Here is a 55,560-nt window from a genome sequence, read left to right as displayed (position 1 = left end):
TCGATCGTGAACGCCGCGCTGCCGACGATCCAGGGCGAGATCGGGGCGAGCGGTACAGAAGGCACCTGGGTCGCGACATCGTATCTCGTTGCCGAGATCGTCATGATCCCACTTAGTCCGTTCCTGGTGCGCCTGTTCGGCCTGCGCAACTTCCTGTTGGGGGCGGCGGTGTCGTTCACCGGCTTTTCGGTCGTCTGCGGGATCTCGACGACGCTGCCGATGATGATCGCAGGGCGCGTCGGCCAGGGCTTTACCGGCGGCGCGCTCATACCGACGGCGATGACGATAATCGCGACGCGACTGCCGCCCCACCAGCAGCCGATCGGGACCGCCGCTTTCGGCGGAACCGCGATCCTCGGCCCCGTGCTCGGGCCGATCATCGGCGGGTGGCTGACCGATAACTACAGCTGGCACTACGCCTTCTTCCTGAATGTGCCGGTATGCGCCGGCTTGGTCCTCTTGCTCCTGCTCGGACTCGACCACGAGCGGCTAAGGCTGGACCAACTTCGCCGAGCTGACTGGCTGGGCATCGCCGGGCTAATGATCGGACTGAGTTCGCTCACCATCATGCTCGAGGAAGGTCAGCGCGAGATGTGGTTCGAATCGCCTGTTATCGTGAAGCTGGCGATTGCTACCGTCTTCGGCTTCGCGCTGATCGCAATCGGTCAGGTGCATTCCGCGCACCCTGTGCTGAAGCTCCGGCTTATTTTCAGTCGGGCGTTCGGCAGCGTTTTCGTGCTCAGCCTGGTTATCGGCGTTGTCCTGTATGGGGTCACCTTCCTCATCCCGCAGTTCCTGTCGGTCATGGCCGATTATAGCGCGCTGCAATCTGGCAAGGTCGTGTTCGTCTCGGGTATTCCGGCGTTGCTGATGATGCCGTTCCTGCCGTTGGCGTTCAAATACCTCGACGTGCGCGTGGCGGTCCTTTTCGGGATGTCCCTTGTCGGCGTTAGCTGCGCGATGGACTGGAACCTGACCGCGCAGTCCGCCGGGGGAGACCTGACCAACTCCCAGCTGGTGCGCGGCTTCGGGCAGATCTTCGCGATGATGTTCCTGAACCAGGCCGCGATCAGCGCCGTGTCGCCCGACGACGCTGGAGATGCCTCGGCCCTGTTTAATGCAGGGAGAAATCTCGGCGGCTCGATCGGGCTGGCGCTGATGGCGACGTTGCAAGACCGGCAGACCTTCATCCACTTCAACCGTCTCGCCGAGACCGTGTCGGCCAACGCGGTCACAACCCAGCAATGGTTCGCGCGCGCTATGGAGGGGCCCGCCGGCGAGGCGGGCGCCTACCGACAACTTGCCGGCCAGATGCTCCAGCAGGCGACCGTAATGGCTTACAACGACCTGTTCTTCGCGCTCGGCGTCGCGATCGCGATCACGACGCCGCTTGCGCTGTTCCTACGCCCGATTTCTTCCGGCACGCAGATGGCGATGCACTGATGGCGCGTTACCTGATCCTCCTTCCGCTCGTGCTCGCTGGCTGTACCGTGGGCCCCGACTACGGTGGTCCGCGCCCCATCGCGAACGCCGAGCGTCCCGGCGCGTCCTTCCGACGCGCCGACCCGGCGTACACCGCGCCGCGGCCGCCACTCGCCCGCTGGTGGGAGTCGATGGCGGACGCGCAGCTGACTGCGCTGATTGATCGGGCGGTCGCCGCCAGTCCCGACGTCGCCATCGCAGAAGCGCGTGTGCGCAAGGCGCGCGCCACGCTGCGCGAGCAGCGCGCCAACCAGCTGCCATCCGTTTCGGCCTCGGGCATTGCCCTCGTCGCGGATTTGCCGACCGGATCGCTTGCGCTGCAGCCGCAGGGTCAGCAGGACGACCGCATCAAGGCGGAGTTCTACAATGCCGGTCTCGACGCCTCGTGGGAGATCGACCTGTTCGGCGGTCGCCGACGCGCCGCTGAGGGCGCGTCGGCCCAGGCAGAGGCTGCGAATGCGAACCTGGCCGACGCCCAAGTGCGGCTGTCGGCCGAGGTCGCCAGCAACTACGTAACCCTTAGGGAGCTTCAACAGCGGCTGATTTTGACACGGCGATCGGCCGACTTGCAGGCGCAATCGCTCGCCCTACTCGAGCAGCGCGAGTGGCGGGGCGCGTCGTCGCGCGACGATGTGGTGCGGCTTCAGACGGAGCTGAACCGGACGCAGGGTGCGCTGCTCCCGCTTGAGGGACAGATCGCCGTCACGTTGGACCAATTGGCATTATTGACCGGCGACGAACCCGGTGCACACGATGAGGCCCTGAGCGCCCCCGCTGCGATCCCTACCATCCCGGAAAGCGTGTCGATCGGTGACCCCGCAGCACTAATCAGACGACGTCCCGACATCCGCGCTGCGGAACGCCGGCTTGCCGCGGCGACCGCACAGGTCGGAGTGAATGTCGCCCGGCAGTTCCCTTCGGTCAGCATCATGGGAATCATTGGCCTGGGCGGTCCCAACATCGGCGACGTTGTCGACCCGGGCAATGTCTCCAGCATTTTGCTACCCCGCATCAACTGGAGCTTTCTCGACTTCGGCCGTAACCGCGCCCGGGTCGAGCAGGGCCGCGCCGATCGGGACGAGGCGGAGGCGCAATACCGAAAGACGGTGCTGTCCGCCCTGTCCGATGCGGAAACCAGCCTTACCCGCTTTGGCAATCAACGGAAAACCCTCGCCTCGAGCGTCCAGAGCCGCAAAGGCGCACGACAATCGGCACTGTACGCGGCCCAACGCTTCCGGCAGGGCGCTGTGGCCCAGACCTCTTCGCTTGATGCAGAGCGGGCCGCCCTGTCCGCCGATCAGGCAGTGCTAGAGGCCACGGGAGAGCTCGATCGTGCCTTCATTGCCCTCCAAAAGTCTATTGGGCTGGGCTGGAACGCGGCAGAATAGCCAAATGCAGGAACGCGTCTGACGCACGAAATGAAGCTTGATGAAATGAAGGCAAGCACCTTGTTGTCATCGCCCATGCCGCCCTCCGGGTGCGGCTCGGCGAAGTGAGTGAACGGACAAGGCAGCGTCGATCGGCGCTCGCGAGCGACCGGCGCCACATCGGTGACGCGAGATTGCGAGCGTTGGTCACATACTTGTCGAGATTTACCGCTGGGTCGCGCTTGCTCGGCACCTGGGTCGGGAAGCCCGCTCCATCGCAACTGACTCCAAGGGCCGGTTGCCCTGCGCCGATCGTCGCACGACCAGGCCGTGCCGCGCGGTCTTCTTCCCGGTCGGGAAGATCGCGCGCGGCACTTGGTATGTCTCATCTTGGGGGTAGAGCGGCTCGAAATCGCACGCGCGCATGACGGCCGCCTGTCTCGCCGAAGGTCGATACCTGTTGCACATGCTGTCTTCCCAACAGCGCCGGTCAGCGGCCCCGCTCTTTCCGTTGTGGCGGGGGGACTGCAGCCCGATCGGAGACGCGGCCGATCTCGGCATCTAGGGCGCCACCAGTCCTGATGCGATCGGCGACGAGCTGGCGGGTCGAATCCCCGATTGTGCTGACCATACGGACGCTCTCTCCCCGATCGCGCGCCGTCTTTATGGCGGCGTCGACGATCGCCTGAGCGGGTGCGAGGCGCGGGTCCGCGTTGTTCTTTTCCAGGGTGTTCTTCAGGAACAGCTCGGCCAACCGCTCCTGCCCCGGCGAATGGCCGGGGCGGAGCGCGGGCCGCTCAAGCGAGCGGACTGCCCGTTGAAGCTGCGCCGATTGCTGGGCGTTGATCTGCACGCCTAGCGCGGCTCCGATCTCCCGCACGCGCTCAAGCGGCGACTGCTCCTTGGTGATGACGGCGTCGACCTGTCGAACGCCGAGATAGGTGAGAAGGTGGGACTGATAGACCGGCCCCTTGGCGTGCCGGACATAGGCAAGCTCGGTGCGCGCGTTCGCGATGGTAGCGGTCGGCGCGCCGTCCTTTATCAAACCACGCAGCCGGTCGGCCGCCTGTTGGCGGGCGGCGGGTAGGTAGCGTTCCAGCTCCTCGCGGACCTTGCTGAGCGTCATCCGGTAGCGTTGCCCCTCGGGTGGCGCCCGCTGGGGTAGCATGGCGATCCCAGCGGGGCCGATGCGCGCCTCGGGCGCGAGGTCGCGCCGGATCGCCGCGCCGGCGAGGACCGCGGTCATCCCACGATGATCGCCAGTCAGGAAGCCATGCCGCGAAGCGTCCATCCATGCCGTCTTGTCGATCGAGGCGATGCGGATCGGGTGGCCGGCGTCGCGCGCGAGCTGCGCGGCATGATGGCGCATCGTGCGGCCATTGCCTTCGCGGAAAGGGTGAATGGCGTTGATCTCGTTGATGTGGTTGCCGAGCCTGTCGAAAAACTCGTCTCGAGGAAGTCCGCGAAGGCCGTTCTTCGCCCCCACGTCGGCGAACAGCTTGTCGAGTTCGCGCGCGATGTAGGGCACGTGCGCGAAGCGCGCGCCGCCCTTGGCGGTGTCGACGGTGCGGTCCTGGCCCGCCCATTCGTAGAGGTCTTGGAAGAGGTGCTTATGGAGCGCGCGGTAGCCGTCGGCCGATGCCGGAAAGGTAAGGCGCGCGGCTTCCGCGCCGCGCGCCTGGGTAAGGCGCCGCTCGGCCTCTGTGAGCGTCTTATCATCGGTGATCCCAAGCCGGTTCCGAAGCGTGTCGGTGCCGGGATAGGTATAAGGATCGTTCGCCAAGGTCAGGCGGCGATCTGGCTGGTTCCCGGTTTGTAGAGGTCGAGGATGATCGACGGCATCAGCGCGGGGGGCACGCCCTCGTCCAGCATCATCGCGAACATCGCATCCTCGGCCTCGGTCGGCGTCATGTCCTCGATGACAAGGTTAGCCCGCGACTCCGAAACGTCGTCGCGCCAAAGGGCGATCTGCTCCGGTGTGCCACGCTCAAAGCCCATCGAACGGATGCGACTGCGAAGCGCCTCAAGGTCGATGTGGGCCATCAAGTCATCTCCTTCGCCATTAACCCTACGCTTTCTGCGGCGATTTCTCAACAAATCACTTGAGCGAGGCGGTTTCGGCGCATCACGATCCGCGCTCCTGCGAGCGCGGATCGTACCAGGTCGCCGGTCACACCCGGATAATATTCATCGACGCCGGCAGCATAGATCGCCTCAAAGTTGCGGCGAACCTGGGCCGTGGTGGTGCGACCGATCGCGTCGTAGATGCTGTCGAGGTGGGCGGCGTTGATGACGAACTGCGCTTCCAAGAAACGGGTGAGGCTATCGGCCGGCCCCAGCGTGTTCAGCTCCATCAACCATTCCAGGCAAGCGGCCTTCATCAGGAGGAGCATTGGGCCACCCCTCGCAAGCCGCGCACGTCCAGCCCTCCGCGCGCAACATGGCCGAAGCCGCCAGCTCCGGTCGATGATGGTCTTGGCCTGATACGCGCCATGCCCGATCAACGCGCTCAAGCTCGACCCGGTGAAGGGGCAAGCCTAGCGAGGCGCATTGATCGCGCAGCGGCACGGAGGGCGCCGGCTTAGCGCGTCGGGTAGGCAGCTAGAACCTTCCCACCAGCGTCGAGCAACAGCCCGCACTGAATGTCGGCTATGACGACGGAGATCGGCTGGCGGACCTCCTCCGGGTTGTCGATCGTGGCGTTCCCCCAATTCTTGACGCCAGATGCGAAGTACGGGGCCTTGGGGGTGATCGCGAACGCGACGCGCATTGTGGCCTTCAATCTTTGCGCCTCTGCCGGGGACAGCGCCAACTCGCCGATCACGGCATCCTTGTCCGCGCCGGGAAACAGACCCTCGTCGTAGCTCGCGGCGTCATGGTCGAAGATCGCCTTGGTCGTGCGGGTCTTCTTCGTCACCCGCGTCTTGGCACCAAAGGCATTCCCTCCGACATAGCTGCCGGTCGGCACCTCCGTCTCGCTCATCACAACATCAAGATTGTAGGAGAGGTGAGAGTATTTCACCTTCTCATAGAACTTGGTTCCGTAACCAAACACATCGTCGTAATCGACGTTGATATTGTCGAAGGCGTAGGACTTGATGCGGAGCTTCCCGGCATCGGCGTCATACTCGAAATATTTGCGCTCGGGGGATTTCGCTACAATCATGCGCCCTAGCGTGCCGCCACTCGCCGCAGCCTGGCGCGCTTCAAATTGCGCTGTGGTCTCAAACTCGCCCTTAACGCCCGGCACCCTGGAGACCGCTGCGATCGCGGCATCGATGGTTGTGGGCGTCACCGTCTGCCCGACATAGGCAGGGCATACGTCCTGGGCTTGGGCCTGCGCCGCCAGTGCCATTGCGACGATCGCGGGTGCGCTCCGATGTAAAACCAATTCAATGTTCCCCTTTGTCTTATCTGACACTCCTATGTCGCGGATACCAAATGGCAACGGTGAAGCCGCGGATATGGGGCGGTCCACTGCCCAACTTTCTGCTTTCGTTCTCAGCTCGGCTGACTCATAGAATCGTCATGCCGATCATGGCCGAACATCGCTGGCTCTATCCGATCGACTGGCCCGAGCTGTCGAAGCTGATCCGCTTTGGACGCGCCAAGGGGCGCTGCGAGCATTGCCAGCGTCCGCATGGTCGGCAGGTGTTCCACCTCGGCGATGGCCGCTGGTGGGACGCCGATCGCCGGCATTGGCGCGACGGGCGGGGGCGGCGAGCGCGCTCGCCCGGCACAGGCGTCGCAGCGATCGTGCGCGTCACGCGGGTGTATATTGCGTGCGCTCATCTCAACCATGATCCGACTGACAACGCGCCGCGCAACCTCGCGGCGCTCTGCCAGCGGTGCCATATGATCCACGACGCGCCGGAACACCGGCGTCGGCGATGGCTCAATGCCTATCGTCGGCGCGCGCTTGGTGATTTTGTGGCGGCGATCGAGTGGATGCCGATCGTCGCCGTCGTCGACCCTACGACGCGAGGATCGTCACCCACATGGGACGAGACGCCGCAGGTGGCTCGGTCGGACGCCCGATGGGCGGGAGATAGAGCCGTGCCCGGCAGGGCCGCGCCCGACCTCTTTCTCTAGCGATACAGACTGGCGTCGTTTGCAACATAGCCGAGAATGAAAGAAGGTCGGAGCAAAACACGAAGGCAGCAACGCACCTATCATGAGCTGGACCCTGTTCATCGACGAGTCCGGCCAGGATCAGCGTCATTCCCCCTATGAGGTTTTGGCTGGGATCGCGGTCGAAGATCGCAAGGTCTGGCCGCTCATCCGCGACTTGTCCGACGCCCAACAGCATATTTTCGGGATGCGATTATTCGAAGCCTATGGCCGCGAGGCGAAGGCGCAAAAGCTGCTCGATCGCAAGACATATAAGCACGCCGCCCAGCTCGGAGCATTCGAGCATATCCAGCGGACCCAGCTCGCTCGGGAATTGCTGGTCGATGGCACCGCGGTCACACGCGATCGGCTCACGGCGCTGGGGCAAGCGAAGATCGAATATTGTCGGTTCAGTCTCGATCTTGCGCGGCGACATGGGGCGAAGGTGTTCGCCACGATCGTGCCGCTGGAAGCGCCGCGTCCGGAGCGGAGCGACGCGCTCCGCAAGGATTATGCGTTTCTGTTCGAGCGCTTTTACTATTTTCTCAACGGACTGCCCGGCGACCCGATGGGGTATCTGGTATTCGATGAGCTGGACCGCAGCGCGGCGCATATTCTGCTCGGCCAAGTGTCGAACTATTTCGTGAACACGCGCAACGGCCGAAGCCGGTCCCGGCTCATCATCCCCGAGCCGTTCTTCGTCCACAGCGATCTGACGACGCTGATTCAAACTGCCGACATTGTGGCCTATGTCATCAGTTGGGGATTGCGCCTGCGCCGGATGACGGCACCCGCGCGCGACGAGCTGCGCCCGCTGGCCGATCTGGTTCACCGGCTTCAATTCACGCGGGAGACGGAAGGTGGCGATCGGATCTACGGTTTTAAACTGATCGACGATCTGAGGCCGCGGCCACTGGCCTGAAACGGAAGAAGGCAATGCTCGCGTCGCCGCGGACAAAGCCTCCACTGGCAAATATAGGCGCGAAAACCCTACTTTTCAATTTCTAAAATCGTCAGCGCCCGCCCGATCTCGATCGGGCGGCGCTCGCGGCCTCGCCAGAGGCAGCGGGCGCGACGGCCATGCGGGGCATGGCTGTCGCGCCGGCGATGGGGGGGCTCCAGGGCGAGCCGCTGGAAGGGAAGGGGGCCGATCTGCACCGGCCCCCAAGGTGTCAGGCCATTTCGTCGTCGGCCATTTCGTCGTCCATCATGCTTTCCGTGTCTTCGGCGTCCATGTCGGCGTCATCGTAGCCCTCGGGCTCGTCGAACGCGCCGATCTTCATCGGAGCCGGAAGCCAGTTGGCGGGGAGGCGTCCCGACACGTTGACGGCAAGGTCGGCCTTCTTCTTGATGCTCGCGCAATTCTCGGCGCTCGGCGCTCCAACCTCCTCGCGCAACAGGTCGATCATCGCAGCGCGCCGCATCTTGTCGAACAGCGCGATGGGAGCGGACCAACGGGCGGCAATGTCCACCCCGGTTGCCCGTGCGATCTGCTCGAAATGATGATGCCGCTTGCCGGGGGAGCCGCCCGCGAACACCGTGCCGTCCACGGTCATCGCCACCAATCCGGCAAGCAACGCCATCTTGTCGTCGGTCGCCATTGCGCGGATCGCCTCGAACCGCCCTTCCTCGGGGACGGAAGCGAAGCGGGTTGCCATCGTCTCCTCGACCGGGCGAACGTCGCTGGTCGCCATAAGCTCGTCGGCAACCGTGGTCGTGATGGTCTTGGCCTGAACCTCAAGCGCCATCTGATAGCTGTGCGCGCCGTGGAGCAACTGGCCCGCTAGGCTGTCCAGCACAAGGTCCAGCGCCAGCGCCGGGTCGGCTGCGACCGCCTCCTGCACGATCTTGGTCTTGATGCGCGACAGGTCTGCGCACAGGCTGTTGCTGTAGAGCGGGGTAGGGCCGGTGCTGGTCCCCTTCGGCTTCGGCTCGGCCTTGGCACGATAGAAGCTCTTGCCGAGCGTCCCGTCCTGCGAAATCCACAGCGCCACGCCTCCGATCACCACTTGCTGCTGATTAAAGTCGCGCAATCCCTCGTTGATCGCGTCACGCTCCTTTGACAGCGGTTCGATGCGCGCGCTGTCCTCGCCTTCGGCCTCCGCGATGGCCTCGATTTCCGCCTCGATCGCCGCGAACCGCTCGGCCTCGGCATCGGTCGGCTCGCGCGTGGCGGGATAGATGCTGCCCTTCATGTAGAGGTCGTATGGCCGATCCAGTTGGGCGCGAACCTCATACCAACCGATCGCACGATACTCGTCCGCGATACCGTCCAGCTTTTCCTCTGCGAGTTCCTGCACAAGCTCGGGCTGGTCAGCATAACCGGCGTCGCCTTGGCTGAACAGGTCCGGGGTGATCGTCCCGCCCTTCGCCGCATAGGCATCCTGCCCGACGAACAGGAACGCACCGCTGGTCGTCGCGACCTTGTCGGTGGTGAGCAATCGGCGGATCGCATGGGCTTGGCCGTTAGCCGCCTTCGCAACCTTGACCTGCTGGGCATGATCGTCGGTCAGGGTGAGCGCGCGCGCCGCCTCAAGCGACAACTGGCCCTTGGCGTCCCTTTTGGATCACGTGGTCTCCGATCCGGAATCGTTCCGTGGGGTTGGCTTCGTCTTCACTTCGGGAACGTCCACGGTCGCGCACCGCAAAGAGGCTGCCGGCGCGTTCATCAAGGAGGACGACGGCCGCGACGAGCCTCTGCTCTCGAAGCGGACGCGCAAGGCGCTCCGGCTGTGGCCGCTCGGGAATATCTTCAGCGACTGGTCCTCGGAGGACATCTCGGCGTGGCCGCAGCGCTTCGTCTACGCGCATGAGGGCGGCAGGGGTGGGGTCTCCTATTGGTTCTACGAGCACTCGCACTCCATCCTTGTCGGTCACGATCGGGGTATGGTTTTCGCCACCCAGGCGGGCGACTTGCGTCGCAGTCTTGGTTTCCTGCACGGGCGCAAGACGATGGTCGAGGCGGATGCTCCGCGCCTGCGCTTGATCTTCGAGAAAGTAGATCACGAGGGGCGCCGTCTCTTCGAAAGTGGGAATACGCTGGCGTCCTTCCTCGGCGACCTTGATCTATCCGCTTGAGGCGTCCAGCCGGGCAAGATCCATCGCCTGTATCTGCAGGTAGCGGTGTTTTCTGGAAGATACGCTATCCGCAGGAAGATCAGCCCGGTTCCAGACAAGAAAAGGCCCGAACGAAGTCCGGGCATCTCCCTGTTCGGCGGTTTGTTACGCTGCCCTAGTTGGAAACTTGATGACGTTTCCAGTCGGGCTGACCTCTGGTGCATTTTCCGCGACGAGGCGGCGCATCGGGGCGATGACGAGCTGATCCCAAAGGGTCTTTGTGATATCCTCGAGCTTGTCCTTGAGGTCGGCGCGCTGCTCGAACCACTTTTCCAGATTGACGGCGACGCGGCCCGTGAAGCCCGGCCCCGCACCCCATTCGCCGGCGCACTGTCCCCACACAGGCGATTGCGAAAGCGGTTCGCGATAGACTTCCATGCCGGCGCGCTGCACCGCTTCAAGGAAGGCGGTGCGGGTGGCGATCGCGCCACGCCCCATCTGGTCGATCGTTTTCGCTGCCAGCTGCAGCCCCTCGTCGCCCTTCATAACCGCTAGGTAATCCTTGAGCGATGAAAACCAACGATCGCTGCGCTGGCGCGCGTCCTTGGCGGCACCGACGCCGATATTGTGAACGACGTTCAGACCAGACCATTCGCCGTTGCGGCGGGTGGCCGCCCAAAGCGTCGCGGCATAGCGAACGCTGCGGATGGTCGTCAGCGCCTCCGTATAAGCGTGACGCTCACGGGCCGGGAGCGTCGGGTGAGTCTCAAGAAAGGAATTAAGCCTTTCGGCTACTTCCTCCATCGCCGCGACGAGAGCCTGAGCCTCATGGTTTTTCATCACTTCGTCGGCCGCGGCACAAAGGTCGAAAAGCCGGGTCTCAACCGTCGAGCGCATACGGTTGAACTGGTTGAACAGGGCCTCGCGCACAGGCGCGGGATCGTCTGATTGCACGTTGAAGAATACCATCGGGACGCCCGCCAGGTCTTCGCCCGCAAGTTCGTTTTCCACCTGCATCTGCTTGAAGGCGTAGCCCTCCGCATCGTCCATCGCGACGTCGCCGGCATCGTCCTTCATCGCGCGCGCCTCATCGGCGCGCGGGAGCGCGAGGATCGAGACTTTACCGGTGTTCACGGGCTCGGAATACGTCTGCTGCATGTGCTGCAGGAGTGACCGCGTGGTGACGCCGGGCGCGTCATTGAAGCGAGTGCAGAACACGACGGCGGTGCGCGGGTCTTTGAGGCGCAGGTCGAGGTCTTCGCGGACTGACACGTCGTCGACGCCCTTAGTGTCGATCACGCTGATTTCCATTTCGCCGAAACTGCGACCGAAATCAGGGATAATCAGGTCGATGTTCGCCGGCAGGGAAACATCAGGCAAGCGGCCGTTATTCACTTCGCGGAAGGTCTTCATGACCCATTCCATCGGGTGCTGCCGCGTCGCGCTGTCATACCACAGCTCGCGACGAGTCCGATCGGGGAGGTTCATCATTTCAAAGATGCGGGTGCGGAACTCGTCTTCGCTGGCGCTGGCGGCGACGAGGTCAGTGACGGGATCGAAGTATTCGATCTTGCCTTCTTTCGTCGAGCGGCGGCGCGTCAGGCCGGACATATTACGGATCGCGCGATCGTGTTCGCGGCTGACGTTCGGCGTGTCGACCGACTCCTTCAGTTCGTTCTTCAGCACGGCCCAACGGGCGGCGCAAAAATCAGATACCAGGTCGCGCAAGTCGCTGTCGGGCAACGGCAACAGCGAAATGCCGAACTCCGGCCCGCGTTTGACGTGAACCTCGCAAATCGTGGTGCCGCCTGCGCCTGTTTCCAGCACAGGGCGGTCGATCGGCTTCGACGCGAGTGTCGGCGGCACGAGAAGGTCAAACAGGAAGCTCAGGCCGGTGGACTTGCCGACGCCGATCGGGCCGATGAACGCGATGTTGTGGTTCATCTTTTGCAGGTAGGTCGCGCCCTTAATCAGGGTGTCCTTGTGGCGCTCGATCTGCCGGCGCAGCGGCCACGGGCGGCTTTCATCGGCAAGGAAGACCTCGATATTGCCGAGCGCCTCTTCAGCGATTTCAAGGCAGGCGCGCTGCGGATTAAAGAAACTCGGCGGCGGCAGAGACGCCCATTCGCGGGCGGCAAATTCCTTGTAGCCGCGCGCATGGGGCGATCCCAAAGCAGTCAGAGCATCGAGCACCTTTTCGACCTCCGCCTGGGACGTGATCTCGCCCTTTTCGACGCGCGATACTCGGCTCTGATCGAGCCCGGCTTCGGTCGCGAGTGCAGCTTGAGTTAGGCCTAGCTCGGATCGAAATCGGCCGAGCAAGGCCCCGTGCGATGCGTTTTCAGTCTGGTCTGCCATCATTATTTTCCTTACATCACCTTATGCAGCATGTATGTGCTAATCTGGAAACAATGGCAACATATATGTATTCATGCATGTCGAACCATGGCATTGCTGGAAACCAGGTCGAAATATCAGGGGTTCATCCGGGCGCGACGATAGGGCTATTTGTCATCCTCGTCGTAGCGTGCGCAAAACCTTCGATCCTGAATCGGGGAGCGGCTCGCGCCCAAGGCTACACGCCGTTGGTCGCGGCGCTCTCGTGACGAAGTTGCCCCAGTTGGCTTCCAACCATCCCAACAAAAGATCTATCAAACCATGGGACCAAATATCTGGCCACGCTCGGACTGTGTCACCAGTGTCACTTTACCCAGCGGGTAAAGTGACACTGGTGATTTTTATTGGATCGAACAATTTAAGGGGATTCACAGCGGAATCGCCTGTGCTAGATTCCTGCTATGTTCCACCAAGCCGATCTGTTTGACCATATCAAACACGCCCCGCAGGCTGCGCCGCGGCCCGTCGCGCTGCCAGACCTTGTCGAGCGCGTGTCTCAGGTATCGAAGCGCCCGAGATACGTCTTGCTCATTCTCAACCTGATCGCAAAGGCCGCAGGAGAGAATGGCAGCCTTGGACCATATGTCCAAAGCGAAGCCGACCACGTTCCGGTACGCGACTGGTTATGCCAGGCACTGGCGCCGCTGGCCAATCGCGACTGTCGTCGTGCCGCCATGATTGCAGCGGTCCGGTCGGAGCTGATGGCAAAGGCTACCTCGGAAAACGCGGGCGATATGGCTCAGCAGCAGGCTGAGGAGATCGAGGCACGAATCCTACGATCCGGCCGAACGAATGTTAGCCGAGCGGTATCCGACCTAGTACGAGCTGGATTGCTGCAACGCCATTATCAAGGGTACCGCGTCGATCATCCCAATCGGGGCGCGCAGCGCGAAGCCGTCTATACGATCGCGCTGGATGTACGGCGGGCGCTGACGGGGAGTTATTGAGACGGTTCATATTTACAGCGCAGTGAATATCGCCGTATCAGCGAAAATCGGATCTCGATGATCCATACGTAAGTCGTAACCCATTGATAAACTTAACATAAGATATATTATCGGCGCGGACACATCTTTCACGTCCATTGTTGAACGATGGTGTCACATTTGGTGACAGACCATCCTGCCGCAGCACGAGGCTCGCTGACGAGATAAGTGCCGAGAAGTTCGTCGCTCCAGCTATGGCGGCGAAGTGTTGCGATGCGACCAGTTGTGCCATCGACGGGGGGAATTGAGAACCGTTCGCAACTCGCCGCGTTTTTGGGCGATTCCAACGATCTTGGGCTGGACTGCCGCGGAGCGCCACCCAAATCTGGCTATATGGAGTATGCGTACGACAAGGGGCGGCTGGCCGCCATCAGCGCATTTGAGCAAAGCTCAAAGAATGCGGCAACTCTCGATCAACTGTCTGCGCTGATCGATGCAATCATTGGCCAATTTGGTTTCCGGTGGTTCGCTTTGCTCCACAACGTCGATCTGGTCAGGCGCAGCAAAAAGGCACTAATGCTCACGACATATCCAGTTCGCTGGCTCGACGAGATCATCGAACATCGGCTCTATCTCGACGATCCCGTCCATGCGGCATGTGCCAAGACGCCATCAGGGTTAAGCTGGGATCGGATCGGGGAATTCATTGCACCGAGCCCCCGGCAGATTTCGATCCTCGAGAAAGGCCGCGCTCACGGCCTGAAGGCAGGATTTACGATGCCCATCAGAATGACTGACGAGCCCGATGCGGTTTTCACGGCAGCGCGAGATACTGATGCGGAACTGTCCAGCGAGGATGTGCTGACGGCGCGCTTGATCGGTACGGTTGCTTTCGATCGCGCGCGCGCAATCCTTGGCGAGGACCGCATTGTATTCGAGCCAGTTGCACTCAGCCCCCGTCAGATCGATTGCATCGCACTTGTGGCTCAGGGGAAAAGCGACTGGGAGATTGCGCAGATTCTCGGCCTCAGCCGGGACACCGTTCACGAGTATGTCGAAGCCGCGCGCCGACGCTACGGCGTACGTCGACGAACCCAGTTGGTGTTGCGGGCAGTGCGTGACGGCCACCTCAATATTGACGCATTGCTCTAGCTGAACGGGCTAGATGTGATTGGGCTGGCCGATGTGCAGTCATTTTGCGCGACTGCCAGCGCTGCGACGACCTCCGCGATCCTGTTCAACGCCGTTCAGGACATAACCGCGCGGATGGGCTTCAGGCATTTTGCGCTCGTCCATCATATCGACGTGCGTGGACCAGATGGAACGGCGGTCAGGCTCGTCGACTATCCTCGTGAATGGGTTGATGTGTTCGAAGAGCGCCGCCTTTACGCTTCCGACCCAATCCATCGCGCCAGCCAAAAGACATCGATTGGGTTCCTGTGGGCCCATGTCGATAGGATGATATCGCTGACCGCGCGTGACCGGGCCGTGCTCGCAGCCGCTCGCGATGTCGGCATCGGCGAGGGATTCACGATACCGGCACACATCCCCGGAGAGGTGAATGGCTCATGCTCATTCGCCATGGGCGCAAACGATGAACTCGATAAGGACCAGCTACCATTGGTGCAGCTCGTCGGGAACTTTGCCTTCGAGGCCGCGCGCCGGATCAATCGCCCTGTGGGCGCTACGCAGGTCCCCACTCCGCATCTGACCGATCGCCAGGTTGAGTGTGTCGCGTTGGTTGCGCGTGGAAAAACCGATTGGGAAATTGCCCGTATCCTCGGTGTTGGCTCCGAGACCGTCACTCAACATTTGAAAGATGCGCGTGACCGCTATGGGGTCACCAAGCGCACCATGTTGGCGATCCGAGCGCTGTTCGACGGCGCCATTAGCTTTACCGACATCCTGGGATCATAGTCTCCCCAGTTCTGGGGATAACGCTCCTCTCCTAGTTCTGATCGAACAGCCTCCCCAACAAGGAGGTATGAGATGGTAATCATTGGCAATGGTATAGACGACGCTCTTGATACGCGCGTCTTTCGAGAGATGTTCGAGGAGCGCAAGCGCGTATTCATCGATTTGTTGGGATGGGAAATCCCTGCCCTCGCGGGTCGATATGAGATTGATCAGTTCGACGATGATGAGGCGGTCTATATTGTCATCACGGACTCAGCGGGTAACCACTGTGGATCCGCGCGACTTTTGCGAGCTGACCGACCACACATCCTCGACACCATCTTTCCCGACCTCTGCGCCGGCGAGATGCCGCGGGCTGCCGACACTCGGGAAATCACGCGCTTCTGCCTCGCCCGCCGGCTGCGCGCTGCGGAAAGACTCTCGGTTCGCAATCGCCTGGTCTCGGCCCTCGTCGAACATGCTCTCGGCGCCGGCATCTCGACCTATACGGGTGTCGCCGAACTACCATGGTTTCAGCAGATTCTCGCGTTCGGCTGGGACTGCTTTCCGTTGGGCCACGCCTTGGATGGGTTGGTGGCAATGCGGATAAACATAACCGCAGAGACACCCGATCGCCTCCGCCGCGTCGGCGTTTACGCCCCTACCCTGCTGGTCGATCTCGACCGCGCTGCGGCCTGAAGCTGGAGGAACAGAAATGGCAACCATGCTCGCTCGCCAGCCCACGCTGCAGCCGAAGGTCGCGGACCACCAACAGACTCTAATGCAGGACGGATATTGCGTCGTACCAGATCTCTTGCCGGCATCGGAGATCGCAGCACTCGATGCCGATCTCGGCGCCCGATTTGCAGCAACACCGTTTTGCGAAGGCGGCTTCTACGGCTACCGAACGAAGCGCTTCGGAAGTCTGCTCAAGCGATCGCGTCATGCGGCGGCGCTCATTCAACACAGCGTCATCCTCGACATCGCTCAGCGAACGCTCAGTCCGTGGTGCGACACCATACAACTCAATCTCGCTCAGGCCCTCGAGCTGCACCCGGGTGCCCTGCCCCAGTTTCCACATCGCGATCAGGACATGTGGCGTGGACCCATTGGGGAGCTTGAATACCTCATCAACGTCATGTGGCCATTTACTGACTATCGTCGCGACAATGGCACCACCCTCATTTGGCCGCGCAGTCACGGCCGAAACGCTGCCATAGCCGAACCGGCTGAGGATCCAGTTCCCGTCGAATGCACTCCGGGCTCCGCAATAGTGTTTCTGGGGTCGACATTGCACGGGGCGGGCGGAAATCTGACCGATGCGCCCAGGCGCGGAATGATCGTCAGCTACTGTCTCGGATGGCTAAAGCCGTACGAAAACCAATGGCTGGTATATCCGCCAGAGGTCGCGCGTGGGTTCGATCCAGCTCTCGCAGCGCTCGTCGGTTACCAACAGCATAAGCCGAACCTCGGAAACTACGAAGGACGCTGCCCTTCAATCCTTTTGCGAGGGCAACCCGACGATCACCTCGCTGCTGTCGATGCCCTTCGCCCGGACCAGACGGCCGCCCTGACCGAATACCTGGCAGGCCAAAACGTAAGAGTGCCCGACCGGCGACACTCTGGGTGAAAAAGCGCGCGATCCCCCCGAGTGGGGGGATTGTCCAAACGGAGCGCAACCGGCTCAAAAGAGTGGTGATTTTCAGAGGATAAATGCCAGCGCCTTTGCTCTGCATGGTGCTGCGACAAGGAGTGAAAGATGCAGCGCTTGCGCTTCGCCTTAGCCGCGCCCTGGTTGGCGATCTGCTTGCCGATAGCGCCAGCGCAGGCAAACGATCTCGGTTGCCAGGTTCTGCTGTGCCTCTCCAATCCTGGTGGCGCGACGCAGTACGGCGCCTGCATTCCTCCCATGACGAAGCTATGGCAACGCTTGGCAACCGGGGGCTCGTTCCCCGGTTGCTCGGGTGGCGGCGTTGCCAAGACCAAGGTTTATGATCGCGATTCCGCGACTCGCCGCCGAGTTGTGATGACGTTTAGCGACGGGCGTCAGCAGACATATTCGTTGGCGAACATCGAAGGCCTGCCGGCAGCTGCGACTGAGCCGGGGACCACGCCACAGTGATCCTCGAAATCGCAACCGTGGTCGCCTTGTCGCGCCAATGCGCCCCATCGGTTGCGGTGGAGACCCTAGTTTCTTTGGTCCACACCGAGAGCCGCTTCAATCCCTACGCGATCGGCGTCAACGCCAAGGGGGTGAAAGCGCCCCACCCGGTCGATCGCCTTTCGGCGACCGCAGCCGCCCGGTCGCTGATTGCCCGAGGCTACAACATCGACCTAGGCCTTGGCCAAATCAACAGCGCCAATCTGCGATGGCTCGGACTTTCTGTCGAAGACGCTTTCGATCCCTGCCGCAACCTTGCCGCCTCCGCGCGCGTGCTTTCGAGCAACTACCTGTCCGTCGCGCAGTCGAGCCCTACGACCGAAGCGGCCATCGCGACGGCCATGTCGATGTACAACACGGGCAGCCGTTCGCGTGGCTTTGGCAACGGCTACGTCAGCCGTGTCTACGCCTCATCGAGCATTGTCGTACCGGCGATCCGGAATGGGGTCAGCGAGGTCACTGGGCCGTCGACTGCCCATCCTCCGGTCGCGGTGACGCTAGCGGCAGAGGTTGCGCGGGCCCCGGACACTCGGATGCCATGGGACACGACTGCAGGCGCGCAGACAGCGGCATTGATGGTCTTCGGGGGGGCCTCCAGCATTTCACCGAAAGGACAAGTCGAATGACCGCCCAAGCTACTGCCCCAGGGTCATGGCTCACACCGCGCCGTCGCTCGATCGCGCAATATCTCGCGCTGTTCGTCGCCGTTTGCGCAGTGTCGTTGCTGCTTACCGATCCGGCTTATGCCCAATCAGCCGATGGCATCACGTCGATGGCGGAGAACATCAAGACCTGGCTGACCGGCACGTTCGCGAAGACGATCGCGGTGATCGCCGTCGTCATCGTCGGTTTCATGTTCTTTACCGGTCGAGCAAGCCTCGGGCTCTTAGTCACGGTCATTGTCGGCATCTTCATCGTGTTCAGCGCGCAGTGGATCGTCGATACCATCACCGGCGGCGCGTGAGTACGCGGCGGTGGACGACGAAAAGCTTAGGGAAGAGACCCTCTTTCTCGCCGTGACGCGGCCGACGATGTGGCTCGGGGTACCGATCGAGGCGTCGCTGCCCATCGCGCTGGCCGCGTGCCTGACCCTCATCATCACCGGCAACCCTCTCTACGCATTGGCGCTGGCCGGTGCGTTTCTGGCGATCGCTAGGCTGATCGTGCGCCACGACGCCAATGCGTTTCGCCTATTGTGGTTATGGACGACGACCAAGGCCCGTTGCCGCAACCGCGGTTGGTGGGGAGGAAGCTCCTATTCACCGCTGCCCGTCGATGGCGCCAAGCGCAGGGGATTTGCCCGTGGCTAGTCACGCCTCCTCGTTGGGCGGAGCTTCAGCCCGGACGCCTTGGCGGATCCTCAAGAACGAGGCCGACCCCGCGCGCTACTTGCCCTATGCGCGCCATATCAACGACCACGTGATCGCGCTCGACGGCCGCGATCTCATGATGATGTTCCAGCTCGACGGTCTCGCCTTCGAAACAGCCGATCCCGTGCATCTCAACGACTGGCACGAGAAACTGAACGGCACCCTGCGCAATATTGCGGACGATCGCCTCGCAATCTGGACGCACATCGTCCGCCGCCCCATCACCGATTACCCGGAAGGCGAGTTCCGGTCGGCCTTCGCAGCCGATTTGGACGCAAAGTACAGGGCGCGCGTCACCGCCAAGCGCATGTTCGTCAACGAGCTATACCTGACCATGATCATGCGTCCTTCGGTAGGCTCGGCAGATCGCACCGGCGTCCTGCTGCGTCGCCTGTCGGCAGCGCGAAAGGAAGGTCAGGAGGTCGACGAGGACGAACTCGCCCGTTTCGAGGACAAGGCCCGCGACATCGAGAAGCTGCTGGCCCGATGCCGGCCCCAGCGCCTCAGCCTCTACGAGCATAATGGCCTGATGTTTTCGCAGCCACTCGAGGTGCTCGAACTCGTAATGATGGGTCGCGCGGCCCGGGTGCCGCTGGTCCGCGGTCATCTTGGTTCCGCCATCTACGGCGAGCGCGTCATCTTCGGCCGAGAGACGGTGGAAGTACGTGCGCATGATGAAAGCCGCTTCGTTGGCCTGTTCGGCATTCGCGAGTATCCGGCGATGACCCGCCCTGGCCAGATGAACGCCCTCCTCTCGCAAGACTTCGCCTTTGTCGTTACGCAGTCCTTCGCGTTCATGGGAAAGGCGCGGGCGTCGGAGCGCCTCCGTCGTCGCCAGAATCAAATGGCTTCGACCGAAGACGCCGCAGCCAGCCAGGCTCTCGAGCTGGCCGATGCCGCCGATGATCTTCAGAGCAATCGTTTCGTCTTGGGCGAGCACCATTTCTCACTCGCCGTCTTCGGAGAAAATCAGAAGCGTCTTGCCGAGAATCTCTCGACGGCGCGGGCTGCGTTAGCCGATGCCGGTCTCGTGGCGGCACGGGAAGGCCCGGCACTCGAGGCCGCTTTCTGGTCGCAGCTTCCGGGCAACTTCGCGTGGCGCGCCCGGCCCGCTGCTATCACCTCGCGAAATTTCGCCGCCCTCTCCCCGTTCCATACCTTCCCCGCGGGCAAGCCCGACGGCAACCATTGGGGCGCGGCGATCGCGCTGATGAAAACGGCCGCGCAGTCGCCCTTCTACTTCAATTTCCATGTCAACGATCTCGGCCACACGCTGATCATCGGACCATCGGGTGGCGGCAAGACCGTCGTCCAGAATTTCCTGATGGCGCAGCTCGAGAAGACCGGCGCGCAGCAAATCTTCATCGACAAGGACCGGGGCGCCGAGATCTATGTGCGGTCGTCGGGCGGGACATACCTCGCCCTGAGGAATGGTGTCCCGACTGGGTTCGCACCGCTCCGCGCGCTGGAGCAGAATCCCGGGAATATCGTGTTCTTGGGGCGGCTCATCCGGCACCTCGTCACCCCCGCCGGTAGCCAGCTCGGCGTAACGCAGGAGCGCATGATCGACGAGGGAATCCTCTCGATCGGACGGCTGCCGCCGGAACAGCGATCCATCCTCGCGTTGCGCCAGCTGCTCGGCCAGCGCGATCCGGAAGGTATCGGCGCGCGGCTCGAAAAATGGTCGCGGGGCGGCGCGCTCGGCTGGGTATTCGACAATGACCGGGACGAGCTGACGCTCGAAGCTCGGTTCATCGGCTTCGACATGACGGACTTTCTCGACAATCCCGAGATCCGCACCCCGCTCATGATGTACATGTTCCACCGCATCGACGCGCTGCTCGACGGCCGGCGCCTGGTTATCGACATCGATGAATTCTGGAAGGCTCTGGGCGACGATGCGTTCCGCGCTTTCGCCCAGGATGGCCTCAAGACCTATCGCAAGCAGAATGCCTTCCTGGTGTTCGGCACGCAAAGCCCGGCCGACGCGCTGCGGTCCGACATCTCGCACAGCATCATGGAGCAGGTCGCGACCAAGATCCTCCTGCCGAACCCTCACGGCCGCGAGGTGGACTATATCGACGGCCTCGGCCTCACCCGCGCCGAATTCAAGCTGATCAGGAACGATCTTATACCGGAGAGTCGCCGCTTTCTCGTCAAGCAAGGTCACGATTCCATCGTCGTCGAACTCGACCTCGGCGGGCTGTCGGACGAGCTCGCGGTCCTTTCAGGCACTACGGAAACTGTCGGCATCCTCGACCAGGTCCGGCGCGAGCACGGCGACGACCCCGCCGTATGGTTGCCCATCTTCCACGAGCGTCGTCGAGCTACCACCCGAAGGAAAGGATAAAGTCATGAGAATAATTCGAGTGCTGGCGATCGCCAGCGGACTGGCAGCGTCGGTGCCGGCTTATGCGCAGGGTATCCCGGTCTATGACTCCAGCACGTTCTTGCAAACGCTATCGACGGTGAAGAACACGCTTGCGATGATCGAGCAGGGCAAGCAGCAGATCTCCCAAGCGACCGATATGTTCGACAGCGTCAACAAGCTGACGAACGTCAACCAGATCGCCTCGTCGTTGAACACCGACGCCGTGCGCCACCTCCTCCCGAGCGAGGCGCGCGACATCCAGCGCCTGATGTCCTCGGACATGGCTGGGCTCGGCAGCCTCGGATCGGCAGCCGATCGAATCCGCAGCAGCAACCGCGTTGCATTGCCCGACCTTCGCCTCGATGCCACCGCCTTCGAACGGACGAACCGCGATGCCATCTCGCGCAACGGGGACATGGCGGCGCGCGATGCCGCGATCGCCGAGGCGGCCTATGGTGTGACTACCAAGCGAACAGCGGGTCTGGAGGAGCTTCGATCCTCGCTCGACACGGCATCGGACGCCAAGGACGTGATGGATATCCAAGCCCGGATCGGGGTCGAGAACGCGCACATCCAGAATGACGCCGTACAGCTACAGGCGCTCCAAATGCGGCAAGCGGCCGAAGCGCGGCTCCGCTCTCAGCGCGAAGGTGAGGCTGGCCTGGCAAAGCTCGAACAGAGCCTGGGTAGCCGGCCATGAAGCGTGCCGCCGGCACCTCCGCGATCTTACTGACGATCCTGGTCACCGGCTGTGGACAGCCAGCCGGCAAGGCGGAATTGAAGTCCGATCCTAAGCTTCGGTCGCAGATCCTCGCGGCGTGCGCGGACGGGACTCATACCGACGCGCAAGAGTGCAGCAACGCAAAGGCGATCGAGAACGCGGACAAACTCGACCGCTCGCTTGGTCCCAAATAGGCGAAGGCTCAGTCATGGCGTCCACACTCTTCGCGGATATCTACACCAACATCGACGGCAAGCTCGATCTCTTCCTGAACGAGCGGCTCAACAATGTGATCGATGTTGTGCGGGGACCGCTGGCGCTGGGGCTCGTGATCTATATCGCCTTGTTCGGTTACATGGTCATGCGCGGTATCGTCAGTGAGCCGTGGGGCGAACTCTTCTACCGGATGGTGAAGCTCTGCCTCCTGTACGTCGCGGCGACCACGGTCGCCTATTCCGATTGGATAACCAACCCGCTCTTTCACGGGATGCCGGACACGATCTCGCAAGCGCTTGCCGGCAAAACCATCACCAGCGTGGGCGCCGTGTTCGACGACTATTTCGGTCAGGTCGACAATATCGTCCGGATCATCCGGACCGAGGCCGAAACATATCTCGACATCAACCCGTGGAAGCTCGTCCTGCTGACGTTGGCGATCCTGATCTACGGTCTTGCAGGGCTATCGGCAGCGATCGGCTTTGCAATCACTGTCTTCGCAAAAGTCGCGCTCGCCGTGGTGATCGCGCTCGGCCCGATCTTCATTGCGCTCTCGCTCTTTGAGACAACCCGCCGCTTCTTCTACGGCTGGCTGGGACAGGTGTTCAATTACATCGTGCTGATGGCGGTGATCATCGCCATCACTACCCTCATTACCGATCTCGGCGCGACCGCACTGGCAACCGCCGAAGGCACTCCCGACGTGACGATCGGAGCAGTCCTGTTCTCGGTCTACATCTTTCTGGGAACGATCTTCTTCTTCCAGGCGCCTTCGATCGCCACCGGCATCGCCGGCGGTGCCGCCGCCGGTGTCGGCGCCTTCGCCGGCTCGGCCTGGGGAACGATGGCGGCACCGTTTCAGCAGAGCGGCATCGCCCGCAACAGTCGCAACCTTGAACGGGCCGCTCAGCGCGGCGGTTCGGTCAGCCGCGCATGACAAGGAAAAACCTATGACAAGGTCCTCCTCGATAGTCCGATGGGTTCGGCGTTCGACAATCGTCATCGCCCTGCTCCCGGCGTTGGCGAGCGGGGCATCGGGGCCAAAGAAGCTGCCGGTTTGCAACGGCAAGCACCTGCGTGACGCGAACATCTATGGAAGCGTTTTGCCGGGTTCACCATTACCGGCCGTGGTTGCGCCCCCTGCCCCGCCACCCGTGCCGCAGATCAAGCAACCGATCGAAGGCGGGACACCGCCGCCGCCGGTTCCCGACCCCGCGCCCGAAAAGACTTCCGCGCGGACGGATCCTCGATCCTTTGGGAGTTGCTGACCATGCGCAGCCAGGCGGAGGGCGTGCCTGCAAAGGACGCCGAGCTCTATTTCGGGCAGGCACGATCCTGGGATCAGGATCGTCAGCGCAAATCGCTTCGATCCGAACGCATAGCGTGGATCGTGGCAGGCCTGGCGATGATTGTGTCAGCTGCGGAGGGATTCGCGCTCGCGGGCCTTGCCCCGCTGAAAACCGTCATGCCGTATATCATCCGGGTCAACCAGACGACGGGCGCGGTGGATGTGCAGACCACCCTCACCCAGAAGCCGATGCGCTACGACGAGGCGGTCACAAAATTTTTCCTCGCGCAATATGTCAGGCAACGAGAGAGCTGGTTGCCGGCGGCGGCCGAAGAGAATTTCAGGGCCGTCACCATCCTGTCTGAGCCGGGCGAGCAGCAGCGCTGGGGTCGCTTTTTCAGTTCGAACAACGCGGCGAGTCCACAGGTAGTCTGGGGCAAAGGTGCGGTGGTCCAGGCCCGTGTCCGCAACATCGCCTTCATCAATGACCGTGTTGCCAACGTGCGCTTCACCCGCACGGTGCAGACCGAAACGGATACGCAGAGCAGTGATTGGATCGCGACGGTGACATTCCAGTACACCAACGCGCCGATGGCGGAGGGCGACCGTTACCGTAACCCGCTGGGGTTCCAGGTCGAGAATTACCGCGCCGACCCGGAGGTGGTGCGGTGAAGCGGCTGATCCATCTCGCAGGCTTTGTCGCGCTCGTCGCCGCGCCTGCCCTCGCCGAGGATACGCCGCGCGCGGGACCGGCAGACCAGCGCGTGAAGTTCGTCGAATATCAGGAGACCCAGGTCTACCGCATCGTCGGCACGTTCCGCACGGCGACGCAGGTCGTCCTCGGTGCCGACGAGACGATCGAGCATGTCGCACTCGGGGACACGGTATCGTGGGAAGTGGCGGTCGCCGGTCACATCCTCTTCCTGAAGCCACGCGAACGGGCAGGTCCAACCAACCTTATCGTCACGACCAATCGCGGCGGCGAGCTTCGCAACTACGCGTTCGAATTGACTACGCGCCGGGGGCCGATCGGTCGCGGCAGCAGTAACACCTTCTTCCAGGTCCGTTTCCGCTACCCGCGTGACGAGGCAGACCGCGCCGCCCGGATGCGGGCGACCCAGGAGGCGCAGCGCGTCGCAGCGCTTCAGGCGAGCGTCGTTCGCGGTGCGCTCGATCATGGTGTGATAGAGGGGCCGCGCAATTTGAATTACAAGGTCCAGGGCTCGAGCGACCTCCAGCCGTCGGAGATCTCCGACAACGGCCAGTTCACGGTCCTGCGCTTCCCAGGCAACCATGAGATTCCGGCGATCTACCTTGTTCGGCCGGATGGCTCGGAAAGCCTGGTCCCGTTCGATGTGCGAGACGAATTCGTTGTGGTGCATGCCGTTGCGGCTCAACTCCGACTGCGCCGTAACCGAGAGGTGCTGTGCATCTATAATCTGGCACCGACCCCTTACGGTGTCGACTACGGCACCAACACTGCGTCGCCGCACGTCGAGCGCACCATTCAAGACCCAAAGGAGTGAGCGCGATGGACGAATCTGCGCCTGAGGACCGTCGTCGGCCGCATGGCGATCCCACCCCCGAGCGCGACGAGATTATCCGCGAACGCGGTATCGACCCGATCGGCGGCATGACGCCGGCGAAGCGCAACACCGCATTGATCTTCGCCGGCACGGCGATGGTGCTCGGCATCCTGTGGGTGAATTCGGGGCCGAGCAAGAATGTCAGCAGCTTGATGGCGAAACCCGAAGCAATGGCGCGGCGACCCGATCTCGCGGCGCGCGAGACGGTCGCTTATGATGCTGTCGCTGCAAAGGCCAAGCCGCTCGGCCTAGCAGCTGTTGATCCCAACGCGCCGGTCATCAACCCACCGCCTGGTGCACAGGTCGTCGGCCCTGATGGCCAGATCGTACCCGCAATTCAACCCGGAGCGGCCCCCGCCGCGGCACCGCAGAACAATCGCCAGAACCTCGCCGACCAGGCACGGCGATCGACATTGATCGCCTATGGCGGCCGGGACGCGATGCGCGCTTCGGGAGCCGGGACCAGCGCCGATCCCGCCCAGCCAGAAACAGCCGGCGATGGATCTGCGGGCCAGGCCGCCCGCGGCACGCCCAATGCGCTGGACGCGCTTCGACAGAGTTCCGCGGTCGGCGAAGCGCGGGCCTCGATGCTGCCGAACCGCAACTATCTCGTGACCGCCGGAACGCTGATCCCGTGTATTCTCCAGACTGCCATGAACTCGGCGCAGCCCGGCTACACTTCCTGTTTGATCCCGCGCGACGTCTATTCCGAAAATGGCCGGGTCGTGCTGATGGAGAAGGGCACGAAGGTGCTCGGCGAATATCATGGCGGCATTCAGCAGGGTCAGAACCGCCTTTTCGTTCTATGGACGAGAGCGGTCACACCTCAGGGGGTCCGCATCGACCTGGCGTCGCCCGGCTCGGACGCGCTCGGCCGAGCGGGAATAGCCGGATCGGTCGACACATTCTTCTGGGCACGGTTCGGCAGCGCATTGCTGCTCTCACTGGTCGACGACGCCGCCTATATCGCCGGTCAATCGGTGTCGGGCGGCAGCAACAACTTCAACAACACGACGCGCACGCCGAGCGAAGGCGCGGGCATAGCACTCCAGAACAGCATCAACATCCGCCCCGTGCTCAAAAAGAACCAGGGCGAGGAAGTCGGGATATTCGTCGCCAAAGACTTCAATTTCGCCGACGTCTACAATCTCGAGCTGCGGCGTTGACGTGAGCGATACCGCCGTCCTGCGCCACTACCTGGCACCGATCCTGCCACTGCTGGAGCCGGTCGAGGTGACGGAGCTTGTGATCAACAAGCCCGGCGAGGTCGGCATCGAGGATCATCAGGGCTGGCATTGGCATGATGTCGCCGAACTCGACAGCGACTGGCTCGCGACGCTCGCCGTCGCCGCCGCGAGTTTCACCCGGCAGGACGTCAATGCAGAGACTCCGATCTGCTCGACGATATTGCCTGGTGGCGAGCGCTGCCAGATCGTCATACCGTCAGTGACGCCGAGCGGGGCGCCATCCTTCACGGTGCGCAAGCCCTCGCGCGTCAACCTCGCAATCGATCAACTCGCCAACACGGGACTGTTCAAGGGCACGCGCTCTGCCGCACGCGGTCTCGGCGGGGTCGATGCGCAGCTGGTAGCGCAACGCGATGCCGGTGACTGGCCGTCCTTCTTCAGGACCGCAGTTGCCGCCCGCAAGAACATCCTGGTGAGCGGCGCGACCGGGTCAGGCAAGACCACCTTCGCCAAGGCGCTCATCCAGCTGATCCCGCCCCATGAGCGGCTGCTGACGATCGAGGATACGCGCGAGCTCGTCGTCGAGCATCGCAACGTCGTGCATATGGTCTATTCGAGCGAGCGGCAGGGCCTCGCCAAGGTCGGCCCCAAGCAATTGCTCGAAAGCGCGCTTCGCATGCGCCCCGATCGCATCCTGCTGCAGGAGCTGCGCGACGGCACCGCCTTCTTCTATCTGCGCAACGTCAACTCGGGCCATCCTGGCTCGATCACGACCGTCCATGCCGGCTCGGCTATGGGAGCGTTCGAGCAGCTCACCTTGCTGGTCAAGGAATCGGAGGGCGGACGGGATCTCGCCCGCGACGACATCCGCGGGCTGCTTCGCATGTTGGTCGACGTTGTTGTCCAGACCCGCAAGCACGCCGGAAAATTCGAGGTCGAGGAGGTATATTTTGACCCGCCTGTCGGACGCACGACCTCTCACTAGGGTCGCGATCGTCGCGGGGATCCTCGCGGCGGTGCTTATCCTCTGCTCCCTGTGCGCGGTGCTGGTGGCGCTCGTCGGCTTGAAGCAGATCGGGCCGCGGATGCAGATCACGGCGGTGCCAGCATGGCTCTGGTACTATCGCGGCGATCCGCTCCTCCACCTGTGGTTGAAGCGGGGCGCGTTGGTCAGCGGCGCAATCGCCTTCGTCATTTTGCTCGTCATCCTGAAACGGGGGCGCTCGCTGCATGGCGAGGCACGGTTCGCGCGTGAAAGCGAGATCCGGCAAGAACAGCTGCGCAGCAAGAGCGGCATCATCGTCGGCCAGAAGGGCGGCCGCTATCTTGTGTTCGGCGGGACCGAGCATGTTCTGCTCGAGGCGCCCACGCGTGCCGGCAAGGGCGTCGGTGTCGTGATCCCCAATCTTTTGAGTTGGGCGGACTCGGTCGTGGTGCTCGACGTGAAGCGCGAGAACTGGGACATCACAGCCGGCTTCCGGGCGCGCCATGGCCAAGCCGTCTATCTGTTCGACCCGCTCGATCCCGAAGGGCGGACCGCGCGGTACAATCCGCTGAGCTTCATCGATCGTCTCGACGACGTCGATGTGGTCAACGAACTCCAGAAGATCGGCGGCATGTTATTTCCAGCACCCGAGAAGGCCGACCCCTTCTGGGCTGAAGCCGCGCGCGCCGCCTTCGTCGGCGTCGGCGCCCTAGTTGCGGCCAACCCCGCCCTCCCCTTCACGATCGGCGAAATCTACCGGCGGCTGACGGCGGGCGACCCGAAGGTCGAGCTGCCCAAGGTTGTCGAGGAAGCGCAGAAGCGCGGGCAGCGGCTAAGCCAGGCCTGCGTCTCGGCGTTGAGCGACTTCACCTCCGCGTCCGACAACACCTTCTCCGGTATCAAGCAGACGATCACCTCGAAGCTCAGCCTCTGGCTTAACCCGTATGTCGATGCAGCGACGTCGGAGACCGACTTCGATCTGCGCCAGGTCCGCCGCGAGCGGATCTCGATCTATCTGGGCGTCTCGCCGGACAATATCGATCGGATCGCGCCGGTCTATAATCTGTTCCTGCAGCAGCTGATCGATCTCAACACGCGGGAGTTGCCGGCATCCGGGGGCCAGATTCCAGTTCTTGTTCTGCTCGATGAGTTTGCGCGATTGGGCAAGGCGCCAGTGATCGCGTCCGCCTTCTCTTATGTCGCCGGCTATGGACTGCGATTGCTGCCGGTGATCCAGAGCCGATCGCAGCCTCGCGGTATCTATGGGGCGGACGTCACCGACGAGATCATCGCCAATTGTGGCCTCGAGGTGGTGTTCACGCCCAAGGAACTGCGGGTCGCCAATGAACTTTCGGAGCGTCTCGGCTTCTTCACGATGAACGTGAAATCGAAAAGCCGCACCATTCACGGCATGCTCGCCAACCGTAGCATTTCGGAATCCGATCAGCGCCGCGCGCTGATGATGCCGCAAGAGCTGATGCAGATGCCCAAGGGCGATTTGCTGTTGCTGCGCGGCGGGATTCCGCCGGTTCGCGCGCGCAAGATCGAGTATTTCCGCTCTCGGCATTTCACCAGCAGGATCTCGGACCCGCCCAAGGTTGCGCCGCGGCTGATCATGATCCCGCAGGCGAAGCAGGTCTCGCCGCCGGCCAGCGCCGGCGCCAGCTCGGATGTGCTGGCCCAAGCGATCGAGGCGAAGCGGGCGGCGCTCCTCGCCCCACCACCAATGGAGGAAGAGCCCGTCGTGACCCGCACGCTGACTGACGACGAATTGTCCGGCTATGCCGAGATCACCGACGACATGCTCGTCCTGGGCGAACTTGAGGAGCTTCCGCCCCCGGGCGACGAGAAAGCGGCGATCGCCTTCGTGATGGCGATGACCGCGCGCGCGGCCATCGAGCCGGACGACGATTACGATTCATCCGAAGCATTAGTGACAGCGAGGCGTGATCATGGCCGATAATGACAAGGCGGCGGCGCCCAAGCCGCGCGCCAGGACCAACAGCGTCTCCTTTGACGAAAAGGAGCGCGGCAAGGAGGCCGCGCCCGCAATCCAGGCGACCCGACCCGACCCAGTCGCTCGTGCCATTGATGGGGAACGTACGGCCGAGCCGGGCAGGAAGCCGAAGGCTCCTTCCGTCGAGGCGGGCGATCTGCCCGAAGCCGTGCGCAAGCGCTATTATGCCGACAAGGCGAAATGGTCCGGGGAGCCGGCCTTCTTCACCTCGGCCGAGATGAAGGATCCAGCGTTCCGCGATCAGGGCCGCCGGCTCGTCACGGCGACAGAGAGCCAGGAGGTCGTGAAGGATCTCGTCGCGATCGCGCAGCATCGTGGGTGGGAGAGGATCCACGTCACGGGGACCGAAGCCTTCCGGCGATCGGTATGGCTCGAGGCGGGCCAGAAGGGGCTCGAGGTCAGAGGCTATAAGCCGAATGATCGCGATCTGCAGGAGCTCGACCGCGTGCGCAGCGATGCCAACAAGAACACGATCGCGCCAATGATCGCGCGCGACGCGGGCGAGAGCCGCGATCCGGCGCCTGCCCGGCGATCGAGCGAGTCCCCCGTTACAGCGCGGCAGCCCGGCGGGCGCTCCGATGGGCGGTCGATGCCCAACGATCGGGCTGTCGATAGCCAGTTGCGGGTGATGGAAGCCGTGATCCGGCGCACCTTGTTCGATAATCCAGAGGCCGTCACGCGCGTGATGACGGTCGCGCGCGCGCAGCTCGATGCGCATATCGCGGCCGGTCGCACCATTCGGCCCGCCATCGTCCGGGATACGGGCACATCGGTACAACGCGGGGTCGAGCCCACGGCAGGGCAAGCGCGCGGCGCGCCTGTTCGGCAAGGCCGGGATCACAAGCCGCCCGAGCGCAGCCGATCGCGCTGATGCTGGCGCGAAGATTGGTTTGAGAATCGTTCAATTCGTTCGTATTGAGCGAACATATTTCGTCGATCGTAAACTGTGTATTGCCATCGGTTCGCGAATCATTCAAATAGTTCGTCATGGACGAACGAAAGCGCCAACCATTAAACCAGCTTCTCACCAGCCTGACCCCCGGGCTGATGGTCGATTCCGCGTGGTTGCAGGCGCAAGGCATCTCCAGGACATCGATCCACGATTATGTCCAGCGGGGCTGGCTCGAACGCGTCGCGCCGCGCGTCTACCGACGTGCGACCCCGGCTGGCGGGTCGACGAGCTTGCGCTGGGACATGGCAGTGATGTCGGCGCAACGGATTGGATCTGCATCCTTCTATGTCGGCGGCATGACCGCACTCGAACTCCACGGGCTGGGGCATTTCGCCCGTCTCGGCGGCGATCGGACGGTCCATCTCTATGATCCGGAAGGCGCGGTTCCCTCCTGGCTGCCGAAGCTCCCGACCGACGCGATGCTAGTCCTTCACAACCGCGCGCTGTTCTCGAATCCGTCGCTTGGTGTCGAATGGCATCGGCTCGATCTGGGGACGACGCGCCTCGGTGCTGCCGTGCCGTCGCCAGACGCGAGTGAACCTTGGGACCATTTCTTGGCGGTAGCGGGTGCCGAGCGGGCAACCATCGAGATGATGGAAGACGTGCCCCAAAGCCTGAGCTTCGAGCATGTCGATACGATCTTCGAAGGTCTGACGACGTTGCGGCCGAAGCCCCTGACCAGCCTGCTTGAAGGATGCAAGAGCATCCGGGCAAAGCGGCTGTTCCTGTTCTTCGCCGATCGCCACGACCATGGCTGGGCGAAGCATATCGATCGCCAGCAAATCGATCTGGGTCGCGGCAAGCGGCAGCTCGTCCCGGGCGGGCGACTGGACCCTCATTACCAGATAACGGTGCCGGCGACCTTCGCCGCCAAGGCAGGGGAAACAGCCCAATGACCGCGCAGCGATATGTCGATCAGGTCAGCTTGCTCGTCCGCGCCATTCCCGAGATCGCGCGCGAAGACATCTTCGCGTTGAAAGGCGGGACCGCGATCAACCTGTTCGTGCGCGACTTGCCGCGCCTGTCAGTCGATATCGATCTCGTCTATCTGCCCGTCGCCGATCGCGACAGCTCGCTGCAGGCAGTCCGCGATGGTCTCGACCGGATCGCGTCACGGCTCGAGCGAGACGGGCGCATGGCCGTCGAACGGCGGCTCCTTCCCGACGGCAAGCGCCTTGTGGTCCAGTCCGACGGCGTGACGATCAAGATCGAGGTATCCCCGGTATTGCGGGGCACCGTGTTCCCGCCGGTGCTGAGATCCGTGAACGCTGCGGTCGAGGAGCGCTTCGGCTTCGCCGAGATGCAGCTCGTGTCCGAGGCCGACCTATATGCCGGGAAGATCGCGGCCGCTCTCGATCGCCAGCACCCCCGCGACCTGTTCGACATCCACTTCCTGTTCGCCAACGAAGGGATCAGCGACGATCTCTTCAAGGCCTTCCTGATCTATCTCGTCAGCCATCCGCGTCCCGCGCACGAACTGCTTTGCCCGCACCGGCTCGACATCAGCGCCCAATATAGCGACGAGTTTCTCGGCATGACCGTCGCGGACCTATCGCTTGATGCCCTTCTGGAGGCGCGGGAGCAGTTGGTGCGCGAGGTCCTCGGCCGCGCGAGCCAGGGTGCAAATCGCCACTTCCTCACCTCTTTCCATCACCTCACGCCCGATTGGGATGCGCTCGGCTTCGAGTCCACGATTCCGGACCTGCCGGCGCTACGCTGGAAGCGCCTCAATCTCGAGCGGCTGCGCTCGGAGAATCCAGCGAAGTTCGATCACCAGTTGCAGGCACTCCAGGATTGCCTTGGGTCGGCGTAAGCGTCCGCCCAACCCCGTTCGGTTAGGAAAGCGCTCGGTCGGCAAGCGACCCGGTCTTTGCCGTTTTGATGAGGTCGTGCGCTTCCTGAAATCGGCCCTTCGTACAGCCATCGTCGATGCGGCCGAAATGACGGAGATGGGGACATTTTTGCCGTATGGGCAGGTCTACCAGAACAACAGCTTTCACGCCGACATTGGAAATCCCGGATGACGCTCAGACGCGTCTCGGAATGGGAAGCACTGGCTGTTTGGAGCCCGTCCGCTTCTGAACGCGCATTTGAAACAGCGGATATTGGGCACGCCCTTGCATTGCGCCTCGATTCTATGGAATGATGTAGCTACGCGCACGCTTTTCCCAGATGACCCTTGCAATACGCAAAAATTAGTGGCATAAATCCCTCACCGCTAACGGGGACGCTGCTCCATGGATATTCGCCGTACCATTCTCGATACCATTCCAAAGGAGCTGTGGATCGACCTTGAAGACCGTCACCGCGCCGAGGCGTTCAAGGCGCACGACGTCGTGAAAACGAACATTCCGCTGAACGCCAAGCGCAGCCGCGAGGTTGAGGGGCAAATCCGGTTCCGCCTGCAGGAACAGGGCTATGAAGAGGTGGTGCAGCTTCACGGCGGCCATCTTATCGAGGACGGCGTCATGCCGGGCACCGATTTGCGCGTCTATCAGCCCTTCGCCCGTTTCCAGGGTCCGAAGGTCGGCGTCATCCTCGGCTTCGCCGCGATGCCGGAGCCGCGCAAGATGCCCGCGAAGAACATGTCACGCGCCGCCGGCGTTTCGTTGAACTGGCATCTCCAGCCGAACATGTTCGACGATCCGAAGAGCGTACGCGCAAATGACATCTTCGTACTCTTTCTTACTGCCCGCGATCGCAACAGGGCCGGGATGATCGAGGAAATCGCGGTCGGCGTCATCGGCGCCGACTACAAGGATTTCCTGTTTTACGAATCACTCGAAGACTTCCTGCGCGGTTACGGCGAAGGCAGCGAAGCGCCTGATGATTCCGACGACCGCGGCGCCGAGGTCAAGCTCCGCAAAACGCGCAAGCTGTTCTTGCCGCCGGAGAATCGCCCGGATAGCGACGTCGAGGACGGCTCGAACGAATAAGTTGGTCGCACCGACAGACACTGATTTTTCTCCGCTTCGCACCCCCAAAGGGTGCGAAGCCGCAAGGACTCCGGCCATGAGAATTGGTACTCCAGGATTCATCCCGGCGAGGCTCACCGAAATCCGCCATGCGCGGCGCATCCCTTCTCGCGCTGCGCTGGCCCGGCGACTCAATTCAAGCGCCAGCACGGTGTCGCGATGGGAAGATGAGGACTCAGACCAGACCCCAGACCCGGCCACACTTCTTCATCTCGCCGGCGAGATGCAGGTCCGTCCGGAATATTTTCTACGCGAGACTTACGAGAGTGACCGGCCGACCTTCTTGCGTTCGCTGTCGAGCACCCTTGTTCGCGACCTCGCATATCAAAAAGCGCAGATGCAGTGGCTGCACGAAGCCAGCTACATCATCAGCCATTATGTCGATCTGCCCGAAGTAGATATTCCCGATGTCCTGGCAGGCGCCGACTATACCCAGCTGCGCGACGCGGACATCGAGCAGATCGCCGTCGACCTCCGTAGACACTGGAACCTCGGCGAAGGGCCGAGCGGCGATATGGTCACCTTGATGGAGCGCGTCGGCATTGTCGTTGCCACCATCCCGATGAACACGACGAAGCTCGATGGCCTTTGTAGCTGGTCTCCCATCGATGGTCGGCCGCATGTGCTTCTCGCGACCGACAAGATGTCCTTCCCTCGCAGACAGATGGACGCGGCGCATGAGCTGGCGCACGCCATCCTCCATAGAGCGGTGCCGGCCGAGGAGTTCGAAGCCAATCTCCGCGTGATCGAGCGTCAGGCCTTTCGGCTCGGCAGCGCCTTCCTCATGCCATCGACAAGCTATCCGCATGAGGTTCGCCGCTGCTCGCTTGCGGTGCTAGCCAGCCTCAAGGAGAGGTGGCGGGTGTCGATCAAGGCGCAGATCAAGCGCCTTTCCGATCTCGACATCATTCCTGAAGATTTGTCGCGTCAGCTTTACAAACTCTATTCGGCGAAGGGCTGGTCGAAGGGCGAGCCGCTGGATCAGCACTGGCCCGTCCAGCAACCGCGAGCTCTTCGCGACAGCCTCAACCTGATCGTCGACAATGGCGTGCGCAGCAAATCGGACCTGCTTGCGACCGAGTTCACGATCTCGGCAACCGATGTCGAACTGCTTTGCGGTCTCTCGCCGGGCTGGTTCGAACGCGATGCAGCTGAGGTCGTGACGCTGAAGCGTACTACGTCGGATGGCGAGGCTTCGCCGCAAGGCGAAGGTCAAGTCATCGCCTTTCCGGACCGCCATCGCCGCTAGCGCGTCGCGCAGCCACGCTGCGGGGTCAACGAAGTTGAGTTTGGCGGTCTCGATACGGTCGACCACTTAACGGAACGAAGCGATAACCATAGGCTCTTGACCTAGACGCGGCATTTTGTTCGTTCTTTGTTCCATGCTATATAGTGCGCTCATCGAGTCGTCTTGCGTGAGGTGAGCCATGCAGATGGACTGGGGGTTTCCGCGATTGACCCGCGAAATGCGCGAGCGCGGCGATCTGCCCGGACGGATCGGCCTCGTCGCCGATCTCACCAATCCGCTATGGGACAAGCTCGTCGTGCAGCCGCAATATCGCTGCCTGGTCCCACTCACGCACTTCGCCAATCCCAATGGTGATCCCGGATCGAAGACGCGCAGCTGGTTCTCGGTCTCCGATCGGCCCCTGCTCGCCTGGGCGGGCTTCTGCCGCAATGTCCCGGACTATGGACCCGTCTATGCCGGCATGACGATGACGGCCAATGCGGCGGTCGAGCCCTATAACGACCGCATGCCAGTGCTGCTCGAACCGCAAGACTATGCGCGGTGGCTCGGCTGCTCGATCAGGGACATCATCGGCTTTCAGATTCGTCCACCGATAGCGGCTGCGCGGATGACAGTGTTGCACAGTGAGGATCTCTGGCGGAGCGGTGATCTTCCGGCCGCGCTGCAACCGCAAATGGCTTTGCTATGATCGCGATCATCGGCGATGATCGACCCTGAAGCACGGGCCAGGACCGTCCATGTGTAATCTCTACACAGTCAGGAAAAGCGCGGCAGAAGTCGCGGCGCATTTCGGTGTCGATGTGCCGACCGAATTCAATACGCCCGAAGAAACACTGCCGGGTTATCCCGGCATGGTCGTTCGCGAAGCCGAGGGCGCGCGCGTTCTTCAGTCGATGGTGTGGGGTTTCCCGCGGCCGATGAAGAGCAAGAAAACCGGCCTTCCGATCAAGCCAAAGCCCGTCAACAACATCGCCGACCTGACCAATTTCATGTGGCGCGGGATCGCACCGAAGCCGCAGTGGCGCTGCCTGATCCCGGTGACCGGCTTCGCCGAAGCGGAGGGTGAAAAAGGCTCGATGACGCGGACCTGGTTCGCGGTAAAGGATCAACCGATCTTCGCCTGGGCGGGGATGTGGCGGATCAGCGACGAATGGGGAGCCGTTTATTCCGGGATGATGACCGACTGCAATGAGGCGATCCGTCCGGTGCACGACCGGATGCCGGTCCTGTTGCACCCGGACGAATATGACCAGTGGCTCCACGGCTCTCTAGATGATGTGATCGCCTTCCGCGACCGATGCTTTCCGGACGAGTTGATCGAGATGAATCGGACGGACGAGCTGTGGTCGCGCCGGCGACCCGCACAGGTAAGCCTGGATCAACTCTGACCGCGGCGGCCTCGCGGCCTGGCCCCTGCCCTATCGATCGCGATCGCGCGGCTTGGGCCGTTCGCGATCGGGTGTCTTGCCGCTTTCGTTTCCGGTCTCTGGGCTACGCTCGACACCGCCACCAGCGGCCCGTTCGGCCATCATGATTTCGCGCGCACGCTGCAGGCGCCGCGATACGGCCGGCGGCATCGCCGCGACGAAGCTCGTCACGTCTTCGGCTAGAGCGAGGTCATCCTCCTTGCCCGTCGCGGCCAGCGCTGCCGCCGCCTGGGCATAGGCACCGCGGATCAACTTCTGCCGGCCGAGCGCTGCCACATCCTCGGGCCGCCGCTCCGGCTCGGCCGAGCGCGCGAACTCGGCCGCGCGTTCCTCGGTCAGCCGATGGATGTCGAGCCCCCTGCCCTGCTCCGCCGTGCGCGCTTCGAGATGCAGCGCCGGCGAGCGAACCCGCTTCTGGACGTGACCGCGCGCCCGGCGCGGCGTCGCCTCGGCCGCCACGCCGCGTTGCCGCAATTCGTGCGCAAAGCTCTCGCGCCAGTGGTGCAGATCGGCCTTGCGGGGATTGAATCGCGTTCCGTCTTCGCCCTGGGTCGCAACGGTCAGGTGGACATGCGGATGATCGGTATCGGTGTGCAGCGCGACCATATAGGCGAACTGCCCTTCGAACTCGACGCGCGCAAAGGCCTGGACCGCGTCGTGGATCGTCGCCGCATCGGTGGTGCCGCCCGGCATCGAGAGCACCATCGACATCGAGGTCGGTCGATCCTTGCCGTAGGGGTTCATAGCCTGATCGAGCATGTCCCAATCGGCGGCGATGACCTTGAGCCGCTTCTCGTCCGTGATGATCTCGCCTTCGCTGCTGCGAACCTCGAGTTTTCCGTGCCGCGAAATATAGCCGAAATGCTCGGCGAGATGGGCAGCACCACGCTGCTTGCCCGAGATCTTGACCATGACCTCCGGAGCCTTGCGCACGATCCGTTCGAGTTTCGCTCTAGCCTCGGCCTGCGACAAGGCGGGCGCGCCCTCCGCCCCTCCCCTGCCCTTGCCGCCGGATCGAATTCGCAGCGTGCTGCCCTTCAACGTCCGCTTGCCCCCGGTCGGCGGGCGCCAAGCCTCCATCAGGCTCGGCAGCGGAAGGACGTCATCATCCTTCATGCCGACGTATCCCAATAGGAGACGTCGCCGGCGAGTGCACGACCCAGCGCGCGAAGCTGACCGTCGATTTCTTCCTGGAACGAGGCGACCCGCGCCGCTTCGCGCGCGAGATCGAGGCCGGAGTCCACCATCGTCGCCGCATTGAGCGCATGTACCGCCTGGTTGAGGTTGATCCCGATCCGATTGAGCTCGCGCCAGGATTGCGAGATCAGCGCGCGGTCGGGTTGTGGCGGCGGCGATTTGCCGAAGAGCCGGCGGCGCAACAGCGCGACGATCCATTCGGTGCGTTTGAGACCGCGTTCGCTTGCCGCGGCGTCGAGCCGATCGATGTCGGTCGCGGTCAAGCGAATCTCAACCCGGGCGGTCGTCCGCTCGCGCGCCGACGGGACAAGGACTTCATCTTGGGGATTGCGAAGCGCCTGATCTATCAGGCCGCGCAAGTGGGCCGAACGACCTCCGTGGGAAGCCGCCATCGCATCGAAGCGCGCCGCGAGATCGTCCGGCAGGCGAAGGCCAAAAAAAGCCATGCGCCACCCTATTGTTAAACATCCCCGGCGACAAGCCTATCCGGCCCTCACCTAATTTGAACCTTCTACAGTCTGCTCAAGCAGACTCGGAGCCTTCCTTCGAACCATCGCCTCCCCGGCTGCGTACGCAAGCCGAAAATGCCCTGCGAAATGAAAATGGCGGCATCCCTGAAGAGGGGATGCCGCCATAGCTCAATCTGAAAAGATTAAAATCTTCACGCGGAGTGAGGGGTTCTGGTGGCTGGTTTCGCGCTAGGCATCATTGGCCGACGTTGGCGGGTTCGCCTCGTCGATCAGGCGTTGAATGGCCGCGATCGGAGTGTCGTCCTCAAGACGGATCATCGCACCGCACGAACAGGCCGCGGCCTTCTGCAACCGTATCTGGCTGAATGGCACGTTGAGAATTGCCCCGCATTTTGGGCAATCCACTTGCGCACAGATATCGTCCAACTCACCGGCCATCGGTAATCCTGACTTTCCAAAGCGTCTCATCAACCTCAGTTCGCCACTCTACCCTAATCGCGTCAATCGAACGACAGGTCGGATGATGCCACCTCGTCTTCGCCGCCGTCATCGAACACGACACGGACCCGATCAGGCAGCACCAGTCGCGCAGATCTGGTGCCAACCATGACCTTGAACGGGCTCGGCAGGAACGATGCCGAAGACCGCCCTGCCCTGCCCACCCGCTTTCCAGGCGCTGGCTCGACTGGCGCGGCGGCGGGCGCGGCCTTTGCAGGCGCCACAGTTTCGGCCGGCACCTTGAGCGAGGTGACGAACTTCGTGCCTTCCGCAAGCGTCATGCCCCGCTCGCCGAATCCCCTGACGAAGTCGCGAACCTCTAGCGGGTGCTTTCGTGCAGCCCGGTGCAAATCGTACAGAACCCGGATCGGGGCCTTGTCGATTGCTTCGCGCAGATATGGCTCCATCTCGCCATAAGCGGCGTAGAGCGAGACGAACTGCTTCGAACGGCCGAGCGCCTTGGCGATCTCGGCCTGGTTCTTTCCATCGGCCAGCATGCGCTCGACGCCCAAAGCGAGCTCGCGCGGTGTGAGGCCGGCACGCTGGTCATTCTCGACGATCTGGTCGGCAAGGACATCGGCCCCCTCCCCGGCATCGCTGACAATGGCCGGGATCGTTTTCTTGCCCGCAGCAAGCGAGGCGCGGTAACGCCGCTCACCCATCCGGATGACATGCTTGCCATCTCCATTCTTGGGACGGACGATAATCGGCTGCAGCACGCCGCGCGCCTCGATCGAAGCCGCAAGCTCCGCCATCTCGGCTTCATCGAAATGCGTGCGGGGATTGCCGGGATCGGGCATCAGCCAGTCGAGCGGCAGCTCCTCGACGCGGCGCGCACTTTCGTGCGCGCCAACCAGCATCCCGAATTCCTCGGCCCGTTGGTCGAACTTTCCCATCAGGCCGGCTCCTTGGTCCTGGTATCAACCCGACGTTCCACCTCGGCGAGGATCGTGCGGATCTCCTCGGAGGCCGCCTTGGCGCCGCTCCCCTTCTCGTGCCAGACCGCATGATGGTTCTCGGCCGAATGTTTGTAGGTCGGCCGCGCCTTCACGAAGGCCGGGAACATCATCGTCGGGCCGACCGCGTGCGCGAGCTTCACCGCATTCTCCATCTCGCGCTTGTCGAAGGCGTTGACCATCGACGGTAGCAACCCAAGAAAATTGACCTTGCGACCGCCGCGCGCGGCTTCGGCCTTCTTGAGCGCGGTCAGCAGCATCTTGGCGCACTCGATCGAATCCTCGGCAACCTGGACCGGCGCGATCACCTCGTCGGCAACCGCCATCGCGCTCAAGGTCAGTTCATCCCACTTGGGTCCGGTGTCGATGACGCAATAATCGAAATGCTTGGGCAGCCCCCGGAAGCGCCCGATGAAGTCGTGCACGTCCTCGGCCGCCTTGACCATTTGCAGGCGCGGGTCGGCGCCGAAAACGGTGATGCCGGGTGCGTCTTCAAGCACGAGCTTGGCCTCGGGATCGAACAAATCGGCCGAGAACCAGCCATTGCGCTCTTTGGCAAGCCGGCGCGTCGAGCTGCCCTGCGGATCGAGGTCGATATACGCGACCCGGCGGCCTGCCTGCTCGGCGAGATACCAGGCGAGATGGGTCGCGAAGAAGGTTTTCCCGACGCCGCCTTTCAGGAGGCTGATCACGATGGTTTTCACAAAGATCTTCCGTCCTGGGCAACCGCGCTCAATAGTCGTCGCCGCCGTTGCGAAGGTTGCGCTCATAATGGTCCCGCGCCGACCAGTCGCCGCGCGCGCCGAATCTGGGTCCGACGTAGCGGAACAGGTAGACGGTCAGCGCGAAGCAGGCGAACGCAAACAGGATCGCATGATCGGGATGGCGCGAAAAATACTCAGCCATCATCTGTCTCCTTGAGAAGCGCGGGCCGTGGCTGGCGGCCGCGCCGATCACGAAGCTCCTCATCGGGGACATCGAGACCATAGGTTTGCTTGAGCGCGTTCATGATCAGCGCTCGCAGCGTGATATTGCCCTGATCCAAGGCGAGGCGCGCGATCGTGGCGTGCATCTTCGGGGTCACGCGAAGCTGCAAAAAGGCTGAGCGCCTGTCTTCGCTCCCCTGCCCCTCCATCGCCACAGGCGTCCTCTCCTCCATCATGACAAGGACATCGGGCTATGCTTCCGACGTATTGAATTCAATACAATGTCGGCGGACGGATGGTTTTTCGCGATCATCGTCAGAGGCCGGAGTCTGCTCAAGCAGACTCCCGTCTTGCCGAAAGCGAAGAGTCTCAGCTCTCGGCGGGCGCGGGCATGCGCCAGCGCTCGACCAGCGCGACGATCTGGTCCTTATAGCCAAACTGGTCCGGGTAGATCGCGCCGTGATGGCCACCCAGATAGAGGAAGACCAGGCCCATATCGGCGGCGACCGCGTGATCGACGCCGAACAGATCGGCGAGGTCGAAGCCGCCATTGTCGCCAGCATTCCACCAGGCGAGCAGGAAATTGGCGACGCGCTTGGCCTGCCCGGTATCGGACGCGGCGAGATCGAACAGGCGGTCGAGCGCCTCGAAGACAGGTTGCTGGGTCATATCCGACTCCGCAAAAAAATGGTGGCCCCGACCGGGGTCGAGGCCAGTATATCTCAGTATTCGTGCGTGAGAAGGATTGTCAGCACGCGCGTGGTCATTTCCGGATCGGCGGGATCGGACGAGCCAAAGTCCAGCGTGCGATCATAATAGTCGATCTTCCAGTAAAGCGCGGCACCCCGGAATTCGAACCGCCCGAAATCGCGCTCGCCGTGCGGATCAACGTCGGGACCAAAATCGTCATAGTCGCGGATGGCGCGCAGCAATTCGGCCTGGGCATGGAAGTTGCGGAACAGGCTGACGTCGCCGATCAGCTCCTGGACACCGATGGTCATCACCACACGATTGTGGCCGGGCTGGGTGAGGTTCTGTCGAAGGGCATCGTTGAGGCGGGCAATGGTCGCGATGCGATCCGACGCTGGGGCAGGGGAGGCGTTTCGATCGGGCATGATGTACGATCCTGTGTTTTTCGACAAACCCCGCCGATCGGGGTCTTTCAACAGGGACCGGCGCGGCGGGGCACAGCAGGCTTGCGCACCCGCAGGGTCGAAACGGCAGAGGAGAAGCCCGGCTACGGGCTTGCGCGCGCCTGCGCCTCGGCAATGACCGGACATGGTGATGATCCCGTCGTCTCGGCGGCTGCGAACACCTGGCCGTCACGCTCTCGATCAGGATGCTGGACCAGTCGCGATGAAGCGGACTATCGTCGACAAGATGACCGCCGCGCTCCACATTCTCTGGCCGATTTGGACGAAAACCGTCGGTGCCATGAGCAAGCGCAATATCCTCGTGCGCAGCCAGTGTCGGCGCTGCGGCGCGCTGATGCGGGTCGATCCGGGCGATCTGGTCGCGCGATACGGGGCAGGGCATTCGATCATCGACACCCAGGAACGCTGCCGAATGGTCGCCTGCGACGGCGCGGCCTATTATCTGGCGGCCCGAACCTATGGCGCGCCGTGGCGCGTCCTGCTCGACGATCCGGTGTTGAAAGAGGGTCTTGAGGGTCGGCCTGCGGCCGTTACCGGCCGGAGCCCGCAGGATTGCGGACGAGCGACGGTTTTGGACGTCAGCCCCTAGCGATCAGCCCTTATAAACGCTATCTTGGTATCAGCAGAATCGCATCAAGCCTGAAGGAGGGCAGTATATGGCGACAAACGCAGTTATTCAGCCCACGACGGGCAAGATCAAGTCGCGGCGGGTCCGCTTCGGCAGCGTAACGGTGACAGCCCCAGCGCCGTCGTCGGCGCTCGTCCAGCACAATATCGAACTCAGCACGCAGGCCCTTGAGCGTGTGGCGAAGCGCCTGGCCAAGCCGGGCGTGACGCTCCGTGCGAAAAAGGACGTGCCGCTCTACTCGCTCGATAGCGATAATCCGGACGTGATGATCCGTAAGCTGAACGGCAAGACCGAACGCGGCCAGCTGGTTGACGGTAGCTTCAAGGCGATCGATTGACCTCTGCGATCGAGGCGATCCGACAGGTTCGCCAGACACAGGAAAAGCGTAAGAAACCGCTCGCGATCGTGCTCGCTGGCCATAATGGTTCGGGCAAATCGACATTGTGGCGCCGTAGCCTCGCCGATGAATTGCAGATGCCGTTGGTCAATGCCGACCGCATGATGCTGTCGATCCTGCCCGAGCAGGCGAGCGACGGCGCGCTCCCGTCCTGGGCGGCGACACTGCGCGATACCGATCAGAGCTGGATGAAGGTGTCGCAGCAGGGCGTACAAGCCTTTGTCGGTCATGCGATGAACGCGAAGGTACCCTTCGCGATGGAAACGGTGTTTTCTCACTGGCAGGCGCTGGGCGACGGCACCTTCGAATCCAAGATCGACCAGATTCGCCAGATGCAGACGGCGGGGTATTTCGTTCTCCTGATCTTCGTGGGCCTGGCGAGCGTCGAGCTCTCGATCGGCCGCGTCCAGACGCGGGTTCAGGAAAATGGCCATGCGGTGCCCGAGAATAAATTGCGCGAGCGGTTTCCGCGGACCCAGATGGCGATCGCCGAAGCGATAAAGGTCGCCGACGCGTCCTTGCTCGCGGATAACAGCCGGACGTCGGCACAGGCCTTCACCGTCTGCCGGGTCCAGATCGAGGGGCGCGAGATCTTTGACCTAAGGGCCGGCGAGAGGACCGCCCCGAGCGTGATCTCGCGCTGGCTCGAGATCGTCAGCCCCCGCGTCGGCTGAGCGATAGCCCCCGCGGCAGGGATCGCGACCCGCATGGGCCGAGACCCGGAACGGGGCTCGGGGCGTCAGCCTAGAGCCCGGTCCGGTGCAACCGGAGCCGTCTGATCCTGCTCCAGCGCACCAAAAAGTCGCTCCAGCACCATGTCCAGGCTCACCAGTTTCTCGAACTTGCTGATCCTGATCGTCCGATGGTTTGGCCGTTCAGCCTTCTCGCCCTGCGCATTTCCCTTGGCATGCTTGGCGATCATGTTCCGGCTGATATCGGGCAAGGGCTCACCCGGCGTGCCCCCAAACCAGAGATAATGGTCAAACAGTAGATCCGGCGTCACCACGATCCACAATATGCACCCGCTCGGCTTATCCATCAGCTTGAGGTTGATTTTCACCTCATCGGTCTTGCCCCCGAGCGTCTTGGTCTTGAACTGGATATGACGGGTGACGCGGTGATAGCTCATCACCAGATCTTAGCCGCCGGCATCGAACTCGGATCGCAGCACCTCGACGTCCGTTACACCCTGCTGCCAGAGCCGGCGCAGCGCTTCGCCCACGAAGACATGCTCGACGATACGTTCGCGCAGCGTCGAGTTGATATAATGCGGACTGGCTTGTTCGGTCAGGTCATCCAAGGGCGATCTCGCGAGAGATAAGGGGCGGGGGCACAGCCCCCGCCCGAGGGTCAGGCGTAGGGATCATATTCGTTGATGACGGATACGTCGCCGTCGAAGTCGTCGGCGGTGATGACGCCGAACTGCGTTCCGATGGCGATGACCATCGTTGCGACCATGAGGCTTTTCGAGAGGCTGAGTGCGCTTCTGCGGGCGGTCCAGATGTCGGTGAACATGTCGAGGCTCCTTCAGATGCCGGCGGGTTCATCCCCGCTCGACTGGCGCCCGAAGTGTTGGTCTCGTGGCCGCGATCATCTTTTGGCGGCACGGCAAAAGGCCGTAGCGAAGCGTGCGGACCCTTTACGGGTTGATCGCATTAGGCCGCGGGAGCGACCAAGGATTGCGCGTCAAAGAGCGGGGTGAAGCTGCCGGCATGGGGGTGGCGCTGTTCCACCGTGCTGATCCCAAATCGACATCATCCGACCCCAGGCCACCGTTCGTATCTTGTTCCACGAAACGCGCGCGCTACTGTCCCGCGATGACCTGGTTGCGCTCCCCATCTTCGATCTGCCTGCTGCTGATGGGCAGCGTTGCCTGCAGCACACCCGCCGGCGCCGAGACCGGGCAGGTCCGCTATGTGACGGATGGCGACACGTTTCGCCTGGAGAGCGGCGAGCGCATCAGGATCGCCAATATCGACGCGCCCGAGATTCACGCGCGCCAGGCGAAATGCCGGCTCGAGATCGAACGCGGCGAAGCCGCATCCGAGCGCGCCCGCGCGCTGCTCGATGGCAAGGTCGTGACGTTCAAGCGGGTAGGGCACAGCTATAACCGGACGGTCGCGCGCGTCCGCGTCGACGGCCGGGATCTGGGCGAGGCTCTCATCGCCATGGGCGTCGCGCGACCATGGCTTCGCCATCATCCCAAACCCGACTGGTGTTCCTGATGGATTGCCAATTCTAGGGCGAGGAAGGTCTCGCCTTCGCAAGTGTCGCCGCGTCCGCGGCGCCGTCGAACCACCGCTCGATCGCCGCAACAAAGAGCGGGCCTCCGCCCGCTTCGGCGAACAGGGTCAGGGAGGAGCGGAGCTTCATCGCATCGACCTCGCCGAACACCGCGATCGCGGTTGTCCCGGTCAGATCCTGCAGCGCGCCGACACAGTCGCGAAGGCGGAGCCCAAGAAGGGGATGCGCCAGATAGGCGCGCGCTTCGTCCAGCGATCCGATGGCATAGCGCCGCGCCATGTCGCTGGTGCCGAGACCGGCGATCTGCGGAAAGATGAACCACATCCAATGACTGCGCTTGGCGCCGCGCCGGATCTCGGCCAGCGCAATGTCATAGGTCGTCGCCTGTGCCGTCACGAATCGGTCGAGGTGGAAATCCGCAGCCATCACGCTCCCATACCCTCCTGGCATCCAGGACGCGTCGCTTCGCACAAATTTTTTGCGGCCTTCAAAAGCCCGGCGAAGGCGGTTATCCACCGCCGGAGGCAAAATCGATACGCCCCCGACGCTTGACTCTCGAACGGACTGAATAGAACAAATAGCGAACGAATCAACCGCCCGAGTCTTTTGAATGTTATGCGCGAAGCCAGCGTCATCGAAAATCTGCGAGCGCGTATCGCGCAGATCGAAGGCGTGGGCGCGCGCCATGGATCGATTCCGTTCGGGCTGGAGGCCATCGACGCCAGCCTGCCGGGCGGCGGTATAGCCAGCGGCGCGCTGCATGAGGTCGCCGGCAGTCCCGATCTTGCCGACGATGCGAGCGCGACGATCTTTCTCGCCGGCATCCTCGCACGGGTGGAAGGTCCGGTCCTCTGGTGCCTGCGGTGGCGCGACCTGTTCGCGCCCGCGCTCCATCTCGCGGGGCTCCATCCCGATCGTATAATCTATGTCGAGGCGGGCAGCGACGCGAACGTCCTGCTCGCCATGGAGGAATGCCTGCGTCATTCCGGCCTTGGGGGCGTGGTCGGCGAGGTCACCAAATATAGCACCACGGCATCGAAGCGTCTCCAGCTCGCCGCCGAGGGATCAGGCGTCGCCGCCTTCGTCTTTCGGCGTGCGTCCAAGCCCGAGCAGGCCGCCGAGGGAACCGCCGCTGTCACGCGGTGGCGGATTACGGCCAGGCCAAGCGAGGATCTCGGCATCCCGAGCCTCGGCCGCGCGCGCTGGCACGTCGAGCTGGAGCGCGTGCGCGGGGGGAATCCGCACGCATGGATAGTGGAGGGCTGCGATGCGACGGGTCGTATCGGTCTACCTGCCGCACTGGTCGACAGACCGGCTGCGGCGGCAGGCCGCCAAGTCGCCGCCTGACCGGCGCGACACACCAACCCCGACACGCCCGCTTGTCACGGCGATCCCCGATCATGGCCGGCGTATCGTCGCGGCGGTCGATGCCGGCGCACGCGCGCTCGGCATTGCGCCCGGCATGACCATCACCAGGGCGCGCTCGTTCGTGCCGGAGCTCGACGTCGTCGACGCGCAACCTGAAGCCGATGTCGAGGGATTGCGCCGCTTGGCGCTATGGGCGGGCCAGCGATACTCGCCGATCGTCGCGCCCGATGCACCCGACGGGCTGTGGCTCGACATTACCGGCTGCGCGGCCCTGTTCAGCACCGAGGCGGCCTTGCTCAAGGATCTCCACCGCCGCGTGGCCGCCTTCGGCGTATCGGTTCAGATTGCTGTCGCCGACACCGCAGGCTGTGCCCATGCGGTCGCACGGCACGTCCCCGCCGGTCGGCCGGTGACGATCGAACCTGGCGACCACCGCAAAGCGATCGCACTCCTGCCGATACGGGCGCTGCGGCTAGAAGCCCATGTCGTTGAGGGACTGCGAAAGCTCGGCTTCGAACGTGTCGAGCAATTGATTGGCGCTCCGCGCGGGCCGCTCGCCAAGCGGTTCGGCCGTAGCCTGCACCGCCGGCTCGATCAGGCGCTTGGGGCTGTGTCCGAACCGATCGAGCCGATATTCCCCGAGCATCTGCCCCGCGCGCGCCGCGGCTTCATGGAGCCAATCGCGACAGCGGAGGCGTTTGCCAAGGTGATCGGCGATCTTATCGCCGAAATCGCCGATCAGCTTGGCCGGGCAGGCAAGGGCGCGCGGCGCCTCGATTGCTATTTCCTCCGGGTGGACGGGCATACGCAGGTCATCCGGGTCGGCACCGCTACGCCGAGCCGCGACCAGACCCATTTGTCGAAACTTCTTTGCGCGAAGATCGAGACTGTCGAGCCAGGTCTTGGGATCGAATCGATGACCTTGCTGGTCTCGCTGATGGAGCCCGTCGCCGCGCGACAGGGCGAGAGCCTGGAGCGCCTGGGCAAGCGCGGGCCGGATCTCGCCGCTCTGGTCGATACCCTCTCCAACCGTTTCGGCAGTCGGTGCCTGCACCGCATGGCGCCGCACCCGAGCGAGATGCCCGAGCGCTCGGCGACGAGTTCACCGGCGCTCGATACCGCGCGGGGCGCGGGATGGGACGATGATCTGCCGCGCCCCGCACGGATGCTGGCGCGGCCCGAAGCAATCGAGGTCATCGCCCTTCTGCCCGATGACGCGCCGAGGATGTTCATCTGGCGCGGCAAGCGATACCGGGTCACGCAGGGCGACGGACCCGAACGGCTGCACGGCGAATGGTGGCGTGACGCCGGAATCGAGAGCGAGCAGCCGCTCAGCATCCGCGACTATTATCAGGTCGAGACCATGAGCGGCGGCCGTTACTGGCTGTTCCGTGCAGGGGACGGAGAGAGCCCATCGACCGGATCGATGCGCTGGTTCCTGCACGGGGCGTTCGCGTGAGCGAGGGCGAGGCCCGTTATGTCGAGCTGCAGGTCACGACCCATTTCAGCTTCCTGCGCGGTGCGTCGAGCCCGGAGGAGTTGTTCGTCACGGCCGCGCGCATGGAGTTGCCCGCGCTCGGCATCGTCGACCGCAATTCGGTCGCCGGCATCGTGCGGGCCTGGGACGCCGAGAAAACGACCGGCGTCCGCGCCATCATCGGCTGTCGGCTCGATCTCACCGACGGGACGGCGCTGCTGGTCTATCCCACCGACAGGGCGGCCTATGGCCGCATGTGCCGGCTCCTCAGCGTCGGCAAAGGTCGGGCGGGAAAGGGCGCTTGCCACCTTGAATGGTCCGATGTCGCGGAGTGGAACGAAGGGCTGCTCGCGATACTCGTCCCCGATCGCGCCGATGCGGTGGCCGAGGCCGCGCTGGCGCGGACAAAGCACATGTTCGGCGATCGCGCCCATATGGCGCTTGTCGTCAGGCGGCGGCCGAAAGACGCAATCCGCCTGCGCGATCTGTCGGCGCTCGCGGCCGCCGCGGGCGTGCCGACCATCGCCACCAACGACGTCCTCTATCACACGCCCGACCGTCGGCTGCTGCAGGATGTGGTCACCTGCATCCGGGAAAAATGCACGATCGATACGCTGGGGGCGGCGCGCGAACGATTTGCCGATCGCTATCTCAAGACCGGAGAAGAGATGGAGCGGCTCTTTCGCCGCTACCTGAAGGACACGCGGCCGGTTGCGCGCAGCGTCGAATTCGCGGCGCGCTGCACATTCAGCCTCGACGAACTCAAATATCAATATCCCGACGAGATCCAGGTGCCGGGCCGCACCCCGCAACAGGAGCTCGAACGGCTGACCTGGGAGAAGGCCCCCGAACGCTATCCCGAAGGCATCGAAGGCAAGGTGCGCGCGCAGCTGGAGCATGAGCTTCGGCTCATCGCCCAGCTCGACTATGCGCCCTACTTCCTGACCGTCCATTCGATCGTCGCGGAAGCGCGGCGGCGGGAGATCCTGTGTCAGGGCAGGGGGTCGGCCGCGAACAGCGCGGTCTGCTATGTGCTTGGCATCACCTCGATCGACCCGGTCCGCTCGGAACTACTGTTCGAGCGTTTCGTCTCGGCCGAGCGGCGCGAGCCACCCGATATCGATGTCGATTTCGAACATGAGCGCCGCGAAGAGGTGATCCAGTGGATCTACGAGACCTATGGCCGGACGCGCTCCGCGCTCACCGCAGTCGTCACGCGCTACCGCGCGCGCGGCGCGGTGCGCGAGGTCGGCAAGGCGCTCGGACTGTCGGAGGACATGACGGCCGGCCTGTCGGGTGCGGTCTGGGGATATAGCCGCGAAGGCGTCGAGGCGAAGCACGCGGAGGAACTCAATCTCGACCTGAACGACAAGCGCCTCGCGCTGACGCTCGAATTGGCGCGGACGCTGATCAACACGCCGCGCCATCTGTCGCAGCATCCCGGCGGGTTCGTGCTGACCCGCGATCGGCTCGACGAGCTTGTGCCGATCGAACCGGCGGCGATGGACGATCGCCAGGTTATCGAATGGGATAAGGATGACATCGACGCCTTGGGCTTCATGAAGGTCGATGTGCTGGCGCTCGGGATGCTGAGCTGCATGCGCCGCGCGTTCGAGTTTCTCGAGAACGACAAGGGCATCAAGCACGACCTCGCGACGATACCGGCCGAAGATCCCGCGACCTATGCGATGATCAGGAAGGCAGATACCTTGGGCGTCTTCCAGATCGAATCCCGCGCGCAGATGGCGTCGATCCCGCTGATGGCGCCGAAGACATTCTACGATCTCGTGATCCAGGTCGCGATCGTCCGCCCCGGGCCAATCCAGGGCGACATGGTCCATCCCTACAGGCGGCGCCGTAACGGCGAGGAGGCCGTCACCTATCCGACCGAGGAGCTGCGCCGGGTCCTGGAAAAGACGCTCGGCGTGCCCCTGTTTCAGGAGCAGGCGATGCGGGTGGCGATCGAGTGCGCCGGCTTCACGGCAAGCGAGGCCGATCTGTTGCGGCGCGCGATGGCGACGTTCAAGCTCACAGGCGGGGTCAGCCATTTTCGCGACAAGCTGATCAGCGGCATGGTCGGCCGCGGCTATGATCAGGAATTCGCGGAAAAGACGTTCAAGCAGATTGAGGGTTTCGGCTCCTACGGCTTCCCCGAGAGCCATGCCGCGAGCTTCGCGTTGATCGCCTATGCGTCGAGCTGGATGAAATGCCATCATCCCGACGCCTTCTGCGCGGCATTGCTCAATGCGCAGCCCATGGGGTTTTACGCGCCGGCGCAGATCGTGCGCGACGCGCGCCAGCACGGGGTCGAAGTACGGCCGATCGACGTGAACGCCAGTCGATGGGATTGCACGCTGGAAGCGAGCCGCGGACGGTACAAGGCCGTCCGTCTCGGGCTGCGCATGGCACGCGACCTCTCGAACGCCGATGGTGCGGCGATCGTTACCGCGCGTGGCACGACGGCTTATACCAGCATCGAGGAGATCCAGCGCCGTGCCGGCGTCGGGCGCGGCGCGCTCGACCGGATCGGCGATGCCGACGGGTTCGGATCGCTGGGCGCGGACCGCCGCGCCGGGCTGTGGGAGGTCAAGGGCCTCGGAAGCGCGGCGCTACCCCTATTCGCGGCTGCCGATGAACGCGACGGCAAGCTGCGGCAGGAGGCGATCGAGCCGACGGTCATGCTCGCGTCGATGGGGGAGGGCGCGGAGGTCGTCGAAGACTACCGCGCTTCGGGCCTATCGCTCCGGGCGCATCCGCTCGCTTTCCTGCGCGACGAACTCAAGGCGCGCAAGATGATCACCTGCGAGGCGCTGCGCGCCATCAAGGATGGGCGCTGGATCGAGCTCGCCGGCATCGTTCTCGTCCGGCAGAAACCGGGGAGCGCGAAGGGCGTCATGTTCATCACGCTGGAGGATGAGACCGATGTTGCCAACCTCGTGGTGTGGACCAAGGTCTTCGAGGCCAACCGTCGCACGGTGCTCGGCGCGTCGATGATGGGCGTGCGTGGCCAGGTGCAGCGCGAAGGTGAGGTCATCCATATCATCGCTCAGCGGCTCGACGATCTGTCGGGCATGCTGGCGAGCGTCGGCCGCCGCGCCGACGTCGCCGATATCTATCGGGTCAGCAGGGCAGACGTGGTCAGAAACCCGATGTCCTCGGACCCGCGCGATCCCGAGCATCAGCCCCTGGGGCGGGCCGCGAGGGAAATCTACATTCCCGATCTGCGGCTCGGGTCCGGGATCATCCCCGGCCAACCGACCGAGGGCATCAAGATTAAGCCGCGTGATTTCCGCTGACCGCAGACATAGAAAAGGCCCGGTGGCTTTCGCCACCGGGCCGAAGCCGCTTCAGAACGGGATGTCGTCGTCTTCGGTCGTGTCGTTGCCGTTGCCCGACCGTTCGGAGGCCTGACGGGCGCGGGTGAGGAAGGTGACCTCGTCGGCGATGATCTCGGTGCCGTAGCGCTTGATGTCGTCCTGGTCGGTCCAGGTCGTGTAGTGGATCCTGCCGCGGACCATCACCTTCATGCCCTTCTGGACATAGTCCTCGACGGTCTTGCCAACGCCGTTGAAGCAGGTGATCCGGTGCCATTCGGTGTCCTCGACGCGGTAGCCGTCGCGATCCTTGATGACCTTGCCGTCGCTGTCGCGCTTCGGCCGCGAGGTTGCGAGCGAGAAGTGGGTGATCTTGGTGCCGCCCTGCGTGGTGCGGACTTCCGGGGTGGCGCCGACGTTGCCGGCGAGGATGACGATGTTCTGCATGTCGAGGTTTCCTTATCTGACGGCCGAGGGATGATCCCTTCGACTGATCCCCGGAAAAGGCGGCCAGGACGGTGCCTCCACCGAAGCGCGCCAGCGCGCAGGGGAACCCCGAGGCGAGGGGTGGTGCGGGCAGCCGTGGCACACGGCAACTCGGCCCGAAGGATTGCGGGTTGGAGGCGGCGAACGGCCGACTTAGGGGTCAGGTGAAAGAGAAGGGATTGTCCCTCACTGCCGACACGAACACGGGAAACAGTGCAGGATCGTCCGCCATTCTCGTCTGTGTCCACGCGCCGGACCTCTCGACCCGGCGGCACCAAGATCATCCACTTCCTTCCCGCCCGGCCGCAAAGAGCCAGCGACGGCGCAACCAGATAAGCCGGCCCCCGATAGAGCGAGGACCATTGGCACCGATCCCAAGCGGGCATCGGCAAGCTCGAGGAGATCCACAGATGGTCAGATTGTGTCGGCCCCCGGCCCTTAATTCATGGCATGAACTCGACCGGCACGTTCGCGCATCGTCTCGCACCGACCTGATAGACGCATTGCCACCGACGCCCATCTGCTCAGGCGCCGCGCGTATCGGGAAAGGAACAACACACGTTTCGCCGACATCACGGTGAACGGGTTTGCGCCGGCACGCCGAGGGCCTTGAGGATCGGTTTCAGCCGCCGGCCCGCAGCTTGCCAGTGATCGACAAGCTCAAAAGAGCGGGCTGCAATGAACCATTCCCGATCACGCCGCCGCATTGCTCAAGGCGCTGGCGATTTATTCGAACAGACGGCAATCTGCGCAGAATGCCAAATTCGACGTCCCAAAAGCCGCCCGCCGATCGCCGCGATCTTGAGTATTTCGCAATGGCAGTTTGTTACGGCAACGCGGCAACCTTGCTGAACGAGCAACCGGCAACGGACAAATCAGTCCATTGGCCCTTCTTCCAGCTTGTGGCGCATGCGCTGGAGCTTTCGCTCAAGGCTGTCCTCAGCCACCAAGGCCGGGACGAGGAATGGCTAATGATGATTGGGCACAGTCTTGAGCGCTGCTACACGCAGGCGATCAGCGGCGGCCTGTATACCGATCGCGATCCGGCAATGGACGCGCTCATGGGTTCGCTCGACGAACCCCATGCGCTCCAGGTCTTCCGATACCCTCAGACCTCTCGTTGGGTTGCCCCAGATCCGCATTGCACAATCCAGACAATGGAGACCCACCTCGAAATCGTGAGGCGCTATCTCGCCGTCCAGACTGGAGCAGATCGCCGCTAAGTTTGGAGGGGCACCGGGAAAACCAGTGCCCCCGCAAGGTCAACGGGATCGCTGCCGGCGTTCCGGATCGAGTGACGCAGGCGCTGTTCCCAGCGGTCTCCGACGATCGCCGACCCCGATGTTACGCGCCTTGGGGCGAGACACGGCGCCGCTCCTTGGCGGATTGATGGTTGATGCGCCGCGTCGGCGCGGGCGACGGCGAAGCCGCAAACGGCTCGGCCGCTGGCATGCCAGCGGCCGAGCCGTAAACTCAGGCGACCTTGCGGTCGGTCTGAGTGTTTTGAGCGGCGGGGGGCGTACCCAATGGGCCGCGACGATCGACCACCCGGATGCCCGCCTTCTTCGCATCGATCACCAGACGCTCGGTCACGCCGTTGCCCTGGAAGGCGATGACGTAGCGGGGTTTCAGCGAGAGCATCTGCTCGTTGCGACGGAAGCCGGCACGATCTCCGAGCTTGCGATCGAGACCGAAGCGGACTTGCTGGATGCCGTGCTGTTCGGCCCAGGAGGCGGCGATGCGCTCGATCCCCTTCATGTCGCCGCCATGGACGAGATACATGTCCCCGACACGCTCCCGAACCGCGTTGAGGGTGCGCAGCAGATTGTCGCCGAACGCCTTCATGTCCTCATCGGTCCTGAAGGTCAGCCTTCCGCCTGCGAACACGACCGGCGTACCCTGTGCCGTATTCGCGTCGCGGATCCGCTCGCGGCGTGCGCGGAGGAATGCTCGCCCATCGACGATTGCGGACGTGACTCCCAGCGAGATGCGGTTGCCGGTCGACGGAATCCAGGAGCGGCCCGTTTCGCGGATATAATGCCCGGCCGCAGTGTCGCGCATCAGCTCGTAGCAGGAGGCGGCTTCCTCGATCTTCTTGGCGAGGTCGATTTTTTCCTCGAGGTTGGAGGTGTTGATCTCCGAACCGTCCTGCTCGGCGATCAGCAGCCTGATCTCATCGGTAAGGCGGTCGATTGTCGCGTGCTTCTTGGCCGCGGCACGGTGGAAGAGGTTGACCAGACCCCAGCCCATCTCTTCGATGTCACGCTCGAGCGACGTGTTCTGGAGGGTTGCGAACAGATCGCTCCAGATGGCGGTGGTGGTCTGCTCAAGGGCCTCGGACGGGGGAGGGGCCATTCCTGAGACCTCTTCTGCGTGGGGTTCGAGGTGTCCGAGCTCCAGTGCGGAAAGTGCTGCGGCAAGGGAAGTGGTCATGGGTCAAGCCCTTCATCTGATCTGGGCCGGCGGCCTATCCGCCGGATGCGCATCTCCTGGGCGGCCGAATGAGAGGCGCCCGCACCGGAGCGCAGCGAAGGGAAACCGCAAAAACCGGGGTGGAGCGGGCAGCCGCGAAGCGGCAACTCGGCCCGGATTTTTGCGATTGCGGGGGCCTCGCGGCCGCCCATATGCCGCATCCTCTGGCGGAAGGCTGTCGGACGTCAGATGGCGTCGGGCAGAACAGCACCCACGCTTGGCGCAGCGCTTGAAGTGGGGCTTAACCCGCAGCACGCGATGTCGTCGAGAATGGCCTTTCCGGTCGCGCACAGGCGCACCATCGCTGCTGGGGTGATCCGTAACCCACCATCGGCGCCGATGGCATCGACCATGATGCGGAGTTGGTCGACCAGATCGTCACTCCGGGTCGCGGCAAAGCCCGCGAGGGCCGCCACATCCGTGAACAGACGAGGGACGGTGAGGACGGAGGCATCCGCTCCATCGGGGACAAAACGCCAAGGATCAATGTCCGCTCCTTCGGCGATCGCGGTGACGTAGGTGAGGTGCTCCGTCTCGAGGCTCTTCCACCCGTCGGTCGTGTGTGACGCGTCGATCGCGGCACGACAGGCCCCGATGAGATCCTCCGCCTCGACCGTGAGCTCGGCGCGATAGGGGGCAGGGTATTCGCAGTGAACGGTGAAGGTTTTCATGGGACCGGACTCCTGAAAGTTGGCGATGTGGAGCAACCCGAGCATTTTCGGGTCATTCGTAACGGGGACGCTCTGCCGGGAAGGCGAGAGGAGGCCAGCCATCGTGGACGCGGGCCTCGAAGCGCCCGGCGGAAAGGACGCTGCTGATCTCCCGCGCGTGATCACCGGTGTTCCAGTCGCGATCGAGGTGGGCCTGAACCTCGTCCGACATGGCTTTCACCCGGGCTTCGTGCCCATCGGCAAAGGTGGTGCCGAAGGCCGTCAGCTCCGGATCGGTGCAGAGTTCGCCGGTCTGGTAAAACCAACCGCCCTCTTCAGGGCCGCCATAGGCGAGCTGGACGAGATAGACGGCAATGCTGTGCATGTTGGGCTCCTTTGGGTCGGCGAGCATCCAGGCTCACCGGCTCCGAAGGCTGCCTCCCCTCAGAAAGCGTCGATCGTCAGTCGATGACTTGCCAACCGAATGAGCGCCAACGCTGACGGTTGGGTGCGTATTTGGCGGCCGTCGCCAGGATGATCTTGGCCGGTTGCGCAGGCCGATCACCGGCGACGTTGAGCCGTCCGCCAAGGGCGGCTGCGTCGGCCGCGCGCGCGGGCCAGCATTGATCTATGTGGAGCATCTCCAGCGGGAAGCCGGAGACGCCTTCAACGACGAATTGCTTGATGATCGGGTTAGGCATGGGCGGGACTCCGTTCGAGCGCATCGGCCGCGCGGTGGAAGTCGTCGAGCCAGCGACCCATCGGCGCGCGTTGGTCGACGGGGAGGGCGGCCTGTGCCGCCTGGAAGTCGAGCAGCGCGATCGGCGCAGTCTCGACGATATGGTCGACCTCGGCCGGAGGAAGCAGACCGCGCGTCCGGATGAACTCGGTGATGCTGCCGGGGCGCGGCGTCGCACCGCGATGGCCCAGCACCGGCTTGCGCCAGAGGCCGGCGACGTTGCGGAGACGCGGCTTGGCCCGAGCCTCCATCAGCACGATGACGCGCAGCTCCTCGACCGAAAGCTCCAGCACCTCGTCGGGCTTGATGCTACCGCAGAAGAAGCAGCTCGACTTGGGCGGCACGGGCAAGCCGGCGCGCGCGATCCGTGCCTCGCATTCCGGCCGCGACCATCCCCATTCCCGCAAGGGATAGCGATAGGTGTAGCGAGGATCCTCGCACCCGATCGCGTGGTGGTAACGCTGCGTATCGCGCGCAGATGCGTCATAGCCGATCAGCTTGACGACACGGCCGCCCTCGTCCCAGCAGCGGCGGGCCGGTTCCCATCTGGCGGTCCACGCATCCTGCGGGGCCGCCTTCCATTTTTGCGAACACGACCCCCCACCAAAGACCACGGAGGGCAGGGTGGCGTTCGTGAGCATGTTCTCGGCAATGCCCGCATAGGGCGGCCAGTGCTTGAAGTTGCGAGGCTGGTAACGGACGATCTCGGACGCGATGCCGCGGCCGGCCATCCAGCGCCGGAACAGCGGGATGTAGTCGTAGGTCCGGGACTTCTCGGCGCCGGGATCGGCGAACAATACCATGTCAATCGGATCGCCGCGCTCGGCGAGTTCGACGATCATGG

At 63.3% G+C, this 55,560-nt stretch carries 63 protein-coding genes (1 of these 63 only partly in view); 38 read left to right on the top strand and 25 right to left on the bottom strand.

Going from position 1 to position 55,560, the window contains the following annotated elements:
• Positions 1–1,443, top strand: partial view of a DHA2 family efflux MFS transporter permease subunit gene (locus EJC47_RS16465; protein ID WP_126848964.1) — the 3' portion only. 84 nt of this gene lie to the left of the window's left edge; the window shows 1,443 of its 1,527 coding nt (coding positions 85–1,527); its start codon lies beyond the left edge, outside the window; it ends in the stop codon at positions 1,441–1,443.
• On the top strand, positions 1,443–2,870 hold the full coding sequence (locus EJC47_RS16460) for an efflux transporter outer membrane subunit (protein ID WP_126848963.1): 1,428 nt from the start codon (positions 1,443–1,445) through the stop codon (positions 2,868–2,870). Before EJC47_RS16465 ends, EJC47_RS16460 begins: the two co-directional genes overlap by 1 nt.
• Positions 2,871–3,339: 469 nt before the next feature.
• Here the strand turns inward: EJC47_RS16460 and EJC47_RS16450 are convergent, their stop codons facing one another.
• From EJC47_RS16450 to EJC47_RS16435, 4 genes are all read right to left on the bottom strand, one after another.
• Positions 3,340–4,632 carry a Fic/DOC family protein gene (locus EJC47_RS16450; protein ID WP_126848962.1) on the bottom strand — a complete coding sequence of 431 codons (1,293 nt, stop codon included), beginning with the start codon at positions 4,630–4,632 and terminating at the stop codon, positions 3,340–3,342.
• Positions 4,633–4,634: 2 nt separating this feature from the next.
• Positions 4,635–4,892, bottom strand: a complete 258-nt coding sequence (locus tag EJC47_RS16445; RefSeq protein WP_126848961.1) for a hypothetical protein — start codon at positions 4,890–4,892, stop codon at positions 4,635–4,637.
• Positions 4,893–4,939: 47 nt separating this feature from the next.
• Entirely contained in the window at positions 4,940–5,203 is a 264-nt protein-coding gene (locus EJC47_RS16440) for a hypothetical protein (RefSeq protein ID WP_185867700.1), read from the bottom strand.
• Positions 5,204–5,430: 227 nt separating this feature from the next.
• Positions 5,431–6,204: a hypothetical protein gene (locus EJC47_RS16435; protein ID WP_126848959.1), complete on the bottom strand. Its 774-nt coding sequence runs from the start codon at positions 6,202–6,204 to the stop codon at positions 5,431–5,433.
• A gap of 173 nt (positions 6,205–6,377) precedes the next feature.
• On the opposite strand from EJC47_RS16435, the gene EJC47_RS16430 reads away from it, so the two are divergent.
• Positions 6,378–6,941 (top strand): hypothetical protein, encoded by a 564-nt coding sequence (locus EJC47_RS16430; RefSeq protein ID WP_260591623.1) that lies wholly within the window; start codon positions 6,378–6,380, stop codon positions 6,939–6,941.
• Between the two features lie 82 nt (positions 6,942–7,023).
• On the top strand, positions 7,024–7,881 hold the full coding sequence (locus EJC47_RS16425) for a DUF3800 domain-containing protein (protein WP_126848958.1): 858 nt from the start codon (positions 7,024–7,026) through the stop codon (positions 7,879–7,881).
• A gap of 250 nt (positions 7,882–8,131) precedes the next feature.
• On the opposite strand, the gene EJC47_RS16420 is transcribed toward EJC47_RS16425, so the two are convergent.
• Positions 8,132–9,502, bottom strand: coding sequence for a chromosome partitioning protein ParB (locus tag EJC47_RS16420; RefSeq protein ID WP_260591622.1), 1,371 nt, complete (start codon positions 9,500–9,502; stop codon positions 8,132–8,134).
• 19 nt (positions 9,503–9,521) lie between these two features.
• Between EJC47_RS16420 and EJC47_RS16415 the strand changes: the two genes are divergently transcribed.
• The gene (locus tag EJC47_RS16415; protein WP_126848957.1) at positions 9,522–10,037 is read left to right on the top strand and encodes a hypothetical protein; all 516 of its coding nucleotides are present in this window, start codon (positions 9,522–9,524) and stop codon (positions 10,035–10,037) included.
• A gap of 144 nt (positions 10,038–10,181) precedes the next feature.
• On the opposite strand, the gene EJC47_RS16410 is transcribed toward EJC47_RS16415, so the two are convergent.
• The gene (locus tag EJC47_RS16410; protein WP_126848956.1) at positions 10,182–12,374 is read right to left on the bottom strand and encodes a helix-turn-helix domain-containing protein; all 2,193 of its coding nucleotides are present in this window, start codon (positions 12,372–12,374) and stop codon (positions 10,182–10,184) included.
• Positions 12,375–12,814: 440 nt separating this feature from the next.
• Between EJC47_RS16410 and EJC47_RS16405 the strand changes: the two genes are divergently transcribed.
• The 25 genes from EJC47_RS16405 (at position 12,815) to EJC47_RS16280 (ending at position 35,701) form a co-directional block, all read left to right on the top strand.
• Positions 12,815–13,360: a hypothetical protein gene (locus tag EJC47_RS16405; RefSeq protein ID WP_126848955.1), complete on the top strand. Its 546-nt coding sequence runs from the start codon at positions 12,815–12,817 to the stop codon at positions 13,358–13,360.
• Between the two features lie 372 nt (positions 13,361–13,732).
• Positions 13,733–14,491, top strand: a complete 759-nt coding sequence (locus EJC47_RS16400) for a LuxR family transcriptional regulator (protein WP_126848977.1) — start codon at positions 13,733–13,735, stop codon at positions 14,489–14,491.
• A gap of 15 nt (positions 14,492–14,506) precedes the next feature.
• Positions 14,507–15,256 (top strand): LuxR family transcriptional regulator, encoded by a 750-nt coding sequence (locus tag EJC47_RS16395; RefSeq protein ID WP_126848954.1) that lies wholly within the window; start codon positions 14,507–14,509, stop codon positions 15,254–15,256.
• Positions 15,257–15,328: 72 nt separating this feature from the next.
• Entirely contained in the window at positions 15,329–15,934 is a 606-nt protein-coding gene (locus EJC47_RS16390) for an acyl-homoserine-lactone synthase (RefSeq protein WP_126848953.1), read from the top strand.
• A 16-nt stretch (positions 15,935–15,950) separates the two neighbouring features.
• The gene (locus tag EJC47_RS16385; protein ID WP_185867699.1) at positions 15,951–16,865 is read left to right on the top strand and encodes a phytanoyl-CoA dioxygenase family protein; all 915 of its coding nucleotides are present in this window, start codon (positions 15,951–15,953) and stop codon (positions 16,863–16,865) included.
• Between the two features lie 129 nt (positions 16,866–16,994).
• On the top strand, positions 16,995–17,357 hold the full coding sequence (locus tag EJC47_RS16380) for a hypothetical protein (RefSeq protein WP_126848952.1): 363 nt from the start codon (positions 16,995–16,997) through the stop codon (positions 17,355–17,357).
• Positions 17,354–18,022: a lytic transglycosylase domain-containing protein gene (locus EJC47_RS16375; protein WP_126848951.1), complete on the top strand. Its 669-nt coding sequence runs from the start codon at positions 17,354–17,356 to the stop codon at positions 18,020–18,022. The genes EJC47_RS16380 and EJC47_RS16375 overlap by 4 nt, the downstream gene beginning before the upstream one ends.
• Positions 18,019–18,360 carry a TrbC/VirB2 family protein gene (locus EJC47_RS16370; protein WP_126848950.1) on the top strand — a complete coding sequence of 114 codons (342 nt, stop codon included), beginning with the start codon at positions 18,019–18,021 and terminating at the stop codon, positions 18,358–18,360. Before EJC47_RS16375 ends, EJC47_RS16370 begins: the two co-directional genes overlap by 4 nt.
• A gap of 10 nt (positions 18,361–18,370) precedes the next feature.
• On the top strand, positions 18,371–18,706 hold the full coding sequence (locus EJC47_RS16365; protein WP_126848949.1) for a type IV secretion system protein VirB3: 336 nt from the start codon (positions 18,371–18,373) through the stop codon (positions 18,704–18,706).
• Positions 18,699–21,116, top strand: coding sequence for a VirB4 family type IV secretion/conjugal transfer ATPase (locus EJC47_RS16360; RefSeq protein WP_126848948.1), 2,418 nt, complete (start codon positions 18,699–18,701; stop codon positions 21,114–21,116). Before EJC47_RS16365 ends, EJC47_RS16360 begins: the two co-directional genes overlap by 8 nt.
• A gap of 4 nt (positions 21,117–21,120) precedes the next feature.
• Positions 21,121–21,837 (top strand): type IV secretion system protein, encoded by a 717-nt coding sequence (locus EJC47_RS16355; RefSeq protein ID WP_126848947.1) that lies wholly within the window; start codon positions 21,121–21,123, stop codon positions 21,835–21,837.
• On the top strand, positions 21,834–22,052 hold the full coding sequence (locus tag EJC47_RS16350; protein ID WP_126848946.1) for an EexN family lipoprotein: 219 nt from the start codon (positions 21,834–21,836) through the stop codon (positions 22,050–22,052). Before EJC47_RS16355 ends, EJC47_RS16350 begins: the two co-directional genes overlap by 4 nt.
• A 14-nt stretch (positions 22,053–22,066) precedes the next feature.
• A complete protein-coding gene (locus EJC47_RS16345; protein ID WP_126848945.1) occupies positions 22,067–23,011 on the top strand; it encodes a type IV secretion system protein in 945 nt (314 codons plus the stop codon).
• A gap of 333 nt (positions 23,012–23,344) precedes the next feature.
• Positions 23,345–24,034, top strand: a complete 690-nt coding sequence (locus EJC47_RS16335; protein WP_068075044.1) for a virB8 family protein — start codon at positions 23,345–23,347, stop codon at positions 24,032–24,034.
• On the top strand, positions 24,031–24,888 hold the full coding sequence (virB9, locus tag EJC47_RS16330; RefSeq protein ID WP_126848943.1) for a P-type conjugative transfer protein VirB9: 858 nt from the start codon (positions 24,031–24,033) through the stop codon (positions 24,886–24,888). Before EJC47_RS16335 ends, virB9 begins: the two co-directional genes overlap by 4 nt.
• A 5-nt stretch (positions 24,889–24,893) precedes the next feature.
• On the top strand, positions 24,894–26,114 hold the full coding sequence (gene virB10, locus EJC47_RS16325; RefSeq protein WP_126848942.1) for a type IV secretion system protein VirB10: 1,221 nt from the start codon (positions 24,894–24,896) through the stop codon (positions 26,112–26,114).
• A gap of 1 nt (position 26,115) precedes the next feature.
• Positions 26,116–27,120 carry a P-type DNA transfer ATPase VirB11 gene (gene virB11 / locus EJC47_RS16320; protein WP_126848941.1) on the top strand — a complete coding sequence of 335 codons (1,005 nt, stop codon included), beginning with the start codon at positions 26,116–26,118 and terminating at the stop codon, positions 27,118–27,120.
• A 7-nt stretch (positions 27,121–27,127) separates the two neighbouring features.
• Positions 27,128–29,083: a type IV secretory system conjugative DNA transfer family protein gene (locus tag EJC47_RS16315; RefSeq protein ID WP_409574491.1), complete on the top strand. Its 1,956-nt coding sequence runs from the start codon at positions 27,128–27,130 to the stop codon at positions 29,081–29,083.
• Positions 29,073–30,008, top strand: a complete 936-nt coding sequence (locus tag EJC47_RS16310; RefSeq protein WP_126848939.1) for an LPD7 domain-containing protein — start codon at positions 29,073–29,075, stop codon at positions 30,006–30,008. The genes EJC47_RS16315 and EJC47_RS16310 overlap by 11 nt, the downstream gene beginning before the upstream one ends.
• Positions 30,009–30,124: 116 nt before the next feature.
• A complete protein-coding gene (locus EJC47_RS16305; RefSeq protein ID WP_126848938.1) occupies positions 30,125–30,985 on the top strand; it encodes a type IV toxin-antitoxin system AbiEi family antitoxin in 861 nt (286 codons plus the stop codon).
• On the top strand, positions 30,982–31,902 hold the full coding sequence (locus EJC47_RS16300) for a nucleotidyl transferase AbiEii/AbiGii toxin family protein (RefSeq protein WP_126848937.1): 921 nt from the start codon (positions 30,982–30,984) through the stop codon (positions 31,900–31,902). The genes EJC47_RS16305 and EJC47_RS16300 overlap by 4 nt, the downstream gene beginning before the upstream one ends.
• A gap of 424 nt (positions 31,903–32,326) precedes the next feature.
• Positions 32,327–33,025: a hypothetical protein gene (locus tag EJC47_RS16295; protein WP_126848936.1), complete on the top strand. Its 699-nt coding sequence runs from the start codon at positions 32,327–32,329 to the stop codon at positions 33,023–33,025.
• 76 nt (positions 33,026–33,101) lie between these two features.
• Complete coding sequence (locus EJC47_RS16290) at positions 33,102–34,313, top strand: helix-turn-helix domain-containing protein (RefSeq protein ID WP_260591621.1); 1,212 nt, start codon at positions 33,102–33,104, stop codon at positions 34,311–34,313.
• A 178-nt stretch (positions 34,314–34,491) separates the two neighbouring features.
• Positions 34,492–35,001 (top strand): SOS response-associated peptidase family protein, encoded by a 510-nt coding sequence (locus EJC47_RS16285; protein ID WP_126848935.1) that lies wholly within the window; start codon positions 34,492–34,494, stop codon positions 34,999–35,001.
• A gap of 49 nt (positions 35,002–35,050) precedes the next feature.
• The gene (locus EJC47_RS16280; protein ID WP_046194671.1) at positions 35,051–35,701 is read left to right on the top strand and encodes an SOS response-associated peptidase; all 651 of its coding nucleotides are present in this window, start codon (positions 35,051–35,053) and stop codon (positions 35,699–35,701) included.
• A 30-nt stretch (positions 35,702–35,731) separates the two neighbouring features.
• Here EJC47_RS16280 and EJC47_RS16275 read toward each other — a convergent pair whose 3' ends face one another.
• The 9 genes from EJC47_RS16275 to EJC47_RS16240 all read right to left on the bottom strand — a co-directional run bounded on the left by EJC47_RS16275 (position 35,732) and on the right by EJC47_RS16240 (position 40,902).
• Positions 35,732–36,856: a relaxase/mobilization nuclease domain-containing protein gene (locus EJC47_RS16275; RefSeq protein ID WP_126848934.1), complete on the bottom strand. Its 1,125-nt coding sequence runs from the start codon at positions 36,854–36,856 to the stop codon at positions 35,732–35,734.
• Entirely contained in the window at positions 36,853–37,383 is a 531-nt protein-coding gene (locus EJC47_RS16270; RefSeq protein ID WP_126848933.1) for a plasmid mobilization protein, read from the bottom strand. Before EJC47_RS16270 ends, EJC47_RS16275 begins: the two co-directional genes overlap by 4 nt.
• 252 nt (positions 37,384–37,635) lie before the next feature.
• Positions 37,636–37,845: a hypothetical protein gene (locus tag EJC47_RS16265; protein ID WP_046194673.1), complete on the bottom strand. Its 210-nt coding sequence runs from the start codon at positions 37,843–37,845 to the stop codon at positions 37,636–37,638.
• A gap of 62 nt (positions 37,846–37,907) precedes the next feature.
• A complete protein-coding gene (locus EJC47_RS16260) occupies positions 37,908–38,801 on the bottom strand; it encodes a ParB/RepB/Spo0J family partition protein (protein WP_126848932.1) in 894 nt (297 codons plus the stop codon).
• Positions 38,801–39,565 carry a ParA family protein gene (locus tag EJC47_RS16255; protein ID WP_126848931.1) on the bottom strand — a complete coding sequence of 255 codons (765 nt, stop codon included), beginning with the start codon at positions 39,563–39,565 and terminating at the stop codon, positions 38,801–38,803. Before EJC47_RS16255 ends, EJC47_RS16260 begins: the two co-directional genes overlap by 1 nt.
• A gap of 28 nt (positions 39,566–39,593) precedes the next feature.
• Positions 39,594–39,767, bottom strand: coding sequence for a hypothetical protein (locus tag EJC47_RS21085; protein ID WP_167535076.1), 174 nt, complete (start codon positions 39,765–39,767; stop codon positions 39,594–39,596).
• Positions 39,760–39,996 (bottom strand): hypothetical protein, encoded by a 237-nt coding sequence (locus EJC47_RS16250; RefSeq protein ID WP_226952306.1) that lies wholly within the window; start codon positions 39,994–39,996, stop codon positions 39,760–39,762. Before EJC47_RS16250 ends, EJC47_RS21085 begins: the two co-directional genes overlap by 8 nt.
• A gap of 160 nt (positions 39,997–40,156) precedes the next feature.
• On the bottom strand, positions 40,157–40,456 hold the full coding sequence (locus EJC47_RS16245; RefSeq protein WP_126848929.1) for a DUF7673 family protein: 300 nt from the start codon (positions 40,454–40,456) through the stop codon (positions 40,157–40,159).
• 53 nt (positions 40,457–40,509) lie between these two features.
• The gene (locus EJC47_RS16240; RefSeq protein ID WP_126848928.1) at positions 40,510–40,902 is read right to left on the bottom strand and encodes a DUF3768 domain-containing protein; all 393 of its coding nucleotides are present in this window, start codon (positions 40,900–40,902) and stop codon (positions 40,510–40,512) included.
• Positions 40,903–41,143: 241 nt separating this feature from the next.
• On the opposite strand from EJC47_RS16240, the gene EJC47_RS16235 reads away from it, so the two are divergent.
• From EJC47_RS16235 to EJC47_RS16225, 3 genes are all read left to right on the top strand, one after another.
• The gene (locus EJC47_RS16235; protein WP_126848927.1) at positions 41,144–41,530 is read left to right on the top strand and encodes a hypothetical protein; all 387 of its coding nucleotides are present in this window, start codon (positions 41,144–41,146) and stop codon (positions 41,528–41,530) included.
• A gap of 67 nt (positions 41,531–41,597) precedes the next feature.
• A complete protein-coding gene (locus tag EJC47_RS16230; RefSeq protein WP_046194679.1) occupies positions 41,598–41,906 on the top strand; it encodes a hypothetical protein in 309 nt (102 codons plus the stop codon).
• Complete coding sequence (locus EJC47_RS16225) at positions 41,903–42,640, top strand: zeta toxin family protein (RefSeq protein ID WP_126848926.1); 738 nt, start codon at positions 41,903–41,905, stop codon at positions 42,638–42,640. Before EJC47_RS16230 ends, EJC47_RS16225 begins: the two co-directional genes overlap by 4 nt.
• Before the next feature lie 65 nt (positions 42,641–42,705).
• Here EJC47_RS16225 and EJC47_RS16220 read toward each other — a convergent pair whose 3' ends face one another.
• Genes EJC47_RS16220 through EJC47_RS21080 form a run of 3 tightly spaced genes read right to left on the bottom strand, consistent with a single transcriptional unit; the run spans position 42,706 to position 43,481 of the window.
• Complete coding sequence (locus EJC47_RS16220) at positions 42,706–43,095, bottom strand: hypothetical protein (protein ID WP_260591619.1); 390 nt, start codon at positions 43,093–43,095, stop codon at positions 42,706–42,708.
• Between the two features lie 9 nt (positions 43,096–43,104).
• Positions 43,105–43,266 carry a hypothetical protein gene (locus EJC47_RS21420; RefSeq protein ID WP_260591618.1) on the bottom strand — a complete coding sequence of 54 codons (162 nt, stop codon included), beginning with the start codon at positions 43,264–43,266 and terminating at the stop codon, positions 43,105–43,107.
• Positions 43,267–43,316: 50 nt separating this feature from the next.
• Positions 43,317–43,481: a hypothetical protein gene (locus EJC47_RS21080; protein ID WP_185867698.1), complete on the bottom strand. Its 165-nt coding sequence runs from the start codon at positions 43,479–43,481 to the stop codon at positions 43,317–43,319.
• 164 nt (positions 43,482–43,645) lie between these two features.
• On the opposite strand from EJC47_RS21080, the gene EJC47_RS16215 reads away from it, so the two are divergent.
• The gene (locus EJC47_RS16215) at positions 43,646–44,191 is read left to right on the top strand and encodes a thermonuclease family protein (protein WP_260591617.1); all 546 of its coding nucleotides are present in this window, start codon (positions 43,646–43,648) and stop codon (positions 44,189–44,191) included.
• A 13-nt stretch (positions 44,192–44,204) separates the two neighbouring features.
• On the opposite strand, the gene EJC47_RS16210 is transcribed toward EJC47_RS16215, so the two are convergent.
• The gene (locus EJC47_RS16210; RefSeq protein WP_126848925.1) at positions 44,205–44,636 is read right to left on the bottom strand and encodes a DUF1810 domain-containing protein; all 432 of its coding nucleotides are present in this window, start codon (positions 44,634–44,636) and stop codon (positions 44,205–44,207) included.
• Positions 44,637–44,825: 189 nt separating this feature from the next.
• On the opposite strand from EJC47_RS16210, the gene EJC47_RS16205 reads away from it, so the two are divergent.
• Genes EJC47_RS16205 through EJC47_RS16195 form a run of 3 tightly spaced genes read left to right on the top strand, consistent with a single transcriptional unit; the run spans position 44,826 to position 50,351 of the window.
• On the top strand, positions 44,826–45,557 hold the full coding sequence (locus tag EJC47_RS16205) for an ImuA family protein (RefSeq protein WP_126848924.1): 732 nt from the start codon (positions 44,826–44,828) through the stop codon (positions 45,555–45,557).
• Positions 45,478–47,037: a DUF6504 family protein gene (locus tag EJC47_RS16200; protein ID WP_126848923.1), complete on the top strand. Its 1,560-nt coding sequence runs from the start codon at positions 45,478–45,480 to the stop codon at positions 47,035–47,037. Before EJC47_RS16205 ends, EJC47_RS16200 begins: the two co-directional genes overlap by 80 nt.
• Positions 47,034–50,351, top strand: a complete 3,318-nt coding sequence (locus EJC47_RS16195) for an error-prone DNA polymerase (protein ID WP_126848922.1) — start codon at positions 47,034–47,036, stop codon at positions 50,349–50,351. The genes EJC47_RS16200 and EJC47_RS16195 overlap by 4 nt, the downstream gene beginning before the upstream one ends.
• Positions 50,352–50,402: 51 nt before the next feature.
• On the opposite strand, the gene EJC47_RS16190 is transcribed toward EJC47_RS16195, so the two are convergent.
• The gene (locus EJC47_RS16190) at positions 50,403–50,816 is read right to left on the bottom strand and encodes a single-stranded DNA-binding protein (protein WP_046194686.1); all 414 of its coding nucleotides are present in this window, start codon (positions 50,814–50,816) and stop codon (positions 50,403–50,405) included.
• Between the two features lie 686 nt (positions 50,817–51,502).
• Here EJC47_RS16190 and EJC47_RS16185 point away from each other — a divergent pair.
• Positions 51,503–52,078, top strand: coding sequence for a hypothetical protein (locus EJC47_RS16185; protein ID WP_126848921.1), 576 nt, complete (start codon positions 51,503–51,505; stop codon positions 52,076–52,078).
• Between the two features lie 250 nt (positions 52,079–52,328).
• Here EJC47_RS16185 and EJC47_RS16180 read toward each other — a convergent pair whose 3' ends face one another.
• From EJC47_RS16180 to EJC47_RS16160, 5 genes are all read right to left on the bottom strand, one after another.
• The gene (locus tag EJC47_RS16180) at positions 52,329–53,288 is read right to left on the bottom strand and encodes a DUF2493 domain-containing protein (RefSeq protein ID WP_126848920.1); all 960 of its coding nucleotides are present in this window, start codon (positions 53,286–53,288) and stop codon (positions 52,329–52,331) included.
• A 224-nt stretch (positions 53,289–53,512) separates the two neighbouring features.
• The gene (locus EJC47_RS16175; RefSeq protein WP_126848919.1) at positions 53,513–53,998 is read right to left on the bottom strand and encodes a hypothetical protein; all 486 of its coding nucleotides are present in this window, start codon (positions 53,996–53,998) and stop codon (positions 53,513–53,515) included.
• Positions 53,999–54,050: 52 nt separating this feature from the next.
• A complete protein-coding gene (locus EJC47_RS16170; RefSeq protein WP_126848918.1) occupies positions 54,051–54,362 on the bottom strand; it encodes a hypothetical protein in 312 nt (103 codons plus the stop codon).
• A gap of 76 nt (positions 54,363–54,438) precedes the next feature.
• On the bottom strand, positions 54,439–54,678 hold the full coding sequence (locus EJC47_RS16165; protein WP_068075336.1) for a hypothetical protein: 240 nt from the start codon (positions 54,676–54,678) through the stop codon (positions 54,439–54,441).
• A complete protein-coding gene (locus tag EJC47_RS16160) occupies positions 54,671–55,558 on the bottom strand; it encodes a hypothetical protein (protein WP_126848917.1) in 888 nt (295 codons plus the stop codon). Before EJC47_RS16160 ends, EJC47_RS16165 begins: the two co-directional genes overlap by 8 nt.
• Positions 55,559–55,560 lie beyond the last annotated feature (2 nt).

Origin of the sequence: Sphingomonas sp. TF3, assembly GCF_003985085.1 — a bacterium.
GTDB lineage: Bacteria > Pseudomonadota > Alphaproteobacteria > Sphingomonadales > Sphingomonadaceae > Sphingomonas.
This window is presented reverse-complemented; position numbering and strand designations above follow the sequence as displayed.

Bases quoted from the DNA above. Each gene is read 5' to 3' on its own strand.
- EJC47_RS16405 (WP_126848955.1), top strand. From the start codon at position 12,815: ATGTTCCACCAAGCCGATCTGTTTGACCATATCAAACACGCCCCGCAG.
- EJC47_RS16445 (WP_126848961.1), bottom strand. From the start codon at position 4,892: ATGGCCCACATCGACCTTGAGGCGCTTCGCAGTCGCATCCGTTCGATG.
- EJC47_RS21085 (WP_167535076.1), bottom strand. From the start codon at position 39,767: ATGGCTGAGTATTTTTCGCGCCATCCCGATCATGCGATCCTGTTTGCG.
- EJC47_RS16410 (WP_126848956.1), bottom strand. From the start codon at position 12,374: ATGGCAGACCAGACTGAAAACGCATCGCACGGGGCCTTGCTCGGCCGA.
- EJC47_RS16440 (WP_185867700.1), bottom strand. From the start codon at position 5,203: ATGGAGCTGAACACGCTGGGGCCGGCCGATAGCCTCACCCGTTTCTTG.
- EJC47_RS16385 (WP_185867699.1), top strand. From the start codon at position 15,951: ATGGCAACCATGCTCGCTCGCCAGCCCACGCTGCAGCCGAAGGTCGCG.
- EJC47_RS16180 (WP_126848920.1), bottom strand. From the start codon at position 53,288: ATGACCACTTCCCTTGCCGCAGCACTTTCCGCACTGGAGCTCGGACAC.
- EJC47_RS16390 (WP_126848953.1), top strand. From the start codon at position 15,329: ATGGTAATCATTGGCAATGGTATAGACGACGCTCTTGATACGCGCGTC.
- EJC47_RS16300 (WP_126848937.1), top strand. From the start codon at position 30,982: ATGACCGCGCAGCGATATGTCGATCAGGTCAGCTTGCTCGTCCGCGCC.
- EJC47_RS16205 (WP_126848924.1), top strand. From the start codon at position 44,826: ATGCGCGAAGCCAGCGTCATCGAAAATCTGCGAGCGCGTATCGCGCAG.
- EJC47_RS16210 (WP_126848925.1), bottom strand. From the start codon at position 44,636: ATGGCTGCGGATTTCCACCTCGACCGATTCGTGACGGCACAGGCGACG.
- EJC47_RS16245 (WP_126848929.1), bottom strand. From the start codon at position 40,456: ATGACCCAGCAACCTGTCTTCGAGGCGCTCGACCGCCTGTTCGATCTC.
- EJC47_RS16380 (WP_126848952.1), top strand. From the start codon at position 16,995: ATGCAGCGCTTGCGCTTCGCCTTAGCCGCGCCCTGGTTGGCGATCTGC.
- EJC47_RS16430 (WP_260591623.1), top strand. From the start codon at position 6,378: ATGCCGATCATGGCCGAACATCGCTGGCTCTATCCGATCGACTGGCCC.
- EJC47_RS16165 (WP_068075336.1), bottom strand. From the start codon at position 54,678: ATGCCTAACCCGATCATCAAGCAATTCGTCGTTGAAGGCGTCTCCGGC.
- EJC47_RS16250 (WP_226952306.1), bottom strand. From the start codon at position 39,996: ATGGAGGGGCAGGGGAGCGAAGACAGGCGCTCAGCCTTTTTGCAGCTT.
- EJC47_RS16260 (WP_126848932.1), bottom strand. From the start codon at position 38,801: ATGGGAAAGTTCGACCAACGGGCCGAGGAATTCGGGATGCTGGTTGGC.
- EJC47_RS16220 (WP_260591619.1), bottom strand. From the start codon at position 43,095: ATGAGCTATCACCGCGTCACCCGTCATATCCAGTTCAAGACCAAGACG.
- EJC47_RS16235 (WP_126848927.1), top strand. From the start codon at position 41,144: ATGAAGCGGACTATCGTCGACAAGATGACCGCCGCGCTCCACATTCTC.
- EJC47_RS16345 (WP_126848945.1), top strand. From the start codon at position 22,067: ATGGCGTCCACACTCTTCGCGGATATCTACACCAACATCGACGGCAAG.
- EJC47_RS16305 (WP_126848938.1), top strand. From the start codon at position 30,125: ATGGACGAACGAAAGCGCCAACCATTAAACCAGCTTCTCACCAGCCTG.
- EJC47_RS16290 (WP_260591621.1), top strand. From the start codon at position 33,102: ATGAGAATTGGTACTCCAGGATTCATCCCGGCGAGGCTCACCGAAATC.
- EJC47_RS16355 (WP_126848947.1), top strand. From the start codon at position 21,121: ATGAGAATAATTCGAGTGCTGGCGATCGCCAGCGGACTGGCAGCGTCG.
- EJC47_RS16200 (WP_126848923.1), top strand. From the start codon at position 45,478: ATGCGACGGGTCGTATCGGTCTACCTGCCGCACTGGTCGACAGACCGG.
- EJC47_RS16230 (WP_046194679.1), top strand. From the start codon at position 41,598: ATGGCGACAAACGCAGTTATTCAGCCCACGACGGGCAAGATCAAGTCG.
- EJC47_RS16175 (WP_126848919.1), bottom strand. From the start codon at position 53,998: ATGAAAACCTTCACCGTTCACTGCGAATACCCTGCCCCCTATCGCGCC.
- EJC47_RS16280 (WP_046194671.1), top strand. From the start codon at position 35,051: ATGTGTAATCTCTACACAGTCAGGAAAAGCGCGGCAGAAGTCGCGGCG.
- EJC47_RS16370 (WP_126848950.1), top strand. From the start codon at position 18,019: ATGACCGCCCAAGCTACTGCCCCAGGGTCATGGCTCACACCGCGCCGT.
- EJC47_RS16265 (WP_046194673.1), bottom strand. From the start codon at position 37,845: ATGGCCGGTGAGTTGGACGATATCTGTGCGCAAGTGGATTGCCCAAAA.
- EJC47_RS16240 (WP_126848928.1), bottom strand. From the start codon at position 40,902: ATGCCCGATCGAAACGCCTCCCCTGCCCCAGCGTCGGATCGCATCGCG.
- EJC47_RS16350 (WP_126848946.1), top strand. From the start codon at position 21,834: ATGAAGCGTGCCGCCGGCACCTCCGCGATCTTACTGACGATCCTGGTC.
- EJC47_RS16160 (WP_126848917.1), bottom strand. From the start codon at position 55,558: ATGATCGTCGAACTCGCCGAGCGCGGCGATCCGATTGACATGGTATTG.
- EJC47_RS16295 (WP_126848936.1), top strand. From the start codon at position 32,327: ATGGATATTCGCCGTACCATTCTCGATACCATTCCAAAGGAGCTGTGG.
- EJC47_RS16335 (WP_068075044.1), top strand. From the start codon at position 23,345: ATGCGCAGCCAGGCGGAGGGCGTGCCTGCAAAGGACGCCGAGCTCTAT.
- EJC47_RS16190 (WP_046194686.1), bottom strand. From the start codon at position 50,816: ATGCAGAACATCGTCATCCTCGCCGGCAACGTCGGCGCCACCCCGGAA.
- EJC47_RS16400 (WP_126848977.1), top strand. From the start codon at position 13,733: ATGGAGTATGCGTACGACAAGGGGCGGCTGGCCGCCATCAGCGCATTT.
- EJC47_RS16275 (WP_126848934.1), bottom strand. From the start codon at position 36,856: ATGAAGGATGATGACGTCCTTCCGCTGCCGAGCCTGATGGAGGCTTGG.
- EJC47_RS16270 (WP_126848933.1), bottom strand. From the start codon at position 37,383: ATGGCTTTTTTTGGCCTTCGCCTGCCGGACGATCTCGCGGCGCGCTTC.
- EJC47_RS16435 (WP_126848959.1), bottom strand. From the start codon at position 6,204: ATGGCACTGGCGGCGCAGGCCCAAGCCCAGGACGTATGCCCTGCCTAT.
- EJC47_RS21080 (WP_185867698.1), bottom strand. From the start codon at position 43,481: ATGTTCACCGACATCTGGACCGCCCGCAGAAGCGCACTCAGCCTCTCG.
- EJC47_RS16170 (WP_126848918.1), bottom strand. From the start codon at position 54,362: ATGCACAGCATTGCCGTCTATCTCGTCCAGCTCGCCTATGGCGGCCCT.
- EJC47_RS16425 (WP_126848958.1), top strand. From the start codon at position 7,024: ATGAGCTGGACCCTGTTCATCGACGAGTCCGGCCAGGATCAGCGTCAT.
- EJC47_RS16285 (WP_126848935.1), top strand. From the start codon at position 34,492: ATGCAGATGGACTGGGGGTTTCCGCGATTGACCCGCGAAATGCGCGAG.
- EJC47_RS16460 (WP_126848963.1), top strand. From the start codon at position 1,443: ATGGCGCGTTACCTGATCCTCCTTCCGCTCGTGCTCGCTGGCTGTACC.
- EJC47_RS16310 (WP_126848939.1), top strand. From the start codon at position 29,073: ATGGCCGATAATGACAAGGCGGCGGCGCCCAAGCCGCGCGCCAGGACC.
- virB10 (WP_126848942.1), top strand. From the start codon at position 24,894: ATGGACGAATCTGCGCCTGAGGACCGTCGTCGGCCGCATGGCGATCCC.